The sequence below is a fragment of the Streptomyces sp. NBC_01142 genome (assembly GCF_026341125.1).
Lineage (GTDB): Bacteria > Actinomycetota > Actinomycetes > Streptomycetales > Streptomycetaceae > Streptomyces.
In genome coordinates this window covers 1,029,912-1,087,120 of sequence record NZ_JAPEOR010000002.1, presented here as the reverse complement: position 1 = coordinate 1,087,120, position 57,209 = coordinate 1,029,912, and the positions used below count along the sequence as shown (strand labels likewise).

The following is a 57,209-nucleotide window of genomic DNA, read 5'->3' as shown; positions in this document are numbered from 1 at the left end:
CGGCGCTGGTCAGTTGATGAGCGGCCGAGAGTCCGGCGATTCCGGCCCCGACGATGACGACATCCGCACAGTGAGCGGTGCTGAGCACGTGCCCCTCCCCGAGGTCGGCGCGGCTGGTGGAGGGCTCATGCCCCCAACAGGCCCCCGGAATGCCCGAGTTCCGATCGAGAGTAGGGAGACGTGACCGTGCCGCCCCTCGCGCATGCCGCGGAGCAACGGTGCGCCGGGGGCGCACACGACCGGGCACACGACCGGGCACATGACCGGGCATGTGGCCGGGCGCATGTCGGGGCCCATGGGGGCCGCGCGGCCCCGCTACCGCAGTGCTGCCCTGATCGCCTCGTCGATGGTCGGGAACGCGAACGAGAAGCCCGAATCGAGCAGTTTGACCGGCCGTGCCCGCTGACTGCTGAGGATGTCCGCCGCCATCCCGCCCAGTGCGATACGCAGCGCGGGCGCGGGGACCGCGAACCTCGCGGGCCGGTGCAGCACCCGGCCCATCGCCGCCGTGACCTCACGGTTGGTCACCGGCTCCGGCGCGGTCAGATTCACCGGTCCCGACAGCGACGGGGTGTCGATGATGTGCCGCAGTGCCGCGATCTGGTCGTGCAGCGAGATGAAGCTCCAGTACTGCCGGCCGTTGCCGAGACGCCCGCCGAGCCCCGTCCTGAACAGCGGGAACATCCGGCCCCACGCGCCCCCCTCGCGCGCCACCACGAGACCGGTACGGGCGAAGACCGTCCGTACGCCCGCTTCCTGGGCCGCGGCCGCCGCCTCCTCCCACTCCACGCACACCTTCGGCAGGAATCCGTCCCCGGGCGGCGCGTTCTCGTCCAGCACCCTGTCCCCGGCGTCGCCGTAGTAGCCGACCGCGCTCCCGCTGATCAGCACCCGCGGCGGTACGTCCAGGCCGGCGACGGCGTCCGCGATCGCCGCCGTACCCAGCACCCGGCTGTCCCGGATCTCCTTGCGGTACGCGTCCGTCCAGCGGTGGTCGCCGATTCCGGCCCCGGCGAGATGCACGACGGCGTCGCAGCCGACCAGACCCGCCACGTCGACATACTGCCGCTGCGGGTCCCACTCCACCTCGTCCCCCGCCCGGGCCGGATGGCGCACCAGCCGCACCACCTCATGACCGTCGGTGCGGAGCGAGCGCACAAGTGCCTTACCGATGAGGCCGGTGGAGCCGGTGACGGCAATACGGGATCGCTGCATGGAGCCATCCTGCCCCGTGCGGCGGCATGGCACAGTGACGACCATGACCGAGTCACACATACGCTCCGCACGCCCCGCCGACGAGGCGGCTCTCGGCGCGCTCGACCGGGACACCTGGTCGCTGCTGCACTCCGTACAGCCCAGGCCGGAACCGCCGTACGCCCCGGTCTTCGACGCGCAGAACCGGCCCGAGGAAGTCCTGGTCGCCGAGGACGCCGACGGCACGCTCGTCGGGTACATCCGGCTGGCCCTGCCCACTGCGCTCGCCTGCAACCGGCACGTGCGGCAGATCCAGGGCTTCGCCGTGGCCGACCGGGCGCGCGGGCGCGGGATCGGGCGGGCCCTGCTGCGGGCGGCGTTCGACGAGGCGCGGCGCCAGGGCGCGGTGCGGATGACGCTGCGGGTACTGGACCACAACCAGCCGGCGCGCTCGCTGTACGAGTCGGAGGGCTTCGCCGTCGAGGGCGTCCTGCCGGGGGAGCTCTACCTGGACGGACGGTACGTCGACGATGTGCTGATGGGCCGCAGCCTCGACACCTGAGCCGACGCCGGCCCGGTACGTGTCTCCCGACACGTGTCTCGACGCCGGCCCCGACACGTGCCCCGACGGCCGGCTCGGGTACGTGTCCCGACGCCGCGTCAGTCGCTGAGCGAGAGGTCTCCGAACCGCTCCCAGAGCCTGGGGAACCGCTCCGCCAGCGCCGCGTCGTCGTCGAAGTCGAACGGGGTGCCCACCGGCTCGGCCGACTGCGCCGTGATCCCCAGATCCGGCGCCACCACGCCGGTCAGCTGCTCGTACGCCTCGTCCGCCGCGTACCCCAGCTCCTCGCCGTCCCCGTCGATGTCCTCGTCGAACTCCTCCAGAAGCTCGGCGAGCGTATCCGGTTCGTGCACGGCGCCCTCGAAGACCTCCCGGCCCTGCCCGATCAGCCAGCAGCGGAAGTAGTCGAAGGCATCGTCGCTGGCGCCGGCGAGCAGCACGGCGGCCGCCCCCCACAGATCCCAGGTGTACGCGCGGTTGTAGCGGGACTCGAAGTGCCGGGCGAAATCCAGCACGGAGTCGGGGTCGAGCTGCAGCAGCCGCTCGACCAGCAGCTCGGCGTGGTCCTCGGGGTCGCCCTCGGCGGCCGCGCGGGTGCTGTCGATGATCTCCCAGAACTCCGTCTCGTCCATCACGGGTCAAGCATCCTGGTTGGCGGGGGGCGGCGCACGCGGAGCCGCCGAAATGCTGACTCTTTCGAATGGTGGACAGAGGATGTCGGGTATCCGTGCGACGGTCGGCGTATGACGACGGACACAACGGACACACCCCTCGCAGGCAGAGTCGTACTGGTCGCGGGAGCCACGCGGGGCGCGGGCCGCGCCATCGCCGTACAGCTGGGCGCCGCGGGCGCGACCGTGTATGCGACGGGACGGACCACCCGCGACCGGGTCAGCGAGGTCGGCCGGGCGACGGAGACCATCGAGGAGACGGCGGAGCTGGTCACGGCGGCGGGCGGCGAGGGCATCGCCGTGCCGACGGACCATCTGGAGCCCGAGCAGGTGCGGGCGCTGGTCGAGCGGATCGAGAGGGACCACGGCCGGCTCGACGTCCTGGTCAACGACGTCTGGGGCGGCAACCACCTGCTCGACTTCAACACCAGGATGTGGGACATCGACCTGGACCGCGGGCTGCGGATGCTCGAGCTCGGCGCGAAGAGCCACATCATCACCAGCAGCCTCGCGCTGCCTCTGCTGGTGCGGCAGCCCGGCGGGCTGGTCGTCGAGGTCACGGACGGCACGGCAGAGTCGAACAAGGGGTTCCGCGAGAACTTCTACTACGACCTCGCCAAGAACGCCCCGATCCGGATGGCCTTCATTCTGGGCGAGGAACTGAAGAGCGTGGGCGGCACCGCGGTGGCGGTGAGCCCGGGCTTCATCCGCTCCGAGGAGATGCTCGACATCTTCGGCCTCACGGAGGAGACCTGGCGCGAGGGGATCGCGAAGCAGAAGCACTGGGCGCTCTCCGAGTCGCCGGTCTATACGGGCCGGGCGGTCGCGGCACTCGCCGCCGACCCGGAGCGGGCGCGTTGGAACGGGCAGTCGCTGCACAGCGGGCAGCTGGCGAAGGAGTACGGCTTCACGGACACGGACGGCAGCCGGCCGGACGTCTGGACCTTCATGGCTCAGGAGTCGGCGGGGGCGGAGCCCTCGATCGACGAGTACCGGTAGGACGAGTGCTGGTGAACTGACGCCCGGTGCGGGTGCGGGTGCGGGTGCGGTGCGATGCAGTGCGGTGCGCGTGCCTGTGCGGTGCGCGTGGCGGTGCGATGCAGTGCGCGTGCCGGGCCAGGGCGCCGCGGGCCAGGGTGCCGCAGGACCGGCCAGGGGCCCGCGGCCCGGGCCGCCCGGGCCCGGGTGCCGATGCCGCCCCGGCTTCAGTCGTAGAGCGCGCGCATGCGCGCGGCGGCCGCGGCGAAACGTTCGCGCAGCCCGGACGGCTCAAGGATCTCCAACTCCGGCCCCAGGCCGAAGAGCTGGGTGTACGCCACGTCCAGGGACTCCACCGGCAGAGTGACCGTCACCCGGCCCCGTTCGTCCGGCGGGCCGGCCGCGTCCAGCGCCGCGCGGGCGGCCGCGCGGTCGGCGGCGTACGGGAGTCGGCGTGCGCCCGCCTCCGAGAGGCGCACCACCACCTCCGTACGGAGAAGGGAGCGCGTGAACTGGGCCGCGCGCTCCTCCCAGAAGGAGGGGAGGTCGAAGTCCTCGTCCCGTACGAACTGCTCCTCGCACAGCGAGACGGCGGTGAAGCGGTCGATCCGGTAGACCCGGGCCGTGCCGGTGCCGCCGTCGGCGCGGGCGCACAGGTACCAGACGCCCGCTTTGAGCACGAGGCCGTACGGAGCCAACTCCCGCTCCACCTCGGTGTCCCGGCGCCGGTAGCGGGCGCGCAGCAGCCGGTCGTCCCACACCGCCTCGGCGATGGCCGGCAACAGGTCGGGCGTCTCGGGCTCCTGGTACCAGCCCGGTGCATCCAGATGAAACCGCTGGGCCGCGGAGTCGGACGCGTCCTTGAGCGAGGGCAGCAGCGCCGCGGACACCTTCAGGCGTGCCGCGGACGCTGCGTCCTCGAGGCCCATCTCCCGCAGTGCGCCCGGGAGACCGGAGAGGAAGAGGGCCTCCGCCTCACTGCGCCCGAGCCCGGTCAGCCGGGTCCGGTAGCCCCCGATGAGGCGGTATCCGCCGGCCCGCCCCCGGTCCGCGTAGACCGGAACTCCTGCCTCCGAGAGCGCCAGGGCGTCCCGGGTGATGGTGCGCTCGGAGACTTCGAGTTCCTGGGCCAGCTCGGCCCCGGTCATCGAGGGCCGCGCCTGGAGGAGCAGAACCATCTTGATCAGCCGGGCAGCGCGCATGGCCCCATGATGCCGGAGGGCAGGCGCGCGGCCGGGCTCAGGCCAGGGGCTCCTGAAGCTCGGTCACCCACTTCTCGCGGTCCGCCGGGCACTCCAGATTGACCTCCCGGGCGTACCCCGCCGAGCTGTGGCCTCCCGCGTCGATCCAGTGGGCCAGAGCGTGGGCCGTGGGCATGATCGCGTCCATCGGGCCGCGGTGCACGATCGTCGCGGCCCGCTCGACGGCCGGCAGGTCGACGATCTCGAAGTCGAGGCCGGGCCGGGGGCCGGCCGAGACCGTCACCCCCGCGTGCACCAGGATCGCGCCGTCGCCCCCGGGCGCATCCTCGTAGTAGGCGATGCCGGGGCCCGTCGGGGCCACGCCCGCCGCCTCGAGCCGCCGGAACAGCTCGTCGTACAGAGGGCTGATGACGGGGCCGATGTGCTCGGGTCCGTAACCGGCCGCGGTGGCGGTCAGTTCGGCCACTCGAACCGCGGGAATGCTCTTGACGATGACATCCTGGGTGGGCATGTGCCCCTCGCTCTCGATCGACCGGAGCCTCGCCTCGACCTGGGCCAGCCTGGCGGCCGCCGCGGCCATCGCCTCCTCCAGCTCCGCCCGTCGCAGGACGAGCATCCCGCGCAGCTCCTCCGTGCTCACCTTCTCCTCGAGGATCTCCTGCACCTGTTGCAGCGTGAAGCCGAGATCCTTCAGGGCGATGACACGGTTGAGCTGGGCGAGCTGGGCCGCCGTGTAGTAGCGGTAGCCGCTGAACGGGTCGGTGCGGACGGGACGCAGCAGCCCGATCGCGTCGTAGTGACGCAGCATGCGGGCCGACACACGGCCGTGCCTGGCGAAGTCTCCGATGGTGAACATGACGCCTCCTACTCCACGGCTTCACACGGTGTCAGGGTCAAGGATCACCCACGACAGACCCCCGGTGGCCGCGCGGCCACCGGGGGTCTGTCGTGCATCGACCGACGTCACTCGTGCATCGACCGGCCTCAGAGGCCGTAGCGCTCGCGCGCTTCCTTCACGGCAGACACCGGGACCTCGCCGCGACGGGCCAGCTGGGCCAGCGCCGCGACCGTGATCGACTGGGCGTCGACGCCGAAGTGGCGGCGGGCCGCGTCACGCGTGTCGGAGAGACCGAAGCCGTCCGTACCGAGCGAGGAGTAGTCCTGCTCGACCCACTGACTGATCTGGTCCGGGACCTGACGCATCCAGTCACTGACCGCGAGGACCGGGCCCGGAGCGCCCTCGAGCGCCCGGGTGACGTACGGCGTGCGCTGCTCGCCGCGCAGCAGCGCCTCGTCGCACTCCAGCGCGTCACGGCGCAGCTCGCCCCACGAGGTCGCGGACCATACGTCGGCGGTCACGCCCCAGTCGGCTGCCAGCAGTTCCTGCGCCTCGAGGGCCCAGTGGATCGCCGTGCCGGAGGCCAGCAGCTGCAGACGCGGGGCGTCCGCGGCGGCAGGCACGCCCTCCTTGAAGCGGTAGAGACCGCGCACGATGCCTTCCTCGACACCTTCCGGCATCGCGGGCTGCGGCTTCGGCTCGTTGTAGACCGTCAGGTAGTAGAAGACGTTCTCGGCCTCGGGGCCGTACATCCGGCGCAGACCGTCCTTGACGATGACGGCGATCTCGTATGCGAAGGCCGGGTCGTAGTTGAGCGACGCCGGGTTCGTGGACGCGATCAGATGGGAGTGGCCGTCCGCGTGCTGGAGGCCCTCACCGGTCAGGGTCGTACGGCCGGCGGTCGCGCCGACGATGAAGCCCCTGCCGAGCTGGTCGGCGAGCTGCCACATCTGGTCGGCCGTGCGCTGCCAGCCGAACATCGAGTAGAAGATGTAGAAGGGGATCATCGGCTCGCCGTGCGTCGCGTACGACGTCGACGCGGCGATGAAGTCGGCCATCGCGCCGGCCTCGGTGATCCCCTCGTTGAGGATCTGGCCGTCCTTGGCCTCCTTGTAGTACATCAGCTGGTCGCGGTCGACCGGCTCGTACGTCTGGCCCAGCGGGGAGTAGATCCCGGCCGACGGGAACAGCGACTCCATGCCGAAGGTGCGGGCCTCGTCCGGGACGATCGGGACCCAGCGCCTGCCGGTCTCCTTGTCCCGCATCAGGTCCTTCACCAGGCGTACGAAGGCCATGGTGGTGGCCATCTCCTGCTTGCCGGAGCCCTTCTCGAGGGCCTTGAAGGCGCGTGCGTTGCTCTCGTCGGGGTCGGGCAGTGCCATGGCCTGCACACGGCGGGCCGGGGCCGGGCCGCCGAGGGCGGCGCGGCGCTCCTGGAGGTAGCGGACCTCGGGGGAGTCGGCGCCGGGGTGGCCGTAGGGCACCAGGCCGTCGGCGAAGGCGCTGTCCGGGATCGGGAGTTCGAGCAGATCACGCATGCCCTTGAACTCGTCGATGGTCAGCTTCTTCATCTGGTGGTTGGCGTTCTTGGACTCGAAGCCCTTGCCGAGCGTGTAGCCCTTCACCGTCTGGGCGAGGATCACGGTCGGCGCGCCCTGGTGCTCGACGGCCGCCTTGTACGCCGCGTACACCTTGCGGGCCTCGTGGCCGCCGCGGGAGGTGAAGAAGAGCTCGGCGATCTTGGCATCGCTGACCAGCTTCGACAGCTCGACGAGCGCGGGCTCGGCGCCGAAGAAGTGCTCGCGGATGTACGCCGCATCGCGGGTCGCGTACGTCTGGAACTGCGCGTCCGGCACCTCGCGCAGGCGGCGCAGCAGCGCGCCCGCGGTGTCGAGGGCGAACAGCTCGTCCCAGGCGGAGCCCCAGAGGGACTTGATGACGTTCCAGCCGGCGCCGCGGAACTGTGCCTCCAGCTCCTGCACGATCTTGAAGTTGGCGCGGACCGGGCCGTCGAGGCGCTGCAGATTGCAGTTGATGACGAAGGTCAGGTTGTCGAGCTGCTCGCGCGCCGCGAGGGCGAGGGCGGCGGTCGACTCGGGCTCGTCCATCTCGCCGTCGCCGAGGAAGGCCCAGACGTGCGAGGCGGAGGTGTCCTTGATGGAGCGGTTGTGCAGATAGCGGTTGAAGCGCGCCTGGTAGATCGCGGAGAGCGGGCCCAGGCCCATGGAGACGGTGGGGAACTCCCACAGCCAGGGCAGCCTGCGCGGATGCGGGTAGGACGGCAGACCGTCGCCGCCCGCCTCCTGGCGGAACCTGTCGAGCTGCTGCTCGCTCAGCCGTCCGTCGAGGAAGGCGCGGGCGTAGATGCCGGGGGACGCGTGGCCCTGGATGTAGAGCTGGTCGCCGCTGCCGTCGCCCTCCTTGCCGCGGAAGAAGTGGTTGAAGCCGGTCTCGTAGAGCCAGGCGGCGGAGGCGAAGGTGGCGATGTGGCCGCCGACGCCGAAGCGGGAGCCACGGGTGACCATCGCGGCCGCGTTCCAGCGGTTCCAGGCGGTGATGCGCGACTCCATCGCCTCGTCACCGTCGAAGACGGGCTCGGCGGCGGTGGGGATGGTGTTGACGTAGTCCGTCTCCAGCAGCCGGGGCACGGGGACTCCGGCCGTCTCGGCGTGCTGGAGGGTGCGGCGCATCAGGTACGCGGCGCGGTGCGGGCCGGCGTGCTCGGTGACGGCATCGAGGGACGCCGCCCACTCGGCGGTTTCCTCGGCGTCACGGTCCGGGAGCTGGTCGAGCTCGCTCGGAAGCTTGCCTACGGGGTCGGTCATGATCGCCGCCTTCCGGACAGGAGGGGGGTGGAGAAAAGGGGGCCTTGTCTGGCAGGACAGGGCGACGGGTTGGTGAACCCGACGATGACTGTAAGTCTCTGATCGATGATCGATCAAAGTCTGGAAGGGAAAACTTCTCAATCTGAAGAAATTGGCATCCGGTGCCGCGAATGGGGGCACCGGGTGCCGTCTCAAACAGGGGCATACGGGGCGCACGGCCGCACGCACGAGCGCACCACGTATCACCCGTGCGTCAACCCCGCCGTGCGGTCAGGCGGATCAGGTGCGCAGGTCAGGGGGCCGGTCGGCGGGGCGGTCGGGTGGCCGAGTCCGTCAGGTGCATCGCATGCATCGCCTGTGTCGCATGCATCGCATGCATCGCGTGTGTCGGGCAGGTCAGCGGGTCAGGCGCGCGGGGCGCAGCCCAGGACATGGGCCTTGACCAGGGAGCCGATGTCCGGGTCGCGGCGGCGGAACGCCTCCACCAGGTCCTGGTGCTCCTCGGCGTACGACTTCTGCACCGTGCCGAGCCAGCGGATCGACAGGGCAGTGAACACCTCGATACCGAGGCCCTCCCAGGTGTGCAGCAGTACCCCGTTCGAGGCGGCCCGCACCAGCTCCCGGTGGAAGCCCACCGTGTGCCGCACCTGCGCCGCCGAGTCGCCCGCCCGGTCCGCTTCGTACAGCGCCGAGACATGCGGCTCCAGCGCCGAGCAGTCCTCAGCCAGCCGGTCCGCGGCCAGCTCCGCGGCGATCTGCTCGAGGCCGGCCCGCACCGGGTAGCTCTCCTCCAGGTCGGCCGCGGTGAGACTGCGTACCCGTACGCCCTTGTTGGGTGCGGACTCGATCAGGCGCAGACTCTCCAGCTCGCGCAGCGCCTCGCGCACCGGCGTCTGGGAGACCTCGAGCTCGGTGGCGATCCGCCGCTCGACGATGCGCTCACCCGGCTTCCAGCGGCCACTCACAATCCCCTCCACGATGTGCTCGCGGATCTGGTCGCGCAGCGAGTGGACGACGGGGACGGACATGAAAGCTCCTCACGGGATGGCCGAGGCCGAGGTTACCGGAGAGGAACCTCGATGATCCCTTCGCGGGCCGATTGTCACTGTTCATGCACATGGGGTGATCGCGCGCCGCTACGATCTGTGAGCGGATCGCACCGCCAACTGTTGCGCGCCGGAAGGGAGTCGGCCATGCCCGCTGCCAAGGATCTGGGCCCCTGCACGTCACCGCGGTCGTTCTACGGGGCGGAGCTGCGGAGCCTGCGGGAGGAAGCGGGACTGTCGCAGGAGCAGTTGGGGGAGCGGGGCCTTTGCTCGGGCGCGTACAGCGGGTTGTTCGAGGCGGCGACGAGACGTCCGCAGGCCGACATGTGGCGCAGCTTCTGGACGGGGTCCCCGGGGCGGGCGACCACTCTCAGCGGCTCTCGGCGTGGGATGCAGCTGCCGTCCGCGCTCCGTAGACTCGTATACGAAAACCCTTGTCGGCGGGCCCCTGTCCCTGCGCACCGGCCGATCGGTGACCTGATCCCGGCCGGGGGTGTCGGGCGGGAATTCATGGTCGCCGGCTACGCGCAGCAAACCCGTGCAGCGATCGCGGCGGCCACCGACAGCGGCAGCCGACCTTGCCGCCCGGGTCACGTCGCCGGCAGCTTGGCGACGCATCGCCACTGATGCCCCTGACGTGGAGCCGTTCATGACCACACCGCGGGACCTGTTGATCGTTGCCACGGACATGGCCTCCACTCGCCCTGTGGAGCCGGGCAACATGTCGCTGGCGCTCGCGGGGGCCGAGTTGATCGACCTCCTCGGTGCCGAAGCCATCGGACTGGACGGCGATCGCATCGTGCCGGCCCACGCGCCGGCAATGGCTGATCCCCTGTTGGACGAGGCCGTATCGCAGCTTGCCCGGGAAGCGCCGTACGAGTCGGTCGGCGACTGGCTGTGGCGCAGAGGCCGTGGCCTGTCCGCGGCCTATCTGACCGTCCTTGAGGGAGAGGGCCAGTTCACTCGGCAACCCCGCCGCCCCTGGGGGCTCTTCCGGACCGGTCGGACGGTGCTGGTCGATTCGCCCGCTCGCCGCCGGGCGACGAACCGCTGGGCATCGGACGATCCCATCCTCGCCGCCCTTGCGGCGGCCCTCCGGATCCGCGACGAGCGGACTGGAGACTTCCCGGGCGTGGACGATGACGCGGTGTCGACCGTGCTCGCCGCCGTCAATGACGCGTTGACGGAACTGGAGGCCGAACGGCAACGGCGGTCCATCGAGAAGGCGGCCTTCGACAACATCTGGCGAGGCGAATGACGACCGCACGCGCGGTGGCGACGGCCGTCGCGACTGTGATCGCGGGCGCCCGGCCGTATCACCTCGGTCGGCGCCACCACCCGCCGGAACCGACGACGGCGCCCCCGCCCGGATTTCTCCAGGCGGGGGCGCCGTCGTGCTTGCTGGTGCCTTACAGGCCGAGCTCGACCTCGAACTCGCCGGCCTCCAGGATCGCCTTGACGGCCGTCAGGTAGCGGGCCGCGTCGGCGCCGTCCACCAGACGGTGGTCGTAGGAGAGCGCCAGGTACGTCATGTCGCGGACGCCGATGACGGTGCCCTCGGCGGTCTCGATGACCGCCGGACGCTTGACGGTGGCGCCGATGCCCAGGATCGCGACCTGGTTCGGCGGCACGATGACCGTGTCGAACAGCGCACCGCGCGAGCCGGTGTTGCTGATCGTGAAGGTCGCACCGGACAGCTCGTCCGGGGTGATCTTGTTATTGCGGACCTTGCCCGCCAGCTCCGCGGTCTTCTTCGAGATGCCGGCGAGGTTGAGGTCGCCCGCTCCCTTGATGACCGGGGTCATCAGACCCTTCTCGGAGTCCACCGCGATACCGATGTTCTCGGTGTCGAAGTAGGTGATCGTGCCCTCGTCCTCGTTGATCCGGGCGTTGACGACCGGGTAGGCCTTCAGCGCCTGGGCCGCGGCCTTGACGAAGAACGGCATCGGGGACAGCTTGACGCCCTCACGGGCGGCGAACGCGTCCTTCGCCTGGTTGCGCAGCTTCATCAGCTTGGTGATGTCGACCTCGACGACCGAGGTCAGCTGGGCCTGCGAGTGCAGCGCCTTCATCATGTTGTCGCCGATGACCTTGCGCATGCGGGTCATCTTGACCGTCTGACCGCGCAGCGGGGACACCTCGAGGGCCGGGGCCTTCGACGGAGCCGCCGGGGCGGCAGCGGCCGGAGCCGGGGCGGCGGCCCTGGCGGCCTCCGCGGCGGCGATGACGTCCTGCTTGCGGATACGGCCACCGACGCCGGTGCCCTTGACCGCGCCCAGGTCGACGCCGTTCTCGGCGGCGAGCTTGCGGACCAGCGGGGTCACGTACGCGCCGTCGTCACCAGAAGGCGCGGCGGGCGCGGCCGGAGCCGACGGGGCGGGGGCGGCCGGGGCGGCCGGAGCCGGAGCGGCAGCCGCGGGGGCGGCCTGGACCGGAGCCGGAGCCGGGGCCGGAGCAGCGGCGGGAGCCGGAGCGGCAGGCGCGGCCGGGGCAGCGGGAGCCACGGGGGCAGCCGGAGCCGGAGCCGGGGCCGGAGCAGCGGCGGGAGCCGGAGCGGCAGGCGCGGGAGCGGCCGCCGGGGCAGCACCCGGGGCGCCGATCACGGCCAGCTTGGCGCCGACCTCGGCGGTCTCGTCCTCGGCGACCACGATCTCCAGCAGCACACCGGAAGCCGGGGCAGGGATCTCGGTGTCGACCTTGTCCGTGGAGACCTCGAGCAGCGGCTCGTCGGCCTCGACCGACTCGCCGACCTCCTTGAGCCAGCGGGTGACGGTGCCCTCGGTGACGCTCTCGCCGAGCGCGGGGAGGACGACGTCGGTGCCGGTGGCACCGCCGGCCGGGGCGGCAGCGGGCGCCGGAGCGGCCGGGGCCTCGGGTGCGGCGGGTGCCTCGGCGGCCGGAGCCGGAGCGGCGGGGGCCTCGGGGGCCTCGGCCGCCGGAGCCTCGGCAGCAGCCGGGGCCGGGGCGGCAGCAGGCGCGCCGCTGCCGTCGTCGATGACGGCCAGCTCGGCGCCGACCTCAACGGTCTCGTCCTCGGCGACCTTGATGGACGCGAGGATGCCGGAAGCCGGGGCGGGGATCTCGGTGTCGACCTTGTCGGTCGACACCTCGAGCAGCGGCTCGTCGGCCTCGACGCGCTCTCCCTCGGCCTTCAGCCAGCGGGTGACAGTGCCCTCGGTGACGCTCTCGCCGAGCGCCGGAAGGGTTACGGAAACCGGCATGGTTTCAGTTGCTCCTTACGAATGTGCGGAAGTGGTCGTCGCGCCCGGGACTTGCTAGTCGTGGGAGTGCAGGGGCTTGCCGGCCAGGGCCAGGTGGGCCTCGCCGAGCGCCTCGCTCTGCGTCGGGTGCGCGTGGATGAGCTGCGCGACCTCGGCCGGCAGAGCCTCCCAGTTGTAGATCAGCTGAGCCTCGCCGACCTGCTCGCCCATACGGTCACCGACCATGTGGACGCCGACCACGGCGCCGTCCTTGACCTGGACGAGCTTGATCTCGCCCGCGGTCTTGAGGATCTTGCTCTTGCCGTTGCCCGCGAGGTTGTACTTCAGTGCGACGACCTTGTCCGCACCGTAGATCTCCTTGGCCTTGGCCTCGGTGATGCCGACGGAGGCGACCTCGGGGTGGCAGTACGTCACCCGCGGCACACCGTCGTAGTCGATCGGAACGCTCTTCAGACCGGCCAGGCGCTCCGCCACCAGGATGCCCTCGGCGAAGCCGACGTGCGCGAGCTGGAGGGTCGGGACGAGGTCGCCGACCGCGGAGATGGTGGGGACGTTGGTCTGCATGTACTCGTCGACCAGGACATAGCCGCGGTCCATCGCGACGCCCTGCTCCTCGTAGCCCAGACCGGCGGAGACCGGGCCGCGGCCGACCGCGACCAGCAGCACCTCGGCGTCGAAGGTCTTGCCGTCGGCGAGGGTGACGCGGACGCCGTCCTGGGTGTACTCGGCCTTCTCGAAGAAGGTTCCCAGGTTGAACTTGATGCCGCGCTTGCGGAACGCGCGCTCAAGAAGCTTCGAGCTGCTCTCGTCCTCGACCGGGACGAGGTGCTTCAGGCCCTCGATGACGGTGATGTCGGAGCCGAAAGACTTCCACGCGGAGGCGAACTCGACGCCGATGACGCCGCCGCCCAGCACGATCGCGGACTGCGGGACGCGGTCCAGGACCAGCGCGTGGTCCGAGGAGATGATGCGGTTGCCGTCGATCTCCAGGCCCGGCAGCGACTTCGGTACGGAGCCGGTGGCGAGGAGAACGTGGCGGCCCTGCACACGGCGACCGTTGACGTCGACGGAGGTGGGGGAGGACAGCCGGCCCTCACCCTCGATGTAGGTCACCTTGCGGGAGGCGACCAGACCCTGCAGACCCTTGTACAGGCCCGAGATGACGTCGTCCTTGTACTTGTGGACGCCCGCCATGTCGATGCCCTCGAAAGAGGTCTTGACACCGAACTGGGAGGCCTCACGCGCCTGGTCGGCGATCTCGCCGGCATGCAGCAGAGCCTTCGTGGGGATACAGCCGTTGTGCAGGCAGGTGCCGCCGAGCTTGTTCTTCTCGATCAGGGCGACGTCCAGACCAAGCTGAGCTCCGCGCAGCGCCGCAGCGTAACCGCCGCTACCACCGCCGAGGATCACTAGGTCGAAAACGGTGCTGGCGTCGTTCGCCACGTCACGTCCTCCATGCATGTGCGCCGGGCGCCGGTCCTCTGTGACCGGGCGGCGGCTGGTATTCGGCCGCTGTTTCTTCGGCCCTGTGGTGGGGGCCCTGTCCTGCCGAGAACCCATCTTCGCACTTGTTGACGGGAGGCGGGACGCGGGGCCGGGGTCTGAGGCGTCCGATCGACCGCCTCCGGGTGTTACTCGCCCGTACTGACGTACGGATTTCGTCGAAGGTGAAACTAGCAAGCCGACAACACCTACGGCCCCGGACTTATGCCCGGGGCCGTAGGCACGGCGGTGACTCGGCCCAGGTAACCGGCCCAGGACCGGCCCGGATGACCGGCCCAGGTAACAGACCCAGGATCAGCCCAGGTCGCCGGCGGCGGTGCGCTCGGCGAGCTTGACCAGGGTGCGGACCGCGGAGCCGGTACCGCCCTTGGGGGTGTAGCCGAACGGCGCCCCCTCGTGGAAGGCCGGGCCCGCGATGTCCAGGTGCGCCCAGGTGATGCCCTCACCCACGAATTCCTGCAGGAACAGACCGGCCACCAGGCCGCCGCCCATCCGCTCGCCCATGTTGGCCATGTCGGCGGTCGGGGAGTCCATGCCCTTGCGCAGATCGGACGGGAGCGGCATCGGCCAGGACTGCTCGCCGACCTCCTCCGCGATCTCGTGGACGGAGGTACGGAACGCGTCGTCGTTCGCCATGATGCCGAAGGTGCGGTTGCCCAGCGCCATCACCATCGCGCCGGTCAGGGTCGCCACATCGATGATCGCGTCCGGGTTCTCCTCGGACGCCCTGGTGATCGCGTCGGCCAGGACCAGGCGGCCCTCGGCGTCGGTGTTGAGCACCTCGACCGTCTTGCCGCTGTACATGCGCAGTACGTCGCCGGGGCGGGTGGCCGACCCGGACGGCATGTTCTCGGCGAGTGCCAGCCAGCCGGTGATGTTCACCTCGAGGCTCAGGCGCGCGGCCGCGACGACGGCGGCGAACACGGCGGCGGCGCCGCTCATGTCGCACTTCATCGTCTCGTTGTGGCCGGCGGGCTTCAGGGAGATGCCGCCCGAGTCGTAGGTGATGCCCTTGCCGACCAGCGCGAGGGTCTTGGCCGCCTTGGGGTGCGTGTAGGTGAGCTTCACCAGGCGGGGCGCGTTCTGCGAGCCCTGGCCGACGCCGAGGATGCCGCCGTAGCCGCCCTTGGCCAGCGCCTTCTCGTCGAGAACCTGCACCTTGATGCCGTGCTCCTTGCCGGCGGCGGTGGCCACGGCGGCGAAGGACTCGGGGTAGAGGTCGTTCGGCGGGGTGTTGACCAGGTCGCGGGCGCGGTTGATCTCCTCGGTCAGCGCGATCGCGCGCTCGGCCGCGGCCTTGTACGCCTTGTCGCGCGGCTTCGCGCCGAGCAGGGCGACCTCGGCGAGCGGCTGCCTTGCGCCGTTCCGCGCGCCCTTGGCGTCCTTCTCGCCGCCCTGGTAGGCGGTGAAGGCGTACGCACCCAGCAGTGCGCCCTCCGCGATGGCCTCCGCGTCCTCGACCGCCTCGACCGGCAGGGCGAACGCGGCCTTCTTCGCACCGCTCAGCGCACGGGCGGCGGCGCCCGCGGCGCGGCGCAGCGACTCGGCGGCGTACGCCTCGTCCTCCTCCGGGACCCGGCCGAGCCCGACCGCGATGACGACGGGAGCCTTGAGGCCGGACGGCGCGGGGAGCTTGGTCACCTCGCCCTCGGCACCGGTGGCGCCGAGGGTCTCCAGGACGGAGGCGAGCTTTCCGTCGAACGCCTTGTCCACGGCCTCGGCGCCCGGCGCGACGACCGGCCCCTTGGCGCCCTTCGCGACGCCGACCACGAGGGCGTCGGCGCGCAGCGTCGCCGCGCCGGCAGTGCTGAGAGTGAGAGCAGTCACGGTGGTGAAATCTCGCTTCCGTTGAGTCGCAGGGGCCGTAAGGGCCGTAGAAGGGGATGGATCGGCATCCCACGCCGAGCAAGAGCCTACGCGCGGTCACATGTTTCGCTCACGGCGGCGGCAGTTCACTCATCCGTGGCGTCTCTTCGCGTTTGGCTCATGGGCGACGAGACCTCAGTCACACTCGCCTCATTCAGGCAAGGGAGCGCGGGGCTCCTTTGCATCATCTCCACAGGTCCTCCGCATTTTTCGCAGCCGAGGACCCGCGCGAGGGGGGAAGTTCATGGGGTTTCATCAACACGGACCACGGGCGGGCAGAGCCGCCGCGGCACTCCTGGCGGCCGGCCTGCTGGCGACGGCCGTCCCGGCATCGGCAGCGGTGGCCGCGGCTCCGGAGCCGCGCATCGATCTGACGGTGCTGGTCATCGACGACGGAGGCGGCGCGGTCGGCGCGATCGTCGCGGAGCTCAAGGACACCGGGGTGCCGTACCGGACGGTGGACCTGGACGACCCGGGCCGGCCGGTGATCAACGCCGCGTTCCTCAGCGACACGGTGAGCGGCCGGCCGCGCGCCAAGTACCAGGGCGTGGTGGTCCCCGACGAGGACCCCTTCGGCGCGGACTCGACCGCCGGCGCCGCGGAGAACGCCGCGCTCTTCGCGTACGAGACGACCTTCGGTATCCGCCAGGTCGACGCCTACACCTGGTCCCATCCGGGCGTCGGCCTCGAGTACGTCGACAACGGCGGCTACGCGGGGGTGCTGGACGGCGCGCAGAGTGCGGTCACCGCCGCCGGACGGACAGGACCCTTCGGCTATCTGGACGGACCCGTCGCCTTCGAGGACAACTCCTCCCTGACCGCCGAGAGCTACGGCTACGCGGGCAAGCCGAGGGAAGGATTCACCAGCTATCTCGACACGCCGGTGGACGACTCCGGCGCGCGCGGCAGCCTGGTCGGCGAGTACGCCCACGACGGGCGCCGCGAACTGGTCGTGACCTTCGCGTACAACCAGTACCAGCGGCAGTTCCGGGTGCTGGCCCGCGGCATCGTCGAATGGCTCACCCAGGGCATCCACCTCGGGCAGAGCCGCAGCTACTTCTCCGTACACATCGACGACGTCTTCGCCCCCGACGCCCGCTGGGACACCGCGCGCAACTGCACGCCCGGCGACTTCGACTGCACGGACGGCGGCGAGGAGAGCAACCCGATCCGGATGAGCGCCCAGGACGCGGCCCACGCCGCCCAGTGGCAGCGCACCGCCGGATTCACCCTCGACATGGTCCACAACGCCGGCGCCGGAGAGGAGTGGAAGACCGAGCACGGCGGCACCGACCCGCTCGCCGACCGGCTGGTGGCCGACCGGGCGCAGTACCGCTGGGTGAACCACACCTACACCCACCCCTTCCTCGGCTGTGTCCAGGACACCTCCACCGTGCCCTGGCAGTGCGCCAAGGACGCGGCCGGAAAGACCCTGTGGATGAGCCGCGCCGAGATCTCCGCGCAGATCCGCGACAACCACAACTGGGCCGTAGGAAAAGGGATCACGGTCGACCGCAGTGAGCTGGTGACCGGTGAGCACTCCGGGCTCAAGACCCTGCCGCAGCAGCCGCAGGACAATCCGAACCTCGCCGGGGCACTGGCCGACAACGGTGTGAAGTGGGTCGCCAGCGACAACTCCCGCGAGCCGCAGCAGCGTCCGGTGGGTGCCGCCCAGACCGTGCCGCGCCATCCGATGAACGTGTACTACAACGTCGGCACGGCCGCCGAGATGACCGACGAGTACAACTGGCTCTACTCCGCCGCGGCGGACGGGGGCAGTGGAGTCTGCGAGACCAACCCCGCCTCCACCTGCCTCGCCGAGCCGCTGGACACCGCCACCGGGTACGCGTCCTACATCGTGCCGCAGGAGGCCCGGACCGCACTGAGCCATGTCATCGCCAACGATCCCCGCCCGCACTACGTCCACCAGTCCAACCTCGCCGAGGAGCGGATCCTCTACCCGGTGCTCGACAAGGTGCTGGCCGACTACCGCGCCCTGTTCGCCGACAGCGCCCCGCTCGTCAACCCGCGCCAGCGCGATGCCGGTACGGAACTCCAGCGCCGCGCCGTCTGGAACAAGGCACTGGCGGACGGAAAGGTCACGGCGTACCGCATCGGCACCACCGTCACCGTAAAGGCCCCGTCGGGCGTGAGTGCACCGGTCACCGCCCCCGAAGGCACCCGTAAGCAACTGCTTCTGTCCACCGCCGTGTTCGGCACCGCCTATGCGGGAGCGCGGTCCGCCTGGACCTCGCCCGAGCTGCTCCAGTCGGCGATCACTCTCAAGCTCCCGGCCTGACGGACACGGGCCCCTGGGCCCCGGGCCTGGGGGCCCGGGGCCCGGAGGCCCGAGAGCCGTCGACCGCCACCGCTGTCCAGGGGGGACACCATGCTGAGCTGCGGGCGTCATGTCACCATGCTCACCGAAGGCACCTATCCACACGTCCACGGGGGCGTGTCCACCTGGTGCGACCAGCTCGTACGCGGAATGCCCGAGGTCGACTTCCAGGTCGTCGCCCTCACCGGCAGCGGCCGCGAGCCGGTCACCTGGGAACTGCCGCCCAACGTCTACCGGCACACGGCCTTCCCGCTCTGGGGCCCGGTGCAGGGCCGCCGCCCTCTCTTCGGGCGGGAGCGGCGCCGCTTCATCGACATCTACGAACGCTTCCTGCTGTCGGTGCTCGACCCGTCGGCCGGCTGCGACTTCGGCGACGCGCTGTTCGCGCTGGCCGAGATCGCGCGCGAGGGAAGGCTGTCGACGGCGCTGCGCTCGGAGTCCGTACTGCGCTCCCTGATGTGGATCTGGACCATGCCGCATCTGGAGATATCCGCGTCCCGGCCCACCGTGCACGACGCGCTGACCGCCACCGACCTGCTGGAACACGCGCTGCGGCCGCTGGCGGTACGGATACCCGACGACTCGATCGCGCACGCCGTCAGCGCCGGCCTCGCCACGCTGCCCGCACTGACCGCACAGCGCTTCGACGGAGTGCCGTTCCTGCTCACCGAACACGGCATCTATCTGCGCGAGCGCTATCTCGGATACCGCGCCGAGGCACAGCGCGCACCCGTGAAGTCGCTGATGCTCGGCTTCTACCGGGAGCTCAACACCCTCGGCTACCGGCGTGCCGATCTCATCACGCCCTGCAACCAGTACAACCGGCGGTGGGAAGAGCGGGGCGGGGCGCCCGCGGACCGTATCCGTACCGTCTACAACGGCGTCGACCCGCACGCCTTCCCGCAGGCCGGAGCCGAACCGGACGTGCCGACGATCTCCTGGGCGGGACGGATCGACCCGATCAAGGACCTGGAGACGCTGATCCGGGCGTACGCCATGGTCCGCGCCGAACTGCCCGAGGTGCGGCTGCGGTTGTTCGGCGGTGTGCCGGCGGGCGGCGAGGCGTACCGGACGCGGCTGGAGAAACTCGCCGCGGAACTGGGCGTCGTGGACGGCATCGCCTGGGAGGGCCGGGTCAGCGACGTGGCGCGCGCCTACGCGGCGGGGAGCGTGGTGCTGCTCTCCAGCATCAGCGAAGGGTTTCCCTTCTCGCTGATCGAGGCCATGTCCTGCGGCCGCCCCACCGTTTCCACCGATGTGGGCGGAGTACGCGAAGCCGTCGGCGACACGGGCCTGGTGGTGCCGCCGCGCGAGCCCGCGGTGCTCGCGGAGGCGACGCTGGGGCTGCTGCGCGACAAGGAGCGGCGCGCGGAGCTGGGCCGGCAGGCGCGGCAGCGCGTCGTCGACCGGTTCACCCTGCGCCGCTCGGTGGACGGCTTCCGCCGCATCTACCTCGAACTCGCCGGCTTCCCGGAACAGGCGGACACCGGCTTCCTACCGGCCGCGCTCCCCGACCCCTGGTCCCAGGACCGGGCCGCCGAAGGGGCGATGTGGTGAGCGGTCCGCTGTGGCAGGGGCCCGGACAGCAGGTCGACACCCTTCCGGTACTGCCCCGCCCGCGCGGCGGCCCGGCCGCCGATCCGCTGGAGGAACTCGCCGAACGGATGGAGGAGTTGATCGCCGCTGCCGTCCATCCCGACGAGATCGCCGCGATCCTCGAGTCGGACGGCATGACGGACGACCACATCCGGCTCACCTACGGCCGCGAGGACTCCTTCGCGCTCGCCGAGGACCTGTACGCCCGCATCCCGCGCCGCTTCCCGGAGCCGCCCCCTGCCTCCGGCGGGGGGACCCCCAGCCCGCCCGTGGACCCCTGGCACGTGGGCCTTCCCGGCTGTCTGCTGCGCGGCCTCGTCTTCGCCCTGCCGGGCCTGGCGTACGTACTGGGGGCGCCGCTGCTGAAGGGGGCGGGCCTGGCCCCGCTGCTCGCGGGCGCGCTGACGGGATGGGTGTGGAACCAGGCGCTCTCCCACCGCGCCTACTCCTGGCTCGGCCTCGGCGACCGCGTGGCGGCGGCCCGCTCCCTGCTGGTGGGAGCCCCGGCGGGCGCGCTGCTGGGCTCGGCGGTGGCGGCGGCAGCGGCGGCGCTGTCGTCAGGAGCCGGCCAGTGGCCCGCGGCGGGGTTCGCGGTGGCCCAGGCGCTCTATCTGTCGGCGGCGACCGTTCTGCTGGTCCTGGACCGCGAACGGGCGCTGCTCTGTGCCCTGTTGCCGATGACGGCGGGGGCGCTGCTGGCACTTCCGTACGACCTGGCGGAGCCGCTGCGTACGGGGCTGCTGCTGGCGTCGCTGGCGACCGCGGTGTGCCTGGCGGTGGGCGCGCTGGTGACGGGCATCCCGGCGTTGTGGAAGCGGGCGGCTCCCGTCGGGACTCAGCCCCGAACCGCGCTCCTGAGTCGCGTGAGGGCCTCATTTTCCTGCCGCCCGGGCCGGGGCTCTGCACCGGACCTCGTGGCTCCCCCTACGCCCTGGGGGCGTGGCCCCCAGCCACGGGAAGGGGCGGGGTGGGGAAACGGCGCGGCGCAGGGCGCAATCTGCTCCCGTCACGCCGGCCGCCAGGGCGGTGCGTCCTTTGATGCCGGAAGCGGTACGGCTCTCGGCCGCGGGCTCTCCCGGCCGTTCGGCCGAACCCGAGCCGGAGCCGGCGCGGGAGGCCGAGCGGGAGGCCGACCCGGCGCGGAAGTCCGAGCCGGCGCCGGAGCCCGGGCCGGAACCGGAGGCCGGGCCCAGATCCCCGGGCGCGACGCGTCCGCCCGACCGGGCCGCACCGACCGGGCGTCGGGCCGTCGGGACCGCGACGAGCGCCGACCTGCCCGGCCGCCCGGCCGGGACGCGCGGGCCGCTCCCCGGATCGCCGCATCCCTGCCGTACGGGTTCTTCGGGCTCGGGACCGGGGCGCTCGTGCTGTACACCGCCCTCGGGGACGTCCTCGCCGGCGGCGCCGGCGCCGTCGTCTCCGCGCCCTCCGCCGTCGCGCTCACGCTCAGCATGGGGCCCGCCGAGTGGCTGCTGCACCGCTTCCGCGGGGAGAGCCTCGCCGGGCTGCGGGCGAGCACCACCTCGCGTGCCTTCTGGCGGGGCGCCGCGGCCGTCCTCGCCGAGTGTCTCGCCGGATACCTCGCGGTCCTGTTCGTCCTCGCTCTCGCCGGGACGCTGCTGTGGCCCGACGCGCCCGCGCTCGGCGGGATGCGGCTGGCCACGCTGCTGCTCATCGGTGCCGTGCTCTGGACCGGGCTGCTGCTCCAGTCGTTCGGCGCGGTGACCGGCGCGGCCGCGGTGTGCTGTGCCGCGGCCCTCGCCCAGACGATCGCCCTGGCGACCGGCGCGGGCAGCGCGCATCTCGTGGGACTCTGCGTCGCGGCCGTCGCGGCGGCGCTGTTGGCCGGGCTCGTCTGTGTTCTCCTGGGCCGTGCCACGGCCCACCGCGGATGAGGATGCGTTCCGTGAAAACCTTGCTGGTCCCGTACTACGAGCACCCCACCGAACGGCCCGACGCCTGGGACGCCCTCCTCGCCGCCGCAGACCGGCTCTACGGCGTGGTGCTCAACCCCGCCAGCGGCCCCGGCGCCGCCCCGGACCCCGCCTTCGCGGTGGTCGCGGGGCGGCTGCGCGCGGCCGGGGTCCGCGTCCTCGGCTACGCCGACACCGACTACGGCCGCCGCCCGCACGCCGCCGTCGTACGGGAACTGCTGTGCCACCGAGACTGGTACGGCACGGACGGGGCCTTCCTCGACCAGGTGTCGGCGGAGCCGGAAGCGCTGCCGCACTACCGCCGCCTCGCGGTCGCGGCCCGCACGGCCGGCGCCCGCACCCTGGTCCTCAACCACGGCGTCCACCCCGACCCGGCCTATGCCGAACTCGCCGACCTGCTGGTCACCTTCGAGGGCCCCTGGGACGCCTACGGATCCCTCGCGGTCCCGCTCTGGACGGCCGCACACCCGCGCGAGCGGTTCTGCCATCTGGTGTACGCGGCCCCGCCCGACGCCCATGTGGCCGCCGCGGTCCAGTGCGTCGTCCCGGGCGCCGGGGTGCACCCGTGGGGCACTCTCCCGCATGCTCTGGAGCCGATCCGGTGAGACGCGCGCCCCTGCTGCTCGCGCTGCTGCTCCTGCTGGTGGCGGGCTGTAGCGCGCCACCCGACGGGAAGCAGCCCGAGCAGCCTTCCGAGCGCTGGAAGCCGGAGCCCGGCCTCGCCTGGCAGTGGCAGCTGAGCGGCAGGCTCGACCCGACCGTGGACGTCCCCGTCTACGACATCGACGGCTTCGACCACCCGAAGTCCGCCGTCACCGATCTGCACCGCCGCGGCCGCAAGGTCATCTGCTATCTCTCCACCGGCGCCTGGGAGGAGTTCCGCCCCGACGCCGGGAAGTTCCCCGCGTCCGTCCTCGGCCGCGGCAACGGCTGGGACGGCGAACGCTGGCTCGACATCCGCCGTACGGACATCCTCGAGCCCCTGATGGCGGAGCGCATCGACATGTGCCGGGCCAAGGGCTTCGACGCGGTCGAGCCCGACAACATGGACGCGTACGCCAACCGCACCGGCTTCGCTGTCACCGCCGCCGACCAGCTCCGCTACAACCGCCTGATCGCCCGCCTCGCCCACGACCGCGGTCTGGCCGTCGGCCTCAAGAACGACCTCGACCAGATCCCGCAGCTGGTGGGCGACTTCGACTTCGCGGTCAACGAACAGTGCGCGGAGCACGACGAGTGCGACCGGCTGACCCCGTTCATCCGCGCGGGCAAGGCCGTCTTCCACGTCGAGTACGAGCTGCCGACCCGGGACTTCTGCCCCGGCGCCCGCAGCCTGAAGCTCAGCTCGATGCTGAAGAAGTACGAGCTGGGGGTGTGGCGCAGGCCCTGCTAGGCACGCGGGACCACGGAGCTGGGCACGCGGGACCACGGAGCTGGGCACGCGGGACCGCATAGCCAGGCACGCGGGACCGCAGAGCTGGGTACGCGGGGATCGCAGAGCGGTTACGGGCCCAGTACGAGCGCGATCAGAGCCGCCGTCGCCGCCGTCTCGGCCAGCGCGCCGAACACGTCGCCGGTCACCCCGTCGAAGCGGCGTACGCAGTGCCGCAGCAGCAGCTCCGCCGCGGCAAGAGCGACCAGCACGGCCAGGGCGTGGTGCAGCACGCCGTAGGCGCCGAAGGCCGCGCCCGCCGCCGCGCAGACCCCGGTGACCAGTGCGGTGACGGCCAGTCCGGTGCGTACCGGAACGACACCCGCGACCGCCGCGCCGAGGCCTTCGGGGCGGGCCGCCGGGATGCCCGTGCGGCAGGCGAGGGTGAGGGCGAGACGGGCGGCGACCGCCGAGACCACCGCCGCCGTCGCGCCGTGCGCCCAGCCCGCGCCGTACAGCTCGTACAGCGCCGCGATCTGCGCGAGCAGGACGAACAGCAGCGTGATGACCCCGAACGGGCCGATGTCCGACTGCTTCATGATCCGCAGCGCGTCCTCGGCGGGCTTGGCGCTGCCCAGGCCGTCCGCGGTGTCCGCGAGACCGTCCAGATGGAGGCCGCGGGTGAGCACGGCGGGGACGGCGGCGGTGGCCACGGCGGCGAGCAGCGGTCCCGAGCCCAGGAGTATCAGCACGCCGCCGAGGGCCGCCGCGCACAGACCCACGACCAGGCCGGCCAGGGGCGCGCACAGCATTCCGGCGCGTGCCGCACCGCGGTCCCAGCGGGTGACGCGCACGGGGAGCACGGTCAGCGTGCCGAAGGCGAAACGTATGCCGTCCATGGACTCTTCCGGCCGGGGGATCCGGGGTTCTCCCCGGGCATGGGCAGTATCGCGCGAAGGGTAGCCGGGCAGGAGGGACGGTAAATTGCACAAAACGCGCAAATCAGGAGCGGGTGGCATGGGTGACTGGTTCAACCGTAACTTTGTCGAGCCGGGGAAACTCCCGCTGCTGCTTGCGCTGTCCTCCTTCGTACTGACCTTTCTGATCACCCGTTCCATCACCCGGCTCATCAGGGCGGGGAAGGGGCCCTTCGGCAATGTCTCCTCCGGCGGGGTGCACATCCACCATGTGGTCCCCGGCGTCATCCTGACCGTGATCGGCGGCTTCGGAGCCGTCGGCAGCGGCCGGCACGGCCCCGCCGCGGCGGTCTGCGCGATCCTCTTCGGAATCGGCGCGGGCCTCGTCCTCGACGAGTTCGCGCTGATCCTCCATCTCGACGACGTCTACTGGACCGAGCAGGGCCGCCAGAGCGTGGAGATGGTCGTCCTCACGGCGGCCCTGGTGATGCTGACTCTCGGCGGCTTCTCGCCGTTGGGGGTGAACGAGCTGACGGGTGAGGAGCGGCAGAACCGCGGCGTGGTCATCTCCACGCTCGCGGTCAACTTCCTCTTCGTCCTCCTCACCCTCCTCAAGGGAAAGCTGCGCCTGGCGCTGATCGGCACCCTGCTCCCCTTCGTGGCGATCGTCGGCGCACTGCGGCTGGCCAAACCCGGATCCCTGTGGGCCGGCCGCTTCTACCGCAACCGCCCGAAGACCCGCGCCAGGGTCGCGCTGCGCGCCTACCACCACGACCGCCGCTGGACAGGCTCCTGGCGCAGGTTTCAGGAGTGGATCGGCGGCGCCCCCGACCGGCTGCCGGTCCGCAAGAAACACTGACGCCGGCGCCGCCGCTGCCACAGCGCCTCGACCGCGATCAGCACCAGCACCGCGGTGATCGCCGCCAGATGCTCCTTGCCGGCGAGATTGTTCTTGATGAGAATCTCGACGATCATCGCGACGATCACCAGCACTCCGGTGAACCGGGCCCGGTAACGCCAGCAGACATAGACCGCCAGGCCGACGACCGCCGCCGACGGGCCCGTGTCGACGATCCGCGCGTCGGAAGCGGGCAGACCGAAGAGGCTGTCCGGGCCGAGCGCGATGCCGATCCGTGCGTACATCGTCCCGGCCAGCGTCGAGATGTACGCGATCACCAGCGTCCGCGCCCGGCCCAGCGCGATCTCCGCGATGGCGAACACCAGCAGGACCTGTGCCAGCGCGCCCCACACCGGCAGGTCCAGCGCCGGCACGAACAGCGACAGCGGGGTGCGCACCAGGGCGAGCCACAGCGGATCCTCGGCCCGTACGAAGCCTATGACGCGGACCGGGTCGTAGCCCCAGGACTGGTTCTGTACGGCCTGGAAGAGAGCGGTGAGACAGACCGCCACGAGCGTCAGCGGGATCGCCCGCCACTTCTCGGCGACGAGTGCCGTGCGCAGGGTCGTGTACAGCGGCCCCCACTCGCGGCGCGCGAACGCGCGCACCGTGTTCACCGCTTGGTCTCCAGGTGTCGGCGATGCATCCACTTGGGCAGACCCGGGGCCTCCAGGAACCCCTCGGCGCGTCCGGCGGCGAGGCCGATCCGCAACAGGTCGGCGCTCTTTTCGAAGAGCATGAAACGTGGCTCCCAGATTGGTCGGTACTTTGCGTTGGCGCGGTAGAGGGACTCGATCTGCCACCAGCGGGAGAAGAAGCTGAGGAGCGAGCGCCACAGCCTCAGCACGGGTCCGGCCCCGAGCTTCGCGCCGCGTTCGAAGACCGATCTGAACATCGCGAAGTTCAACGACACCTGCGTGATCCCGATCTCTTTCGCGCGCTGCAGGAGCTCGATGACCATGAACTCCATCAGGCCGTTCCCGGAATCCCGGTCACGCCGCATCAGATCGAGCGAGAGCCCCTGGGGCCCCCACGGCACAAAGCTCAGCACCGCCCGCAACGCACCCTCGCCGTCGGTGCATTCGAGCATCACACAGCGGCCGTCCGCCGGATCGCCGAGCCGCCCCAGCGCCATCGAGAAGCCGCGCTCGGTGGCCCCGTCGCGCCAGTCGTCGGCGCGTTCCAGCAAGGTGGCCATCTCCTCGGCCGGAATGTCCTCGTGGCGGCGGATGCGCACCTGGTACCCGGCGCGCGCGACCCGGTTGCAGGCCTGGCGCACGGTCCGCATCGCGCGCCCCTCCAGCGAGAACTCGGCAGTGTCGACGATCGCCTCGTCGCCCAGTTCCAGGGCGTCCATGCCGTGCCGCGCGTAGATGGTGCCGGCCTCCTCGCTCGCCCCCATCACCGCCGGGATCCAGCCGTGTTCGCGGGCCTGGGCCAGCCAGGGGTCGATGGCGCCGGGCCAGGCCTCCGGATCGCCGATCGGGTCGCCGGACGCGAGCGAGACGCCGCCCACCACCCGGTAGGCGACGGCGGCCTTCCCGGTCGGCGACCAGACGACGCTCTTCTCGCGGCGCAGCGCGAAATAGCCGAGCGAGTCCCGGTCGCCGTGCCGCTCCAGCAGGGCGCGCAGCCTGGTTTCGTCGTCCTCGGTGAGCGCGTCGACGGCCCGGCGGGAGCGGAAGGCCGCGTACAGCACGGCGAGCAGCAGCAGAGTGGACAGGACGTTGATGGTGACGTCGACCCAGCCCGGTGTGCTGATGTCGGCGAAGCGGGAGTCGTCGGCGGCGAGGGACACCAGCCGCATCACGCCGTACCGCCAGCGCTCCAGGAAGGTGGACGCCCCGGTCGCGGTGTTGGTGACGGTGACGAGCAGGGCGGCGAGCAGCGAGGTGAGCAGCAGTCCGCCCGCCGCGACGGCCGCGGCCAGTTTCGGGTTGGAGCGGTCGCCCGTCGCGTAGAACTCCCGCCGGCCGAGGACCAGCGCGAGCACGAAGGCGGCGGTCAGGGCGAGCGAGACCCAGTTCTGCGCGTGCTGCCGGATCTCGGGGAAGAGCATGGCGAAGGCGAACAGCAGCAGGAGGAGGCCGCTGAGTACGAGGTTGAGGATCCACGCGGCCCGCTTGCGGCGGCGCATGGTGATCGCCAGGAAGAGGGTGAAGGCACCCGAGGCGAAGCCCGCGGTGAGCAGGTACGGCGTGAAGTAGGTGTCGGTGTTGTGCCGGCGCAGGTCCTGGCCGAAGGAGACCCACACGGCGCTCAGGAAGTTGAGGAACGTCACGGCCCGCAGGTACCAGACGGCGAACGCCGCACTGCGCCGGGAGCGGACGGTGTGCCTGCGCGTGCTCCGGCTCGTACTCGGGCTCAGGCTCGGGCTCGTACTCGCGCTCGTACGAGGGTTCGCCTCTTCGGTGGACAAACGGACCTCTCCCATGAAAAGCGATGATATGGGGCATCGCATGTCATGGTGGCGGGCGGTACGGCCGCCCGGTCAGTGGCTGCCGCCTCCCGACGCGTCAGTCCGTGTCGCTCCCACCGGCTGCGTACGCTCCGGCAGTTCGGCCGCGAGGGCGGCCGATGCCTGTACGAGGGGGAGTGCGAGCAATGCCCCGGTTCCTTCCCCCACAGTGACGCCGTGATCGAGCAGCGGGTTGAGCGCCATCCGGTCCAGCGCCTTCGTCTGGGCCGGCTCGCCGCTGACCTGACCGGCGAGCCACCAGTCCGGCGCGCGGAACGCGGCCCGCTGCGCCACCAGCGCACATGCCGCGGAGACGACCCCGTCCAGGATCACCGGCATCCGGCGTACGGCGCTCTGCAGCAGGAAGCCGGTCATCGCCGCCAGATCCGCGCCACCGACCGCCGCCAGCAGCTCCAACTGGTCGCCGAGCACCGGGCGGGCCCGCCGCAGCGCGTCCCGGATCGCCGCGCACTTGCGCATCCAGGCCAGATCGTCGATGTTCGCGCCGCCGCGGCCGGTCACCACCGAGGCGTCCGTGCCGCACAGAGCGGCGATCAGGGTCGCTGCGGGCGTCGTGCCGCCGACGCTCAGATCACCGAGGACGACCAGGTCCGTGCCGGAGTCCGCCTCCTCGTCGGCGATCGCCATACCCAGGCGTACGGCCTGTTCGGCCTCCTCCACCGTCAGGGCGTCCTCGACGTCGATCCGGCCGCTGCCGCGCCGCACCCGGTGGCGTACGACCTCGGCGGGCAGCAGCTCCGGGTCGCAGTCCAGTCCGGCGTCGACGCTCCGTACCGGCACGCCCATACGGCGGGCAAGCACGGCAACGGGGCTGGCGCCCTCCAGAACGGCACGCACCAACTGGTGCGCGGTGCCGGACTCCCGGCCGGAGACGCCCAGTTCGGCGACGCCGTGGTCGCCGGCGAACAGGACGACACGAGGCTGGTCGATGGCCTTGACCGGCACGGAGGCCTGCGCGGCGGAGAGCCACTCGCTCAGCTCGTCGAGACGGCCGAGAGCGCCGGGCGGGACCATCAGCCGCTCGCGGCGTTCCTCGGCGTCACGCCGCATGCCGCTGTCGGGGCGCTCGATCAGGTCGGAGAAGTCATCGAGATTCAGCCTGCTCATTCGCCGAACAGTACAGTCACCCGGTCTTGTGGTGGGCGTGGGTCGGGGGCTCGGTGGTTGCTGTCCGGCGGGTGGTTTTCCTCGCGAGGGGCCGGGGCACGGGCGGGCGTCCCAGCGGTCCTGGCGGTCCTGGCGGTCTTGTCGAGGGGGTGGTCAGCCGCGCAGGGGGAGCACCTGGCCCGCGACGACCAGCAGGACGTGCTCGCACTCCGCGGCGAAGGCGGCGTTGAGACGGCCCAGTTCGTCACGGAAGCGCCGGCCCGAGGCGGTGGCGGGCACCACGCCGCTGCCGACCTCGTTCGTCACCGCGACGACCGTTCGCGAGGTCTGCCGCACCGCCGCGATCAGTTCGGCGACCCGCTCGCGCAGCGCACGCTCGCCGTCCGCCGCCCACGTCGTGTCGTCCCATGCGCCCACCTCGTCCATCGCGTCGGTGAGCCAGAGCGAGAGGCAGTCGATCAGCATCGGCGGCCCGTCCTCGGCCAGCAGCGGCACGAGATCACAGGTCTCGGTGGTACGCCACGAGTTGGGCCGGCGCTCACGGTGCTGCGAGACCCGGGCCGCCCACTCGGTGTCCCCCTCGCGACGGCCGCTCGTCGCGACGTACAGCACGTCGGCGAAGGTCTCCAGCCGCCGCTCGGCCTCCAGCGACTTGCCCGAGCGGGCGCCGCCGGTCACCAGGGTGCGGCGCGGGACATCCGGTACGGCGTGGTACTCACCGACGATCAGGGTCGTCCCGTCCGGCACGGTCCGCGCGCCCGCCGCCGCGAGCCGGCGGGTCAGCTCGTCGCCGCCCGGCACGTCGTGGTCGATATGCACGGCGATGACATCGGTCGTGGACCCGATCGCCCCCGCGGCACGCAGCCGGGCCACGGCGTCGGGGCGCCCGATGACATCGGCGACGACCATGCCGTATGCCGCCAGCCCCTCCGCGAGGCCGGCGGGCGATCCGCCGGGGGGCAGATAGAGGAGCCGCTCGCCCTCCGGGGAGATCACCTCGTACCCCGTCCCGGGGTTGTCCATCGGCACGGCCCGCACCCGGTGCCCGCTGATCAGGGTCAGCTCCCGCCCGTCCGGCACCCGCCCGGCCGCGGGCAGCCCGGCGGGCAGATCCACGGCGGGCCCGTTGTGCGGATGCGTCAGCAGAACCTGCCGTACGCCGACGAGGGAATGCCCGGACCGCGCGGCGGCGAGGGCGGCTCCGGGAGTGAGATCGAGCAGCAGCGCCCCGTCCACGAGCAGCGCGGTCGCGGCCCGCGCCAGGGGCCCGCGGGCGGTGGCGCAGACGGCACAGGGACAGTCGGGGCGGGGGAGTCCGGCGGGGGCGCCGGTGCCGAGCAGAGTGAGTTCCACGCTCACGATCCTCCCGCGTCACCGCGGGGCGTGCGCGCCCGGCTACGCTGCGGGCAGCAAACAGATCAGCGGGTGGGACCTGGGAGGCGGACATGGCGTGGACGTGGCGGTTCGAAAAGTCCGACGGGACGGAGGTCCAGCCGGCGGTGCAGCCGGAGGAGTTCACCACGCAGGGGGACGCGGAGTCCTGGATCGGTGAGGTCTGGAAGGACCTCGCGGAGGGGGGCGCGGACCAAGTGGTGCTGTCGGAGGACGGAACAAAGATCTACGGCCCGATGAGCCTGCACGCGAACGAGTCGTAGGGACGGGTGGGTCGCGGGAAAGCCTTGAGGCTCGGCTCCGAACGGGGCTCAGCTCCGAACGGGGCTCAGATCCGCGCACCATGCGGCGGCGCGAAGCGGCCGCCGTTCGCCGGCGGTGGGGGTACCTCGTGCCCCCACCCTTCGGCCTCGGGGGTCCAGGGCGGAGCCCCGGTCGGTGCGGCGTCCCGCGGCGGGCAGCCGGCGCGTTCGCCGGGGGTGTGGGGTACCTCGTACCCCACACCTCACTCCCCGGGGCCCGGCCGCCGGCATCCGCCGATCAGGCTGACCCCGGCGCCGACGCCAGGAACTGAGTGGCCGCCAGCTCCCCGTACAGCGGATCCGCCGCCACCAGCTCACTGTGCGTCCCCACCGCCCGCACCTTCCCCGCGTCCATCACCACGATCCGGTCCGCCAGCGTCACCGTCGACAGCCGGTGCGCCACCACCAGCACGGTCACCTCGCGCGACACCTCCGTCACCACGTCGCGCAGTGCCATCTCGTTGACCGCGTCGAGCTGCGAGGTCGCCTCGTCCAGGAGCAGCAGCCGGGGCCGGCGCAGCAGCGCCCGCGCGATCGCCACCCGCTGCCGCTCGCCGCCCGAGAGCTTGGAGCCGCGGTGCCCGACCACCGTCTCCAGCCCGTCCGGCAGCCGCTCAACGAGCGAGTCCAGCCTGGCCCGCACGAGCACCTCCCGGATCTGCTCCTCGCTCGCGTCCGGCGCGGCGAAGACCAGGTTCTCGCGCAGCGTCCCCGCCAGCACCGGAGCGTCCTGCTCGACATAGCCGATCGCGGCCCGCAGATCGGCCAGCGGCCACTCGCGTATGTCCGTGCCGTCGATGGTGATCCGGCCGCCGTCCGCCTCGTAGAACCGCTCGATCAGGCCGAAGATCGTCGTCTTGCCCGCGCCCGAAGGCCCGACGAACGCCGTCATCCCGGCCCCGGGGACCTCGAAGGAGACGCCGTGATGCACGTACGGGAGGTCCTCCCGGTAGCGGAAGGTGACGTCCTTGAAGATCACGTCGGCCGGCCCCGTGCCGGCGGCCCCCGCCGGAGCGGTCAGTTCCTCCGTCTCCAGGCGCTCCGCCTCCACGATCCGCGCGATCGCCGCCGAGCCCACCTGGTACTGCGAAGCCGCTTCCACCAGCCGTGACACCGGGTCGATCAGGAAGAAGAGATAGAGCAGGAAGGCGACGAGCGTGGAGATGGAAATCGCGCCGGATGCGACCCGAGCGCCGCCGATCCCCAGCACTGCCAGGAAGGACACCTGTACGGCGAGCCCCACCGAGGACCAGGCCACCGACTGCCACTTCGCGGACCGTACGCCGTGCCGCCAGGCCTCCTGCGCCGCCTTCTCGATGACCGCCGTCTCGCGCTCCTCGGCGCCCGAGGCCTTGAGCGTACGGAAGGCTCCGAAGGCCCGTTCCAGCACGGTGGAGATCTCCCCGACCGCCTCCTGCGCACGCCGCGTCGCCTGCGCGATCTTCGGCATCACCAGCCCGACCGCGCCGCCGATCAGCACGATCACCCCCAGCGTCACGCCCAGCAGCACCGCGTCCATCAGGCCCATCATCACGATGGTCGCGAGGAAGGCGAGCCCGCCGGTCGCGGCGGAGACGATCGACTGGGTGGTGACCGCGCGCAGCAGCGTCGTGTCCGAGGTGACCCGGGACATCAGATCGCCCGGCTGGGTCCGTTCGACCTCCGGCAGCCTCAGCCGCAGCAGGCGCCCGATCAGGGTGCGCCGGGCGGCGAGCACCACGGACTCGGCGGTGCGCTCCAGGACGTACGCGCCGACCGACTCGATCGCCGTGCCGAGCACCACCAGCGCGGTGAGCAGCACCAGGATCCCGGCGATCGAGGCGTCCTCGCCGAGCCGGTCGACCAGGGTCTTGGCGGCCAGCGGCTGCGCCAGCCCGGTCGCGGCGCCGATCAGGGTGAAGAACGCGCCCAGCGCCACGACCCAGCGGTGCGGGCGGAAGTGCACGTACAGGGCCCGCCAGGTCTCACGGGCGGAGAGCTTGGGGGTCGTTTCAGCGGCGGTTTCTGAAGTTGTCACTTCAGTGAGGACGCGAAAGCCCCCGGCATACCTGAGCCGGGGGACGGTGAATTCAGCCGCGTACGCCACACAGGTGCAGCAGCGTCGCGACACCGCGGTACGGCTCCGTGCGGCCCGCGCGATCCTCCGCCGCCAGCAGCCGCTCCAGCTCACCGGCCGGCAGTTCGCTGTCGTGGGCGACGTTGTCGGTGAAGACCCGCACCCCGTACCAGGCGTGCAGCGGCGCGGCGATCCCCGCCAGCGTCGCCGTCAGGGCCTCCAGACGGTCCGCGCGCACCGGAAGCCCGAGCCGGTCGGCGTACGTGTCGGTGTCGAAGGCGGTCAGCGCAGCCTGCCAGTCCCCGGCCAGCCCCGGCCGCATGGCCAGCGCGTCCGCGTTGCGCACGAGCAGCGAGAGCAGGCCGCCCGGCGCCAGCATCCTGGCCAGGCCGGCGAGCAGCCCGTCCGGCTCCTGGACGTACATCAGGACCCCGTGGCAGAGCACCACGTCGAAGCTGCCGGGCAGGAAGTGCACCCCGGTGTCCCGGCCGTCGCCCTCGATCAGCCGGACCCGCTCGCGGATCCCGGCCGGCTCGCCGGCCAGCGACTCACGGGCCGCCGTGAGCATCTCGTGATCGGCCTCGATGCCGGTCACCGCGTGCCCGGCCCGCGCCAGCCGCAGCGCCTGGGTGCCCTGGCCCATGCCGACGTCGAGGATCCGCAGCCGCTGCCCCACGGGGTAGCGGGCGGCTATCTGCTCGTCGAGCTGACGGGCGACAAGCTCCTGGCGGACGGTGTTGCGCAGCCCACCGAGCCCGGCCGGCCAGTCGGCCGGTGCGTCTGCGAGGCCGGAGACCTCCGTGCTCAGGGCCGCTCTCCGCGCTTGACCTGCGGCTTGGGCAGGCGCAGTCGGCGCATCTGGAGAGTACGCATCAGGCCGTAGGCGACGGCACCGCGCTTCGGCTCGTTCGGGAAGCGCTCGCGCAGCTGCTTCTTCAGCCGCATCGCCAGCCCGATCGAGTCAATGACGATCATGACGATGACGCCGAGCCAGAGCAGCAGCGCGATGTTCTGCAGCGAGCCGACCCTGACCATGCTCAGCACCAGGATCACCACGGCGAGCGGCAGGAAGAACTCGGCGATGCAGAAGCGCGAGTCGACGTAGTCGCGGACGAAGCGCCGGACCGGTCCCTTGTCACGGGCCGGCAGGTAACGCTCGTCGCCGCTGGCGAGGGCCTCGCGCTGCTTGGCCAGGTCCGAACGGCGGGCCTCCCGCTGGCGCTTCATCGCCTCCTTGCGGTCGACCGGCCCGCTGGAGGCACGGCGTCGCTGGCCCTGTGCCTCACTGCGCTTGGGCGTCGGGCGGCCCTTGGGGGCCTCGGGGTCGCGGGGCTGCTTGGAGAGGTCCGGCGTCACCTTGTCGGTGGGGGCGGCCTTCTCTTCCTTGGAACGGCTACGGAACACAAAGCCCAAGGGTACGGGGTGGAGCGCACGGACCCCACCCCGGCCGGGAACGATCCCGCAACGGCCTGCGTCTTCAGGGGACAGGAGACGGCCGCAAGCCGGACAGAGCGGACGTTGCCCGTGGTTTCCCTGATGGCCACCTACTCCTTGCGCCGGATCGGAGCCGTACGCAGTCGTCCTTGGGGAGGAGCGCATCCGCACTGGAACAGTGCGGTAATGGATGCAGGGCCCGTACTGTGGGTTCTGTTGGAGTGCTGAAGCTGAGTCCGTCAGAAGGGGGCGCGCGAAGCCCATGAGCGGTGTCATGAAGCGTATGGGGATGATCTTCCGCGCGAAGGCAAACAAGGCCCTTGACAGGGCCGAGGATCCGCGCGAGACCCTCGATTACTCGTACCAGAAGCAGCTGGAGCTGCTTCAGAAGGTGCGCCGCGGAGTCGCCGATGTGGCGACTTCCCGCAAGCGGCTCGAGCTGCAGCTGAACCAGCTGCAGGGCCAGTCGTCCAAGCTGGAGGACCAGGGCCGCAAGGCGCTGGCACTGGGCCGCGAGGACCTGGCGCGCGAGGCGCTGTCCCGTCGCGCCTCGCTCCAGCAGCAGGTCAGTGACCTGGAGACGCAGCACACGACGCTGCAGGGCGAGGAGGAGAAGCTCACTCTCGCGGCGCAGCGGCTGCAGGCCAAGGTCGACGCCTTCCGTACGAAGAAGGAGACGATCAAGGCCACCTACACGGCGGCCCAGGCGCAGACCCGGATCGGTGAGGCCTTCTCCGGCATCTCCGAGGAGATGGGCGACGTCGGCCTGGCGATCCAGCGGGCCGAGGACAAGACCGCACAGCTCCAGGCGCGGGCCGGTGCGATCGACGAGCTGCTCGCCTCCGGCGCCCTGGACGACCAGTCCGGAATGGCGAAGGACGACATCGCCGCCGAGCTGGACCGCATCTCCGGTGGTACTGATGTAGAGCTGGAACTGCAGCGGATGAAGGCCGAGCTCGCGGGCGGCTCGAGCTCCAAGCAGGCGATCGAGGGCGGCGCAGCGGGCCAGCAGGACGCCGCACAGCAGCAGAACACCCCGCACAAGTTCGACAAGCAGTAGGGACTCGTCATGATCGTACGGATCATGGGGGAGGGTCAGCTGGAGCTGGCGGACAGCCACTTCGCCGAACTCAACAAGCTCGACAACGAGCTGCTGGCCGAGATGGAGAGCGGGGACGGGCCGGGCTTCCGCCGGACCTTCCATGCCCTCCTGGGACGGGTCCGCGAGCTCGGCGAACCACTGCCGGACGACTCCCTGGAGCCGTCCGAGCTGATCCTTCCGGCTCCGGACGCGACTCTCGAGGACGTACGGGAGATGCTCGGCGACGACGGTCTCATTCCCGGCTGACCGCTCGCGCCGCGATCGCACTCCACTCGCACGCGCGCGCATCCACGCGCACTCCAACAGCTGAAGTGCCCCGCTCCGGATCATTCGGAGCGGGGCACTCCTGTTTCCGTTCCGTCTCCTGCTCCGCCCACTCCGCCCACTCCGCCCCCGCTCCGGCATCCGCCCTCATCCGCCCTTCTCCCGGGCGTACACCGTCGTCGCGACACGCCGTAACGTTGCTTGACGTGACCTCACTCGCCACCGGGTTCGCCCGCTCCCAGCGCTGGCTGCGCGCGCACCCGCTGGCCTTCGACGGCGCGCTGGCCGCGGGCGTACTGGCCTGCATGATCACCGGCTCCTTCGCCGACCCGAACGGACCGCACGGGCCGGAGTTCGGCGGCCGTACCCCCGAGCTGCGCAGCGTCGTGCTGATGGTCCTGGTCGCCGGCGCCCTCGTCTTCCGCCGCCGCAACCCGATGGCCGTGCTCGTCTTCACCGGCGCGGTCTCCGTCGTCGAGCTCATCGCGGGCGACCCGGCCGCCCCGGTCGCCATGGGCGCGGTGATCGCGCTCTATACGGTCGCCTCCCGCACCGACCGCCCCACCACCTGGCGGGTCGGCCTGCTGACCATGGCGGTGCTGACCGGCACCGCCATGTTCTTCGGCTCGACCCCCTGGTACACCCAGGAGAACCTCGGCATCTTCGCCTGGACCGGAATGGCGGGGGCGGCGGGGGATGCCGTACGCAGCCGTCGCGCCTTCGTCGACGCCATCCAGGAGCGGGCCGAGCGCGCCGAGCGCACCCGCGAGGAAGAGGCGCGCCGCCGCGTCGCCGAGGAGCGGCTGCGCATCGCCCGCGACCTCCACGATGTGGTCGCTCACCACATCGCTCTGGTCAACGTGCAGGCGGGCGTCGCCGCGCACATCATGGACAAACGGCCCGACCAGGCCAAAGAAGCCCTCGCCCATGTGCGGGAGGCCAGCCGCTCCGCGCTCAATGAACTGCGGGCCACGGTCGGTCTGCTCCGCCAGACCGGCGACCCGGAGGCCCCCACCGAACCGGCCCCGGGACTCGATGTCCTCGACGGGCTGGTCACCACCTTCCGCCAGGCCGGTCTGCCGGTCGAGGTGGCCCGTGCCGACGACGGCATACGGCTGCCCGCGGCCGTCGACCTCGCCGCCTACCGGATCATCCAGGAGGCGCTGACCAATGTGCGCAAGCATGCGGGCGCGGACGCGAAGGCCGAGGTGAGCGTGGTGCGGGTGGGCACGACCGTGGAGGTCACCGTGCTGGACAACGGTGCGGGGACCGAAGGCCCCCAGGACGGTGGAGGCCACGGTCTGCTCGGTATGCGCGAGCGCGTCACCGCACTGGGCGGCACCCTCGTCGCGGGCCCCCGCTACGGCGGCGGCTTCCGCGTGCAGGCGATACTGCCCCTCAAGACCCGCACGGGGGAGGACAGATGACGATCAGGGTGCTGCTCGCCGACGACCAGGCGCTGCTGCGCAGCGCGTTCCGGGTGCTGGTGGACTCCGAACCGGACATGGACGTCGTCGGGGAGGCCGCGGACGGCGCCGAGGCGGTCGCCCTCGCCCGTTCCGTCAAGGCCGATGTCGTTCTGATGGACATCCGGATGCCCGGTACGGACGGACTCGCCGCAACCCGCATGATCAGCCAGGACCCCGAACTCGCCAACGTACGCGTCGTCATGCTCACCACCTTCGAGGTGGACGAGTACGTCGTGCAGTCGCTGAGGGCCGGCGCCTCGGGTTTCCTCGGAAAGGGTGCGGAACCGGACGAACTGCTCAATGCCATCCGTATTGCCGCCGCGGGGGATGCGCTGCTGTCCCCGGTCGCGACCAAGGGGCTTATCGCCAAATTCCTTGCGCAGGGCGGTGGTTCGGACGACGAGCGGGAGTCGAAGGCGTACTCCGAGCGGCTCGCCGCGCTCACCGTACGCGAGCGCGAAGTCCTCGTCCTGGTCGGCGGCGGCCACTCCAACGACGAGATCGCGGAGCGTCTCGAGGTCAGCCCGCTCACCGTCAAGACCCATGTGAACCGGGCGATGGCGAAACTCGGTGCTCGCGACCGCGCGCAATTGGTTGTCATTGCGTACGAATCGGGCCTGGTACGTCCAAGGGTGGAGTGAACTCACGCCTCGGCGTACTCCAGCTGCGGTATGCGCGGGATAAGGAAACCGACCTGCGGTCGACGGATCACCCCACCCGCATGGCTGATCGTATAAGCGCGGGCACCTGACCACGCCCTCCGCCGCGTAAGCCACAGAAGAGAGACCCCATGTCCTGGCTGTCCAGATTCAGCCTGTCGCAACGGGCCCTGATAGGTCTGATGTCGATCGTCGCGATCGCCTTCGGAGCGATCGCCATCCCTCAGCTCAAGCAGCAGCTGCTGCCCTCCATCGAACTCCCGATGGTCTCGGTGCTGGCCCCCTACCAGGGCGCATCCCCGGACGTGGTCGAGAAGCAGGTCGTCGAACCGCTCGAGAGCACCATCAAGGCCGTCGACGGCGTCAAGGGCATCACCTCCACGGCGAGCGAGGGCAACGCCGTGATCATGGCCAGCTTCGAGTACGGAGACGGCTCCAAGCAGGTCGTCGCCGATGTGCAGCAGGCCGTGAACCGGGCCCGCGCCCAGCTCCCCGAGAACGTCGACCCGCAGGTCGTCGCCGGTTCGACGGACGACATGCCGACCGTCGTCCTCGCCGTCAGCTCCGACAAGGACCCGCAGGCCCTCGCCGACCAGCTGGAGCGCACCGTCGTCCCGGCCCTGGAGGACATCGACGGCGTCGGTCAGGTCTCCATCGACGGCGTCCAGGATCTCCAGGTCTCCGTCACCCCCGATGACAAGAAGCTCGCGGCGGCCGGCCTGAACACCGGCTCGCTCGCCGAGGCGCTGAAGTCGGGCGGCGCGACCATGCCGGCCGGCTCCTTCTCCGAGGACGGCAAGAGCCGGACCGTACAGGTCGGCGGCGGCTTCACCACGCTGAAGCAGATCGAGGACCTGCGGGTGTCCCCCGAGAAGGGCAAGCCCGTACGCCTCGGCGACATCGCCACGGTGAAGCAGGAGGAGTCCGAGCGGGTCTCCATCACCCGTACGAACGGCAAGCCGAGCCTCGCCGTCATGGCCACCATGGACAACGACGGCAGTGCCGTCGCCATCTCCGACGCGGTGCACGACAAGCTGCCCGGGCTGCGCAAGGACCTGGGCTCCGGCGCCGAGCTGGCCGTCGTCTCCGACCAGGGCCCGGCCGTCTCCAAGTCGATCTCCGGACTGACCACCGAGGGCGCGCTCGGCCTGCTCTTCGCGGTCATCGTGATCCTGGTCTTCCTGGCCTCGATCCGCTCCACCCTGGTCACGGCGGTGTCCATCCCGCTCTCGGTCGTCCTCGCGCTGATCGTGCTGTGGACCCGCGACCTGTCGCTCAACATGCTCACCCTGGGCGCGCTCACCATCGCGATCGGCCGCGTCGTCGACGACTCGATCGTGGTCCTGGAGAACATCAAGCGGCACCTCGGCTACGGCGAGGAGCGGCAGAGCGCGATCATCACCGCGGTGAAGGAGGTCGCGGGAGCGGTCACGTCCTCGACGCTGACCACTGTCGCGGTGTTCCTGCCCATCGGCCTGGTGGGCGGCATGGTCGGCGAGCTCTTCGGCTCCTTCTCGCTCACCATCACCGCGGCTCTGCTGGCCTCGCTGCTGGTGTCGCTGACCGTCGTCCCGGTCCTGTCGTTCTGGTTCCTGCGCGCGCCGAAGGCCGTACGGGGCATCGACCCGGACGAGGCCCGGCGCAAGGCGGAGGAGAAGGAAGCGCGCAGCGCGCTCCAGCGGATGTACGTCCCCGTGCTGCGGTTCGCGACCCGTCGCCGCATCACCAGCGTCGTCCTCGCGCTCGTCGTGCTCTTCGGCACCTTCGGCATGGCCGGGCTGCTGAAGACCAACTTCTTCGACCAGGGCGAGCAGGAGGTCATGTCCATCAAGCAGGAGCTGGCCCCCGGCACCAGCCTGGATGCGGCCGACGCCTCCGCGAAGAAGGTCGAGAAGGTCCTCGACGGTATCGACGAGATCAAGGACTACCAGGTCACCGTCGGCTCCTCCGGTTTCATGGCGGCCTTCGGCGGCGGGACGGGCGCCAACCAGGCCTCGTACCAGCTGACCCTGAAGGACGCCTCGTCGTACGAGAAGACCCGTGACCGCATCGACGAGGAACTGGGCAAGCTCGACGGCATCGGCGACACGACGATCGCGGCGGGCGACGGCTTCGGCAGCCAGGACCTGAGCGTCGTGGTCAAGGCGTCCGACCCGGACACGCTGAAGAAGGCGTCCGAGGCGGTACGGGCCGAGGTGGCCGGGCTCGACGACGTCACCGACGTCCAGAGCGACCTGGCGCAGAGCATCCCGCGTATCTCGGTCAAGGCCAACGCCAAGGCGGCGGACGCCGGCTTCAACGACACCACGCTGGGCCTGGCCGTCGGCCAGGCGGTGCGCGGTACCCCGTCGGGCAAGGCGATCCTGGACGACTCCGAGCGTGATGTCGTCATCACCTCGGCCAATCCGGCGAAGACGATTGCCGAACTCCGTTCGCTGCCCCTGGGCCCGGTCGAGCTCGGCGACATCGCCGACGTCAAGCTGGTCCCCGCCCCGGTCTCGATGACCCGGATCGACGGCTCACGGGCCGCGACGATCTCGGCGAAGCCGACCGGCGACAACACCGGCGCGGTCAGCGCCTCGCTCCAGAGCAAGCTCAAGTCCCTGGACCTTCCCGAGGGCGCGACCGCCGGCATCGGCGGCGTCTCGGAGGACCAGGACGACGCCTTCGCCTCGCTGGGGCTGGCGATGCTGGCGGCGATCGCGATCGTCTTCATGCTCCTGGTCGCGACATTCCGGTCGCTGATCCAGCCGCTGATCCTGCTGGTCTCCATCCCGTTCGCGGCGACGGGCGCGATCGGCCTGCTGATCGCGACGGGCACCCCGCTGGGCGTACCGGCGATGATCGGCATGCTGATGCTCATCGGCATCGTGGTCACCAACGCGATCGTCCTGATCGACCTGATCAACCAGTACCGGGCCCAGGGCCTGGGCGTGGTGGAAGCGGTCATCGAGGGCGGCCGCCACCGGCTGCGTCCGATCCTGATGACGGCCCTGGCGACGATCTTCGCGCTGCTCCCGATGGCGCTGGGCGTCACGGGCGAGGGCGGGTTCATCGCCAAGCCGCTGGCGGTGGTGGTGATCGGTGGCCTGATCACCTCCACGCTGCTGACGCTGCTGCTGGTCCCGACGCTCTACGCGATGGTGGAGCTCCGCAAGGAGCGGCGCGCGAAGAAGAAGGCGGCGAAGCGCGCGTCGAAGTCGGACCCGGCTGCCGAGCCGGCGGAGAGCGAGTCCCCGGACCCGGAACCGGCGAAGGTCTGACGCGCACCGTGTGAGGGGTGCCCCCGGCCATGGAGGCCGGAGGCACCCCGTTACCTTCTTCGTGGCCTCGCAATGAGGCTCCCGGCCTTCGGCCCCGGTATGACTTGCGCCCCCAGTCGACATGATCGAAAAGGTGGTGTCGCCGGGTGCCGGAGGCATTGGCAGACCGCTGATTAGAGGCACGAGCGCCCCTTGGGCAGTCTCTTCGTAACGTGGATGCCGGCACGCTGATGCCGCAGGTGAGGCCGGGGAGGACGCGAGCACGGGAGCGAAGGGCATGACGGACGAGACTGGCATCGACGTCTATCTGGGCCTGGACGTCGGCAAGGGCGATCACCACGCCACCGCCGTGAGCCGGGCGGGGAAGAAGGTGTTCGACAAGCCGCTGCCCAACAGTGAGCCGAAACTGCGGGAGCTGTTCGACAAGCTCCGGGCCAAGCACGGCACGGTGCTGGTGGTCGTCGACCAGCCGGCTTCCATCGGGGCCCTGCCGCTGGCGGTCGCGCGGGACACGGGCTGCCAGGTCGCCTACCTGCCCGGTCTCACAATGCGACGGATCGCCGATCTTTACCCCGGTGAGGCCAAGACCGATGCCCGCGACGCGTTCATCATCGCGGACGCCGCCAGAGCGATGCCCCACACCCTGAGGACCATCGATCCCGCCGACGAGACCGTCGCCGAACTCGCGATGATCGCCGGGTTCGACGACGATCTCGCGGGCGAGTCCACCCGGATCGCCAACCGGCTCCGCGGCCTCCTCACCCAGATCCACCCGTCGCTCGAACGGGTCCTGGGCCCGCGCATCCAGCACCCGGCCGTGCTCAGACTGCTCGACCAGTTCGGCTCACCCGCCCAGATCCGCAAAGCCGGACGCCGTCGCCTCGTGACCTTGATACGTCCCAAAGCGCCGCGGATGGCGGAGCGGCTGGTCGAGGACGTCTTCACCGCACTCGACGAACAGACCGTCGTCGTTCCGGGCACCGAGGCTGCCGCGCTGATCGTCCCCAGCCTTGCGAGTTCGCTCCAGTCCGTTCTTGACCAGCGCAAACTCCTCGCCGCGAGGATCGAGGAACTCCTGGAGGCCCACCCTCTTTCCCAGGTCCTGATCTCGATGCCCGGCATCGGGATCAGGACCGCGGCCCGCATCCTCGTCGACGTCGGAGACGGCAGCGGCTTCGCCACCGCCGGCCATCTCGCTGCCTACGCCGGCCTCGCTCCCGTGACCCGGAACTCCGGCTCCTCCATCCGCGGCGAACACCCCTCCCGGCGAGGCAACAAACAGCTCAAGAGAGCCTTCTACCTCGCCGCGTTCGCCTCACTCTCCCAGCCCGAGTCACGCGCCTACTACGACCGCAAACGCAGGGAGGGGAAGCACCACATCGCCGCCCTCATCGCGCTCGCCCGACGACGCATCGACGTCCTCTTCGCCATGCTCCGAGACGGCACCTTCTACCAACCACCCACAGCGGCTACGGCTTGACGAAAACCATAGAGGCACCTTTTCGCCCTGCGAAGGGCACAGCGAAAGCCACTGCGGGCGGTGAGCGGCGGGCGCACTGCGGATGCAGTAAGGGGCGCCCCGCACTGCGGGACGCCCCTTACCTGCGTACGGATCACGTGCGTACGGATCACGTGCGTACGGATCACGTGCGTACGGATCACGTGCGTACGGATCACCTGCGTACGGATCACCTGCGTACGGATCACCTGCGTACGGATCACCTGCGTACGGATCACGTGCGTACGGATACGGCCGTGGCTACGGCAGTGCCAGCATCCGCTCCAGCGCCAGCTTCGCGAAGCTCTCGGTCTCCTTGTCGACCTGGATCCGGTTGACCAGGTTGCCCTCGGCCAGCGACTCCAGCGTCCACACCAGGTGCGGCAGGTCGATGCGGTTCATCGTCGAGCAGAAGCAGACCGTCTTGTCGAGGAAGACGACCTCCTTGTCGGGGTGCGCGTTCGCGACCCGGCGCACCAGGTTGAGCTCGGTGCCGATCGCCCACTTGGAGCCGGCCGGGGCCGCCTCGAGCGTCTTGATGATGTACTCCGTCGAGCCGACGTAGTCCGCGGCCGCCACGACCTCGTGTTTGCACTCGGGGTGCACCAGCACGTTCACGCCCGGGATCCGCTCGCGCACATCGTTGACCGAGTCCAGCGAGAAGCGGCCGTGCACCGAGCAGTGGCCGCGCCACAGGATCATCTTCGCGTTGCGCAGCTGCTCGACGGTCAGGCCGCCGTTCGGCTTGTGCGGGTTGTAGAGCACGCAGTCGTCGAGCGACAGGCCCATCTCCCGCACCGCGGTGTTGCGCCCGAGGTGCTGGTCGGGAAGGAAGAGCACCTTCTCGCCCTGCTCGAAGGCCCAGTCCAGCGCGCGCTTCGCGTTCGACGAGGTGCAGATCGTGCCGCCGTGCTTGCCGGTGAAGGCCTTGATGTCGGCGGAGGAGTTCATGTACGAGACGGGCACGACCTGCTCGGCGACTCCCGCCTCGGTCAGCACGTCCCAGCACTCGGCGACCTGCTCCGCCGTGGCCATGTCGGCCATCGAGCAGCCGGCGGCCAGGTCGGGCAGCACCACACTCTGGTCGTCCGAGGTCAGGATGTCCGCAGACTCGGCCATGAAGTGCACGCCGCAGAAGACGATGTACTCGGCCTCCGGCCGTGCCGCCGCGTCCTTGGCCAGCTTGAAGGAGTCCCCGGTCACGTCGGCGAACTGGATGACCTCGTCACGCTGGTAGTGGTGGCCGAGGACGAACACCTTGTCCCCGAGCTTCTCCTTGGCGGCGCGGGCGCGCTCCACCAGGTCCGGGTCGGACGGGGAGGGCAGGTCACCGGGGCACTCCACGCCGCGCTCGCTCCTGGGGTCGGCCTCACGGCCGAGCAGCAGCAGGGCGAGTGGCGTCGGCTGGACGTCGAGCTCCGGGCGGGCTTGGGCGGTGGTCACGACACGCACCCTTTCTTTTCTGCAGACAGACCTTCTCGTCTATTTGACGCTATCTATCATAACCGCTTCACGTCACTTTGACGATGGCCATAGTGTCGATGTGACGCACCCCCCGTTATCAGGCCAGTGCCGCCCGCCGGTCCGGTGTGCGAGCATGAAGGGGAACGAAATGTCCTCGGCCCGGAATGAATCCGCGGCCCCGCCGGTTGCAACCGTCGGCAAGCAGTCTCCGTACAACCCGGGAGAGAAGCAGATGTCCGTATCGGACGAGACCACCACCGTGAACGACGGCATCCTCCTGTCCGACGCCGCCGCGGCCAAGGTCAAGGCCCTGCTGGACCAGGAAGGCCGCGAGGATCTCGCGCTGCGCGTCGCCGTTCAGCCCGGCGGCTGCTCCGGCCTGCGTTACCAGCTGTTCTTCGACGAGCGCTCGCTCGACGGCGACGTTGTCAAGGACTTCGACGGTGTCAAGGTCATCACCGACCGCATGAGCGCCCCGTACCTGGGTGGCGCCTCCATCGACTTCGTCGACACCATCGAGAAGCAGGGCTTCACGATCGACAACCCGAACGCCACCGGCTCCTGCGCCTGCGGCGACTCCTTCAGCTGACCGGCTGAACCCGGCCGACCGAAAGGCGGCGGTCCCTTTCCGGGACCGCCGCCTTCGTCGTGTGCGCGCAGGGAGCTACTTCTTCAGCGGCACGGCCTCACCCGTGTCGGCATCCACGACCTTGCGGTCGCCCAGCGGCTTGTCCAGCGTCACCTTCTCCGTCAGCTCCTTGGCGATCATGATGCAGACCCGCTTCGGGTCCGGGTTCTTCTCGGTGATCGCGACCTTCACCCGGTCGCCGCTCTCGCTCGCCTTCGCCGCGTAGTCGCTGCACGCCCCGCCCCAGAACGTCAGGCTCAGCGTCCGTCCGTCCACGCTGTACGACGTCACGCGCCGCTCGGAAGGCGCCGCGGGATCCTCGGGCTGCCCGGTCGGCGTGATGTCCTTGGCCGGCGGGGTGGACCCCTTCAGGAACTTCGGAGCCACCGCCGGATGCGTGAGGGTGAACGGCTGGGCGCCCCGCTTCGGCTCCACCTCGAACAACCACGACGGTACGAGTGCCTGCTGACCGCCCACGTACTGTGCGGCCAGCCCGAAGACAGCCTTGTTGATCGTCAGCCGCTCCGGCGCGGCGGCCTTGCCGCTCTTCGGCTCGCACGGCGCGTCGGGCTTCTGCTCGCCCTCCAGCGGCACCGGCGTGGCGCAACCGCCGATCCCGATCGGGCCGGCGCTCTCACCCGCCTTGTTCAGCTGCTTCAGCGCCTCGTCGGCGGAGATCACGGGATACTCGTGGCTCTTCTCGGGCTTCTTCAGCTGCCCGCTGCCGCCGACCACCTGACCGTCCGCGCCGACCTGGATCCCGGTCGTCCAGCCGTAGGTGGGCAGTCCGCCGACCACCGGCTCGGCGTTCACCACCCGCACCGCGCCCATCACCTGGCGTGCGTCCAGCTTCGCGTCGCTCTGGCCCAGAGCCTTCAACACGGGGGCCGCGGCCTTCTTCGCGGCTTCCTCGCTCACCCCGGGGACCCGGTCCGACGTGTCCGTCCCACGGGCCGTGCCGGCCCCTGCCCCACGCCCGGCTGCGGCCCCGGCTCCGGACCGACAGACATCTGCCTTCTGGCAGTTGTCGCCGTGCGGCGCTGCCCCGAACCGGGCGAACGTCCAGGTGCCGGGCGCCTGCTTGTTGACCTGGAGCATGGGCCCCGTGCCGTCCTTGTCGGCCCCGATCTTCCAGGCCGTGCCGACCAGCCGCGGAGTGCCCGGGATCCCGAGCGTCTTCGCCAGCGCGATCACCTCGGCCTCGGTGACAGCGCCCTTCGTACGGTGCACGGCAGCCTTGTCCGGACCCTCGGGCAGCTTGCCTTCAGCCCGGTAGACGACACCGCCATTGGGGTCGGGCTCACCGGGCGCGATGCTGCCGGGGCCACCGCTCCCCGTGCGGCCGTCGAGGGCGAGCGGAGGCGGATTGCCGTCGCCGCGCGGTGCACCGCTCTCGGTGTCCGCGTCGCCACTGCCGCTGCCGCCGAAGCCGGCGGTCGCGAAGTACGCACCGCCACCGCCCGCGACCAGCACCGCCGCCGCCACCGAGGCGACGGCGAGCGGGGAACGCCGGCGGCGGGGGCTTTCCTGCGTGTTCTGGGTGCTGCTCACCGCATCGCTCCTTGTCTCGTGACCCCTTTTGCAGGGGGCATGAGTGGGACGGAGCGGGGGAGCGCGCGGTTCCCTTCGTGCGCCTCAGGCGCGCCTCGGTTGCGCCGCAAGGGCGTATGGAGAAAGTCCCGCCCGCTCTCTGCGGGCGGGCGGTGCTACTTCCCCGACACGCTCCAGTCGCCGTACTCGGACATCGAGTCCACCAGCCGCGCGGATGCGGCGGGTACGACGACACCATGGATGAGGGACGGTGACACGGGCGGGGGTGCGTCGGCAGCGGGGACCACCCAATGGGGTGCCATCCGCGCGCAGTCGCCGCGCAGCTGGGCCAGGCTGATGTCGGACTCTCGCGGTTCGCCCGGGGCGAAGTGCTTCGTCATATCCGCACCGTACGCACCAGGGCGTCCACGAAAAAAGCCCTACTATCGGGTAGTTTCCGCACTTCAAGGGCAGTGCTCCGACCCGGTAGCGTGAACTGTCAACGTCACCCCGCCACAGGAGTGTCCCTACCGTGCGAATCGCTGTCACCGGCTCCATCGCCACCGACCACCTCATGACCTTCCCCGGCCGCTTCGCCGACCAGCTCGTCGCGGACCAGCTGCACACGGTCTCGCTCTCCTTCCTGGTCGACAACCTCGATGTGCGCAGGGGCGGTGTCGGCGCGAACATCTGCTTCGGCATGGGTCAGCTGGGCACCGGGCCGATCCTGGTCGGTGCGGCCGGATCCGACTTCGACGAGTACCGCGCCTGGCTCGACCGCCACGGCGTGGACACCGGCTCCGTACGCATCTCCGAGGTACTGCACACCGCACGCTTCGTCTGCACGACGGACGCCGACCACAACCAGATCGGCTCGTTCTACACCGGTGCGATGAGCGAGGCCCGCCAGATCGAGCTCAAGAAGGTGGCCGACCGGGTCGGCGGCCTCGACCTCGTACTGATCGGCGCGGACGACCCCGAGGCGATGCTCCGCCACACCGAGGAGTGCAAGACCCGCTCCATCCCGTTCGCCGCGGACTTCTCGCAGCAGATCGCACGGATGAGCGGCGACGACATCCGTACCCTCCTCGACGGTGCCACCTACCTGTTCTCCAACGAGTACGAGAAGGGACTCATCGAGTCCAAGACCGGCTGGACCGACGCCGAGATCCTGGGCAAGGTCGGCCACCGCGTGACCACGCTGGGCTCGCGCGGCGTGCGCATCGAGGGTGCCGGCGAGGACCCGATCGAGGTCGGCTGTGCCGAGGAAGAGGCCAAGGTCGACCCGACCGGCGTCGGCGACGCGTTCCGCGCGGGCTTCCTCTCCGGCCTGTCCTGGGACGTGAGCCTGGAGCGCGCGGCCCAGGTCGGATGCATGCTGGCGACCCTCGTCATCGAGACCCTGGGCACCCAGGAGTACACCCTGCGCCGCGCCCACTTCATGGACCGCTTCACCAAGGCGTACGGCCACGAGGCCGCGGCGGAGGTCCGGGCGTACCTGAAGTAGCCCCCCGGGGCTCCGCCCCCGGTCCCGCGCCCCCATCGCCGGCGAGGCTGTTTCTCGGCCCGTCCGGCGATCGAGGCCGGGATCCGGGGGCCGGGGTTTGAGGGCCCGGGCCGGGGACGAAGCCCCCGCAGGGCCCGGGGCCCTACGAGACCCGCCGCACCACGTACGCCACGCCCCGCTCCGCCGGCTCCTCGCCCACGTACTCCTGGCCCCGCATCTCGCACCACGCCGGGATGTCCAGCCGTGCCGCCTCGTCGTCCGAGAGGACCGTCACCGTCCCGCCGACCGGCACGTCCCCGATCACCTTCGCGAGCTCGATCACCGGGATGGGGCACCGCTTGCCGACGGCGTCCACCACGAGTGAGTCCGCGGCGGGGGAGGAGACGACGGAGGCGGGCGCGCCCAGCCTCTCCCGGACGCCCGCGACCACCCCCGGCAGCACCTCCAGGAAGCGGTCGACGTCCTCCCCGGCCGTTCCCGGCGGCAGCGACACCCGCACATTGCCCTCGCTGAGCACACCCATCGCCCGCAGCACATGGCTCGGTGTCAGGGTGCTGCTCGTGCAGGAGGAACCGGAGGAGACGGAGAAACCCGCCCGGTCCAGCTCGTGCAGCACAGTCTCTCCGTCGACATAGAGACAGGAGAAGGTGACGAGATGGGGGAGCCGGCGCTCCGGGTCGCCCACCACCTCCACATCCGGGACCAGCTCCGGGACGCGGGTACGGATGCGGTCCACCAGGGCGCGCAGCCGTACCGCCTCGTCCGCCGCCTCCGTACGCACCGCCCGCAGTGAGGCCGCCGCGGCCACGATCGCCGGGATGTTCTCGAAACCGGCCGCCCGCCCCGACTCTCGCTCGTCGGCAGGCCCTTGAGGGGCGAAACGGACCCCCTTGCGTACGGCGAGAAGACCGACGCCCGCGGGCCCGCCCCACTTGTGCGCACTGGCCACGAGCAGCGACCAGGCGCCGTCCACCGGCCCCCAGCCCAGCGACTGCGCCGCGTCCACCAGCAGCGGCACCCCTGCCGCCCGGCACGCCTCGGCGACCTGGGTGACCGGCTGCTCGGTACCCACCTCGTGATTGGCGGACTGCAGACAGGCCAGCGCGGTGTCCTCGCGCAGGGCGGAGGCGTACGCCTCGGCGGACACGGCACCCGACCGGTCCACCGGGACCTCCGTCATGGTGCCGCCCTCACCCCGCAGGGCAGCCCCCGCGTGCAGCACCGACGAGTGTTCGACCGCGGAGGCGACCAGGTGACGCCCGACACGCCGACGGCCCGCGAGCACCCCGGAAATTCCCGAGTGAATTGCCCGGGTCCCCGAAGGAGTGAAGACGAGTTCGTCCGGACGGCACCCCACCGACTCGGCGGCCGCCTCCCGCGCCGCGTCCAACAGCAGTCTGGCGCGCCGCCCCTCGCGGTAGAGCCTGGCGGGATCGGCCCAGCCCTCGTCCAGGGCGGCCTGCAGGGCCTGGCGGGCAACCGGGTGCAGAGGGGCGGAGGATGCGGCGTCGAAGTAGGGCACACAGCCACGCTAACCCCCGACCCTGGAGGGGTCGTCAGATGCCCGCCGGAGGCTGGGATTCACCCCCGGCGCCAGGGGCAGTCCACCCCTTCGGGGTGTCGGGCGGCGCGTTGGGCACCCTCCCCGCGCGGCCCCAAATAGCGTCCAGTAGGGTTTGGTCCGCATAAACATCCAAACCCCTGCCCGCGTCAGGGCCGGCGACCGACCAGCAGACGGCCGCAGCCGGCCGCGCGGGCCGAGACTCTCGGGAAGGCGCTACGTGAGTCCCAACGGCTCCGACCGCTCGTCGCGGCGCCCGATGCGGCGGAAGCTGCCGCAGGTGCTGACTGCGGGCCTGGTCCTGGCGACCGCAACCGGTTGCACATACAAGGACTTCCCCCGCCTTGGTATGCCCACCCCGGTAACGGAAGAGGCGCCGCGGATCCTCTCCCTCTGGCAGGGCTCGTGGGCGGCAGCGCTCATCACGGGCGCGCTGGTGTGGGGTCTGATCCTGTGGAGTGTCATCTTCCACCGGCGCAGCCGCACCAAGGTGGAGGTACCTCCGCAGACCCGGTACAACATGCCCATCGAGGCCTTGTACACCGTGGTCCCTCTCATCATTGTTTCGGTGCTCTTCTACTTCACCGCGCGTGATGAGTCGAAGCTCCTCGCCCTCTCCAAGCCCGTCCACACGGTCAACGTGGTCGGCTATCAGTGGAGCTGGGGCTTCAACTACGTCGAGAACCTGGACGGCGACGCCAAGACCGGCGCCAAGGTCCCCAAGGAGCTCGACGGGGTCCCGCTCAAGTACCAGAAGGACTTCCCCGCGGGTGCGGAGGGCGTCTACGACGCGGGTATCCCCGGCACGCGGAACCCGCAGACCGGCAACCCGGGCCCGACCCTGTGGCTGCCCAAGGGCGAGAAGGTCCGGTTCATCCTGACCTCCCGGGACGTCATCCACTCCTTCTGGGTGATCCCCTTCCTGTTCAAGCAGGACGTCATCCCCGGTCACACCAACGTCTTCGAGGTGACGCCGTCCCAGGAGGGCACCTTCCTGGGCAAGTGCGCCGAGCTCTGCGGCGTCGACCATTCCCGGATGCTCTTCAACGTCAAGGTGGTCTCCCCGGAGCGCTACCAGCAGCACCTGAAGGAGCTTGCCGAGAAGGGGCAGACCGGCTTCATCCCGTCGGGCATTGAGCAGACGGACCCGGCCAGGAATGCGGAGAAGAACCAACTGTGAGCATCCTCAACGAACCTCAGGGTGCCGCCGCAGCAGCTGACGACTCGTACGAGAACGAGCTGCCGGTACGGCGCAAGGAGCCGGGAAACGTCGTCATCAAGTGGCTGACCACCACTGACCACAAGACGATCGGCACGCTCTATCTGGTCACGTCGTTCGTGTTCTTCTGCATCGGCGGCCTGATGGCGCTCTTCATGCGCGCCGAGCTGGCCCGTCCGGGTACGCAGATCATGTCGAACGAGCAGTTCAACCAGGCGTTCACGATGCACGGCACGATCATGCTGCTGATGTTCGCGACGCCGCTGTTCGCCGGATTCGCGAACTGGATCATGCCGCTGCAGATCGGCGCGCCCGACGTGGCGTTCCCGCGGCTGAACATGTTCGCGTACTGGCTGTACCTCTTCGGCTCGCTCATCGCGGTGGCCGGCTTCCTCACCCCGCAGGGTGCGGCCGACTTCGGCTGGTTCGCCTACTCCCCGCTGTCGGACGCGGTCCGCTCGCCGGGCGTCGGCGCCGACATGTGGATCATGGGTCTGGCCTTCTCCGGCTTCGGCACGATCCTCGGCTCGGTCAACTTCATCACCACGATCATCTGCATGCGCGCGCCCGGCATGACGATGTTCCGGATGCCGATCTTCACCTGGAACGTGCTGCTCACCGGTGTGCTGGTGCTGCTCGCCTTCCCGGTGCTGGCTGCCGCGCTCTTCGCGCTGGAGGCGGACCGCAAGTTCGGTGCCCACATCTTCGACGCGTCCAACGGCGGCGCGTTGCTGTGGCAACACCTCTTCTGGTTCTTCGGCCATCCAGAGGTGTACATCATCGCCCTGCCATTCTTCGGAATCGTCTCCGAAGTCATCCCGGTCTTCAGCCGCAAGCCGATGTTCGGCTACATCGGTCTGGTGGCCGCGACGATCGCGATCGCGGGTCTGTCCGTGACCGTGTGGGCGCACCACATGTACGTCACAGGCGGCGTGCTACTGCCGTTCTTCTCGTTCATGACGTTCCTCATCGCGGTGCCAACCGGTGTGAAGTTCTTCAACTGGATCGGCACGATGTGGAAGGGCTCACTGTCCTTCGAGACACCGATGCTCTGGACGATCGGATTCCTGGTCACCTTCACCTTCGGTGGTCTGACCGGCGTCATCCTGGCCTCGCCCCCGATGGACTTCCACGTCTCCGACTCGTACTTCGTCGTCGCGCACTTCCACTACGTCGTCTTCGGCACCGTGGTGTTCGCGATGTTCGCCGGCTTCCATTTCTGGTGGCCGAAGTTCACGGGCAAGATGCTGGACGAGCGGCTCGGCAAGATCACCTTCTGGACGCTGTTCATCGGCTTCCACGGCACGTTCCTGGTGCAGCACTGGCTGGGAGCGGAAGGCATGCCGCGTCGTTACGCGGACTACCTCGCCGCCGACGGCTTCACCGCGCTGAACACCATCTCCACGATCAGCTCGTTCCTGCTCGGTATGTCGGTCCTGCCGTTCTTCTACAACGTCTGGAAGACCGCCAAGTACGGCAAGAAGGTCGAGGTCGACGACCCGTGGGGCTACGGCCGTTCGCTCGAATGGGCGACGTCCTGCCCGCCGCCGCGGCACAACTTCCTCACCCTGCCGCGGATCCGTTCCGAATCCCCGGCGTTCGACCTGCACCACCCGGAGATCGCCGCTCTCGACCAGCTCGAGCACGCCGGCCACGGTGGGAGCGTCATCACTGGTGACAAGGAGGCCGGCAAGTGAAGATCCAAGGCAGGATGTTCCTCTGGCTGGGCGTCTTCATCCTCGCCGTGGCCATCCTCTACGGCGTGTGGTCGAAGGAGCCGGCCGGTACAACGGCGCTCTTCCTGGCCTTCGGCCTGAGCATCATGATCGGCTACTACCTGGCCTTCACGGCCCGGCGAGTGGACGCCATGGCCCAGGACAACAAGGAAGCCGATGTTGCCGACGAGGCCGGCGAGGTGGGGTTCTTCGCCCCGCACAGCTGGCAGCCGCTGTCGCTGGCCATCGGTGGTGCGCTCGCCTTCCTCGGCGTCGCCCTCGGCTGGTGGCTGCTGTACTTCTCGCTGCCGGTGATCCTGATCGGTCTCTTCGGCTGGGTCTTCGAGTACTACCGCGGTGAGAGCCAGAACCAGTAACACCGCCGCGTCAAGCGACACGCGCAAGGGCCCGGATCTCCCTCACTCCTGAGGGGGATCCGGGCCCCTCCGTTTGCAGTCACTCGGCGCGCCGCTGCTGACTGATCTTCATAGCGTGTGCTTATGAACCACACGCCGCGCAATCGCACCGTTGTGAGCTGCACCCTGCTGGCCGCGTTCATAGGCGCGGCCTCGACGGCGTGTGGCGATCCCGACACCCACCCGCTCGCCGCGCAGCCGTACGACGCGGCGGAACAGGTCGCCTTCAACGCGCACTCGGGCACCAAGGTGGACCCCGACAAGCCCTTGGAGGTCACGGCCAAGGGCACCGAAAGCTGGATCACCGACGTCACGGCAACCGATGACTCGGGGCACCATCTGGCGGGCGAACTCTCCGCCGACGGCGTCCGGTGGCGCTCGATCGCTCCCCTGTCGGCGGGCGTCAAGTACACCGTCAAGGTCTCCACGGAGGACGAGGACGGCTCTCCGGGCGCCAAGACGCTCACCTTCGAGACCTCGCCCGCCAAGAGGCACCTGACCGCTGAGTTCGGCCCCAAGGCGGGCACGTACGGCGTCGGGCAGCCCGTCACCGTGACGCTCAGCCACCCGGTCAAGGCCAAGGAGTCGCGGGCCGTCGTCGAGCGCGCACTGAGGGTCGAGTCCGTGCCATCGGTGGACGGCGCCTGGTACTGGGTGGACGACAAGACCCTGCACTTCCGCCCCAAGGAGTACTGGCCCACGGGCACGACCGTCCGCGCCGACATCAACCTCCAGGGCGTCAAGGTCTCCGACAAGCTCTACGGCGGCGCCTCGAAACCGCTCAAGCTCACCATCGGGGACCGGATAGAGGCGATAACCGACGCCGGATCGCACTCCATGACGGTCAAGCGCAACGGAGAAGTGATCAACACCATTCCGGTGACCACCGGCAAGCCCGGCTTCTCCACCCGGAACGGAATCAAGGTCGTGCTCGGCAAGGAGTACTTCGTACGGATGCGCGGCACCAGCATCGGCATAGCCGCAGGCAGCTCGGAGTCGTACGACCTGCCGGTCTACTACGCGACACGCGTCACCTGGAGCGGTGAGTACGTCCACGCCGCGCCGTGGTCCGTCGGCTCACAGGGCTCCGCCAACGTCAGCCACGGCTGCACGGGCATGTCCACCGGCAACGCCGCCTGGTTCTACCAGACCGTGCGCGAGGGCGACATCGTCGAGGTCGTCAACAGCTGGGGCGCCACGATGGACACCTTCGGCAACGGCTTCGGTGACTGGAACCTGTCCTGGGAAAAGTGGCGCAAGGGCAGTGCCCTGGTGGCCGACACCAGGGAAGGCAGCGACCCCACCGACGTGGCGCGACTGCGTCCCCAGGTCTGACGGCCCCGGGTGACCCTACGCCTGAACAGAGAGCCTGCGGCGCAGCAGGGCGGCCAGGGAGGCCGCGAACTCCACCGGCTCGACCGGCAGGGTCACCGCCGCCTCCGCGCGGCTCCAGGTGGCCAGCCAGGCGTCCTGCGGGCGGCCCATCAGCAGCAGCACGGGCGGGCAGTCGAAGATTTCGTCCTTGATCTGCCGGCAGACGCCCATGCCGCCGGCGGGGACGGTCTCGCCGTCGAGTACGCAGACGTCGATGCCGCCATCGTCCAGCGCCTTGAGAACGGCGGGCAGGGTCGCGCACTCCAGGAACTCGACCGGCGGTACGTCCGCGGCCGGCCTGCGACCAGCGGCCAACCGGACCTGTTCGCGCGTGTTGGCATCGTCGCTGTAGACCAGGACCGTGGCGGTCGACTGCATTGTTCCTCCGATACGACGGCGGCTTCAGCTCGGGAACCGATGGGCGGATGCTACTCCGTCCGACACCCTGTCAACAGCGGTTCGGACAGCCCTTCGATGGGCCGTTCGGGCTGGACACACCCCGCTGACACACCGAACGGCACCCCCGGGAGTGAGGGCGGGATAAGCGACCGACATAATGTCGGTCGTGGCGACAGCAACGACAGTAGAAACCGGGCACGCGCACCCGTCGGTCAATCGACCGAACCTCACCAGCGTCGGAACCATCATCTGGTTGAGTTCCGAGCTGATGTTCTTCGCGGCCCTCTTCGCGATGTACTTCACCCTGCGATCGGTGACGGGTGCCGACTTCTGGAAGTCGCAGGCGGATCACCTGAACTTCCCGTTCTCGGCGACGAACACCACGATCCTGGTGCTCTCCTCCCTCACCTGCCAGCTCGGCGTCTTCGCCGCGGAGCGGGGCGATGTGAAGAAGCTCAGAACGTGGTTCACCATCACGTTCGTGATGGGTGCGATCTTCATCGGAGGCCAGGTATTCGAATACACCGAGCTGGTCAAGGACGCGGGCCTCTCGCTCTCGTCCAACCCGTACGGCTCCGTGTTCTACCTGACCACCGGTTTCCACGGCCTGCACGTGACGGGCGGTCTCATCGCCTTCCTGCTGGTCCTCGGGAGGACCTATGCGGCCAGGAGATTCACCCACGAGCAGGCAACCGCCGCCATCGTCGTGTCCTACTACTGGCACTTCGTCGATGTCGTCTGGATCGGCCTCTTCGCCACGATCTACATGATCAAGTAACGGCGCAGGCACCCGCTGCCTGAAGCAGACACAGTCCAGAAGCATCGACGCAGAAGATCCTGACACCGGGGTAATCCGTGAAAAAGCTCTCCGCACGACGACGCCATCCGCTGGCGGCGGTCGTCGTCCTACTCCTCGCGCTGGCGGCCACTGGGGGGCTGTACGCCGCGTTCGCTCCGGCGGACAAGGCGCAGGCCGATGAAACCGCCCAGTCTCTCGCCATCCAGGAGGGCAAGAAGCTCTACACCGTCGGCTGCGCCAGCTGCCACGGATCCGGCGGCCAGGGCACCTCTGACGGCCCGAGCCTGGTCGGCGTGGGCTCTGCCGCAGTCGACTTCCAGGTCGGCACGGGCCGGATGCCGGCCCAGCAGCCCGGCGCGCAGGTCCCGAAGAAGAAGGTCATCTACTCGCAGAGTCAGATCGACCAGCTCGCGGCGTACATCGCATCGCTCGGTGCCGGCCCGATCACGCCGACCGAGAAGCAGTACAGCCCGGAGGGTGCGAACATCGCCAAGGGTGGCGACCTGTTCCGTACCAACTGCGCCCAGTGCCACAACTTCACGGGTGAGGGCGGTGCGCTGACCAACGGCAAGTACGCCCCGAGCCTTGACGGCGTGAGCGCGAAGCACCTCTACGAGGCCATGCAGACCGGCCCGCAGAACATGCCCTCCTTCCCCGACACCACCCTGCCGGAGAAGCAGAAGCAGGACATCATCAAGTACGTCCAGACCGTGAACGGCGACGAGACCGCGACCCCCGGTGGCTTCGCGCTGGGTGGCCTCGGCCCCGTCAGCGAGGGTCTGTTCGGCTGGATCTTCGGTCTGGGCTCGCTCATCGCAGTTGCCGTCTGGGTCGCGGCCCACACCGCTAAGGCCAAGAAGTCATGAGTAGCCAAGAGATTCCAGAAGAGAACCTGCCGCTCGAGCAGGACGCCGCGCACGACGCGGCAGGGCATGAGGGCACCGCCGTCGCCGAGCGCGCGGGGGACGAGCCGTTCGCCGACCCCGGGCTGCCGGCGCACAAGCCGCGCATCCAGGACATCGACGAGCGGGCCGCGAGGCGCTCCGAGCGCGCCGTGGCCTTCATGTTCACGCTGTCGATGCTGGCCACGGTCGCCTTCATCGCCTCGTTCGTGATTTTCCCGGTCGACAAGATCGTGTACATCTGGCCGCTGGGCCATGTGAGCGCGCTCAACTTCTCGCTGGGCATGACCCTCGGTCTCGCGCTCTTCTGCATCGGCGCGGGTGCGGTCCACTGGGCCCGCACCCTGATGTCCGATGTCGAGGTCGCTGACGACCGCCACGCGATCTCGGCCGAGCCCGAGGTCAAGGCCAAGGTCCTGGCGGACTTCGCGGACGGCGCCAAGGAGTCCGCGATCGGCCGTCGCAAGCTGATCCGCAACACCATGTTCGGCGCGCTGGCCATGGTGCCGCTCTCCGGTGTGGTGCTGCTGCGCGACCTGGGGCCGCTGCCCGAGGAGAAGCTCCGCAAGACCCTGTGGGCCAAGGGCAAGAAGCTCATCAACATGAACACGAATGAGCCGCTGCGTCCCGAGGACGTCGTCGTGGGCTCGCTGACCTTCGCCATGCCCGATGGCCTGGAGGAGAGCAACCACGACTTCAACAACGAGATCGCCAAGGCTGCCCTGATGATCGTCCGCATTCAGCCGGAGGACATCAAGGACAAGCAGGAGCTCGAGTGGTCCCACGACGGAATCGTGGCCTACTCCAAGATCTGCACCCATGTCGGCTGCCCGATCAGCCTGTACGAGCAGCAGACCCACCACGTGCTCTGCCCGTGCCACCAGTCCACCTTCGACCTCTCCGACGGCGCCCGCGTCATCTTCGGCCCGGCCGGTCACGCTCTTCCGCAGCTGCGGATCGGCGTGGATGACGAAGGCTTCCTCGAGGCGCTCGGCGACTTCGAAGAGCCCGTCGGTCCTGCCTTCTGGGAGCGCGGATGAGTACTGCGACCGACGACAAGAACCGCAAGGCACCCGCGGGCGAGCGGGTCGCCGACTGGGCGGACGGCCGGCTGGGGATCTACTCCCTGGCCAAGGCCAACATGCGGAAGATCTTCCCGGACCACTGGTCCTTCATGCTGGGCGAGATCTGCCTCTACAGCTTCATCATCATCATCCTCACGGGTGTGTATCTGACGCTGTTCTTCCACCCGAGCATGAACGAGATCGAGTACCACGGCCCGTACGTCCCGATGCAGGGCATCCGGATGACCGAGGCGTACGCGTCGACCCTGGACATCAGCTTCGACGTCCGCGGTGGTCTGCTGATCCGGCAGATCCACCACTGGGCCGCCATCGTCTTCCTCGCCGGCATGTTCGTGCACATGATGCGCGTCTTCTTCACGGGTGCGTTCCGCAAGCCGCGTGAGATCAACTGGATGTTCGGCTTCCTGCTGTTCGTCCTGGGCATGTTCACCGGATTCACCGGTTACTCGCTCCCTGACGACCTGCTCTCCGGTACCGGTGTGCGCTTCACCCAGGGCGCGATCCTTGCGACGCCGATCGTCGGAACGTACATCTCGTTCTTCCTGTTCGGCGGAGAGTTCCCCGGCCACGATATGGTGGCCAGGTTCTACTCGATCCACATCCTGTTGCTGCCGGGCATCATGC

Annotated in this window: 50 protein-coding genes (2 of these 50 cut by a window edge); 27 read left to right on the top strand and 23 right to left on the bottom strand. The window is 70.2% G+C overall.

The window, feature by feature from the left end:
- Both OG883_RS22345 and OG883_RS22340 read right to left on the bottom strand, forming a co-directional pair.
- Positions 1-88, bottom strand: partial view of an NAD(P)/FAD-dependent oxidoreductase gene (locus tag OG883_RS22345; protein WP_266543616.1) — the beginning only. 1,223 nt of this gene lie to the left of the window's left edge; the window shows 88 of its 1,311 coding nt (coding positions 1-88); its start codon is at positions 86-88; its stop codon lies beyond the left edge, outside the window.
- Between the two features lie 227 nt (positions 89-315).
- Positions 316-1,215, bottom strand: coding sequence for a TIGR01777 family oxidoreductase (locus OG883_RS22340; RefSeq protein WP_266543614.1), 900 nt, complete (start codon positions 1,213-1,215; stop codon positions 316-318).
- Positions 1,216-1,258: 43 nt separating this feature from the next.
- On the opposite strand from OG883_RS22340, the gene OG883_RS22335 reads away from it, so the two are divergent.
- Positions 1,259-1,756, top strand: coding sequence for a GNAT family N-acetyltransferase (locus OG883_RS22335; RefSeq protein ID WP_266543611.1), 498 nt, complete (start codon positions 1,259-1,261; stop codon positions 1,754-1,756).
- A 98-nt stretch (positions 1,757-1,854) separates the two neighbouring features.
- Here the strand turns inward: OG883_RS22335 and OG883_RS22330 are convergent, their stop codons facing one another.
- The gene (locus OG883_RS22330) at positions 1,855-2,388 is read right to left on the bottom strand and encodes a DUF4240 domain-containing protein (protein ID WP_266549333.1); all 534 of its coding nucleotides are present in this window, start codon (positions 2,386-2,388) and stop codon (positions 1,855-1,857) included.
- A 111-nt stretch (positions 2,389-2,499) separates the two neighbouring features.
- Here OG883_RS22330 and OG883_RS22325 point away from each other — a divergent pair, with 111 nt between their 5' ends.
- Complete coding sequence (locus OG883_RS22325; RefSeq protein WP_266543609.1) at positions 2,500-3,426, top strand: SDR family oxidoreductase; 927 nt, start codon at positions 2,500-2,502, stop codon at positions 3,424-3,426.
- 206 nt (positions 3,427-3,632) lie between these two features.
- Here OG883_RS22325 and OG883_RS22320 read toward each other — a convergent pair whose 3' ends face one another.
- The 4 genes from OG883_RS22320 to OG883_RS22305 all read right to left on the bottom strand — a co-directional run bounded on the left by OG883_RS22320 (position 3,633) and on the right by OG883_RS22305 (position 9,298).
- A complete protein-coding gene (locus OG883_RS22320) occupies positions 3,633-4,607 on the bottom strand; it encodes a YafY family protein (RefSeq protein ID WP_266543602.1) in 975 nt (324 codons plus the stop codon).
- 37 nt (positions 4,608-4,644) lie between these two features.
- Positions 4,645-5,463, bottom strand: a complete 819-nt coding sequence (locus OG883_RS22315; protein WP_266543597.1) for a MerR family transcriptional regulator — start codon at positions 5,461-5,463, stop codon at positions 4,645-4,647.
- Between the two features lie 128 nt (positions 5,464-5,591).
- Complete coding sequence (gene aceE, locus OG883_RS22310) at positions 5,592-8,270, bottom strand: pyruvate dehydrogenase (acetyl-transferring), homodimeric type (RefSeq protein WP_266543594.1); 2,679 nt, start codon at positions 8,268-8,270, stop codon at positions 5,592-5,594.
- Positions 8,271-8,674: 404 nt separating this feature from the next.
- Entirely contained in the window at positions 8,675-9,298 is a 624-nt protein-coding gene (locus tag OG883_RS22305; protein WP_266543591.1) for a GntR family transcriptional regulator, read from the bottom strand.
- Positions 9,299-9,349: 51 nt separating this feature from the next.
- On the opposite strand from OG883_RS22305, the gene OG883_RS46825 reads away from it, so the two are divergent.
- Positions 9,350-9,943, top strand: coding sequence for a helix-turn-helix transcriptional regulator (locus OG883_RS46825; RefSeq protein ID WP_323180949.1), 594 nt, complete (start codon positions 9,350-9,352; stop codon positions 9,941-9,943).
- Positions 9,944-9,965: 22 nt separating this feature from the next.
- Positions 9,966-10,574, top strand: a complete 609-nt coding sequence (locus OG883_RS22300) for a GPP34 family phosphoprotein (protein WP_266543588.1) — start codon at positions 9,966-9,968, stop codon at positions 10,572-10,574.
- 151 nt (positions 10,575-10,725) lie between these two features.
- On the opposite strand, the gene sucB is transcribed toward OG883_RS22300, so the two are convergent.
- The 3 genes from sucB to OG883_RS22285 all read right to left on the bottom strand — a co-directional run bounded on the left by sucB (position 10,726) and on the right by OG883_RS22285 (position 15,867).
- The gene (gene sucB / locus OG883_RS22295) at positions 10,726-12,537 is read right to left on the bottom strand and encodes a 2-oxoglutarate dehydrogenase, E2 component, dihydrolipoamide succinyltransferase (protein ID WP_266543585.1); all 1,812 of its coding nucleotides are present in this window, start codon (positions 12,535-12,537) and stop codon (positions 10,726-10,728) included.
- 54 nt (positions 12,538-12,591) lie between these two features.
- Complete coding sequence (lpdA, locus tag OG883_RS22290) at positions 12,592-13,980, bottom strand: dihydrolipoyl dehydrogenase (protein WP_266543582.1); 1,389 nt, start codon at positions 13,978-13,980, stop codon at positions 12,592-12,594.
- Positions 13,981-14,334: 354 nt separating this feature from the next.
- Positions 14,335-15,867 carry a leucyl aminopeptidase gene (locus OG883_RS22285; RefSeq protein WP_266543579.1) on the bottom strand — a complete coding sequence of 511 codons (1,533 nt, stop codon included), beginning with the start codon at positions 15,865-15,867 and terminating at the stop codon, positions 14,335-14,337.
- 283 nt (positions 15,868-16,150) lie between these two features.
- Between OG883_RS22285 and OG883_RS22280 the strand changes: the two genes are divergently transcribed.
- The 5 genes from OG883_RS22280 (at position 16,151) to OG883_RS22260 (ending at position 23,167) form a co-directional block, all read left to right on the top strand.
- Positions 16,151-18,205: a hypothetical protein gene (locus OG883_RS22280; RefSeq protein ID WP_266543576.1), complete on the top strand. Its 2,055-nt coding sequence runs from the start codon at positions 16,151-16,153 to the stop codon at positions 18,203-18,205.
- Between the two features lie 90 nt (positions 18,206-18,295).
- Positions 18,296-19,801: a GT4 family glycosyltransferase PelF gene (pelF, locus tag OG883_RS22275; RefSeq protein ID WP_266543573.1), complete on the top strand. Its 1,506-nt coding sequence runs from the start codon at positions 18,296-18,298 to the stop codon at positions 19,799-19,801.
- Positions 19,798-21,735 carry a hypothetical protein gene (locus OG883_RS22270; protein WP_266543571.1) on the top strand — a complete coding sequence of 646 codons (1,938 nt, stop codon included), beginning with the start codon at positions 19,798-19,800 and terminating at the stop codon, positions 21,733-21,735. The genes pelF and OG883_RS22270 overlap by 4 nt, the downstream gene beginning before the upstream one ends.
- Before the next feature lie 2 nt (positions 21,736-21,737).
- Entirely contained in the window at positions 21,738-22,379 is a 642-nt protein-coding gene (locus OG883_RS22265; RefSeq protein ID WP_266543568.1) for a spherulation-specific family 4 protein, read from the top strand.
- Positions 22,376-23,167, top strand: coding sequence for an endo alpha-1,4 polygalactosaminidase (locus OG883_RS22260; protein ID WP_266543566.1), 792 nt, complete (start codon positions 22,376-22,378; stop codon positions 23,165-23,167). The genes OG883_RS22265 and OG883_RS22260 overlap by 4 nt, the downstream gene beginning before the upstream one ends.
- Before the next feature lie 110 nt (positions 23,168-23,277).
- On the opposite strand, the gene OG883_RS22255 is transcribed toward OG883_RS22260, so the two are convergent.
- On the bottom strand, positions 23,278-24,045 hold the full coding sequence (locus OG883_RS22255; protein WP_266543563.1) for an adenosylcobinamide-GDP ribazoletransferase: 768 nt from the start codon (positions 24,043-24,045) through the stop codon (positions 23,278-23,280).
- A gap of 118 nt (positions 24,046-24,163) precedes the next feature.
- On the opposite strand from OG883_RS22255, the gene OG883_RS22250 reads away from it, so the two are divergent.
- Positions 24,164-24,922: a hypothetical protein gene (locus tag OG883_RS22250; RefSeq protein WP_266543560.1), complete on the top strand. Its 759-nt coding sequence runs from the start codon at positions 24,164-24,166 to the stop codon at positions 24,920-24,922.
- Here OG883_RS22250 and OG883_RS22245 read toward each other — a convergent pair.
- From OG883_RS22245 to OG883_RS22230, 4 genes are all read right to left on the bottom strand, one after another.
- Positions 24,868-25,578 (bottom strand): hypothetical protein, encoded by a 711-nt coding sequence (locus OG883_RS22245; protein WP_266543557.1) that lies wholly within the window; start codon positions 25,576-25,578, stop codon positions 24,868-24,870. The genes OG883_RS22250 and OG883_RS22245 overlap by 55 nt on opposite strands.
- Positions 25,575-27,395 carry a phosphatidylglycerol lysyltransferase domain-containing protein gene (locus OG883_RS22240; protein ID WP_266543554.1) on the bottom strand — a complete coding sequence of 607 codons (1,821 nt, stop codon included), beginning with the start codon at positions 27,393-27,395 and terminating at the stop codon, positions 25,575-25,577. The genes OG883_RS22245 and OG883_RS22240 overlap by 4 nt, the downstream gene beginning before the upstream one ends.
- Before the next feature lie 57 nt (positions 27,396-27,452).
- Positions 27,453-28,538 carry a nicotinate-nucleotide--dimethylbenzimidazole phosphoribosyltransferase gene (gene cobT, locus OG883_RS22235; protein ID WP_266549330.1) on the bottom strand — a complete coding sequence of 362 codons (1,086 nt, stop codon included), beginning with the start codon at positions 28,536-28,538 and terminating at the stop codon, positions 27,453-27,455.
- Between the two features lie 162 nt (positions 28,539-28,700).
- A complete protein-coding gene (locus OG883_RS22230) occupies positions 28,701-29,900 on the bottom strand; it encodes a bifunctional adenosylcobinamide kinase/adenosylcobinamide-phosphate guanylyltransferase (protein WP_266543551.1) in 1,200 nt (399 codons plus the stop codon).
- Positions 29,901-29,992: 92 nt separating this feature from the next.
- On the opposite strand from OG883_RS22230, the gene OG883_RS22225 reads away from it, so the two are divergent.
- On the top strand, positions 29,993-30,202 hold the full coding sequence (locus OG883_RS22225) for a hypothetical protein (RefSeq protein WP_266543549.1): 210 nt from the start codon (positions 29,993-29,995) through the stop codon (positions 30,200-30,202).
- Between the two features lie 277 nt (positions 30,203-30,479).
- Here the strand turns inward: OG883_RS22225 and OG883_RS22220 are convergent, their stop codons facing one another.
- From OG883_RS22220 to OG883_RS22210, 3 genes are read right to left on the bottom strand one after another with little or no spacing between them, the layout of a single operon-like run.
- Positions 30,480-32,258: an ABC transporter ATP-binding protein gene (locus OG883_RS22220; protein WP_266543546.1), complete on the bottom strand. Its 1,779-nt coding sequence runs from the start codon at positions 32,256-32,258 to the stop codon at positions 30,480-30,482.
- Positions 32,259-32,310: 52 nt separating this feature from the next.
- A complete protein-coding gene (locus tag OG883_RS22215) occupies positions 32,311-33,042 on the bottom strand; it encodes a bifunctional 2-polyprenyl-6-hydroxyphenol methylase/3-demethylubiquinol 3-O-methyltransferase UbiG (RefSeq protein WP_266549327.1) in 732 nt (243 codons plus the stop codon).
- A 59-nt stretch (positions 33,043-33,101) separates the two neighbouring features.
- Positions 33,102-33,701 (bottom strand): DUF3043 domain-containing protein, encoded by a 600-nt coding sequence (locus OG883_RS22210; protein ID WP_266543544.1) that lies wholly within the window; start codon positions 33,699-33,701, stop codon positions 33,102-33,104.
- A gap of 292 nt (positions 33,702-33,993) precedes the next feature.
- On the opposite strand from OG883_RS22210, the gene OG883_RS22205 reads away from it, so the two are divergent.
- The 6 genes from OG883_RS22205 (at position 33,994) to OG883_RS22180 (ending at position 41,968) form a co-directional block, all read left to right on the top strand.
- Positions 33,994-34,791, top strand: coding sequence for a PspA/IM30 family protein (locus OG883_RS22205; RefSeq protein WP_266543541.1), 798 nt, complete (start codon positions 33,994-33,996; stop codon positions 34,789-34,791).
- Between the two features lie 9 nt (positions 34,792-34,800).
- Complete coding sequence (locus OG883_RS22200; protein WP_266543538.1) at positions 34,801-35,079, top strand: hypothetical protein; 279 nt, start codon at positions 34,801-34,803, stop codon at positions 35,077-35,079.
- 224 nt (positions 35,080-35,303) lie between these two features.
- Positions 35,304-36,524 (top strand): sensor histidine kinase, encoded by a 1,221-nt coding sequence (locus OG883_RS22195; RefSeq protein ID WP_266543535.1) that lies wholly within the window; start codon positions 35,304-35,306, stop codon positions 36,522-36,524.
- A complete protein-coding gene (locus OG883_RS22190) occupies positions 36,521-37,207 on the top strand; it encodes a response regulator transcription factor (protein WP_266543532.1) in 687 nt (228 codons plus the stop codon). Before OG883_RS22195 ends, OG883_RS22190 begins: the two co-directional genes overlap by 4 nt.
- A 149-nt stretch (positions 37,208-37,356) precedes the next feature.
- A complete protein-coding gene (locus OG883_RS22185) occupies positions 37,357-40,488 on the top strand; it encodes an efflux RND transporter permease subunit (protein WP_266543530.1) in 3,132 nt (1,043 codons plus the stop codon).
- A gap of 277 nt (positions 40,489-40,765) precedes the next feature.
- Positions 40,766-41,968 carry an IS110 family transposase gene (locus OG883_RS22180; RefSeq protein WP_266537911.1) on the top strand — a complete coding sequence of 401 codons (1,203 nt, stop codon included), beginning with the start codon at positions 40,766-40,768 and terminating at the stop codon, positions 41,966-41,968.
- Positions 41,969-42,247: 279 nt separating this feature from the next.
- Here the strand turns inward: OG883_RS22180 and nadA are convergent, their stop codons facing one another.
- On the bottom strand, positions 42,248-43,438 hold the full coding sequence (gene nadA, locus OG883_RS22175) for a quinolinate synthase NadA (protein WP_266543527.1): 1,191 nt from the start codon (positions 43,436-43,438) through the stop codon (positions 42,248-42,250).
- Between the two features lie 244 nt (positions 43,439-43,682).
- Between nadA and OG883_RS22170 the strand changes: the two genes are divergently transcribed.
- Entirely contained in the window at positions 43,683-44,039 is a 357-nt protein-coding gene (locus OG883_RS22170; RefSeq protein WP_266549324.1) for an iron-sulfur cluster assembly accessory protein, read from the top strand.
- A 75-nt stretch (positions 44,040-44,114) separates the two neighbouring features.
- On the opposite strand, the gene OG883_RS22165 is transcribed toward OG883_RS22170, so the two are convergent.
- Positions 44,115-45,629 carry a hypothetical protein gene (locus tag OG883_RS22165; RefSeq protein ID WP_266543524.1) on the bottom strand — a complete coding sequence of 505 codons (1,515 nt, stop codon included), beginning with the start codon at positions 45,627-45,629 and terminating at the stop codon, positions 44,115-44,117.
- Positions 45,630-45,784: 155 nt separating this feature from the next.
- Positions 45,785-46,009, bottom strand: coding sequence for a hypothetical protein (locus tag OG883_RS22160; protein ID WP_266543521.1), 225 nt, complete (start codon positions 46,007-46,009; stop codon positions 45,785-45,787).
- A 131-nt stretch (positions 46,010-46,140) separates the two neighbouring features.
- Between OG883_RS22160 and OG883_RS22155 the strand changes: the two genes are divergently transcribed.
- Positions 46,141-47,115 carry a carbohydrate kinase family protein gene (locus tag OG883_RS22155; protein ID WP_266543518.1) on the top strand — a complete coding sequence of 325 codons (975 nt, stop codon included), beginning with the start codon at positions 46,141-46,143 and terminating at the stop codon, positions 47,113-47,115.
- A gap of 142 nt (positions 47,116-47,257) precedes the next feature.
- On the opposite strand, the gene OG883_RS22150 is transcribed toward OG883_RS22155, so the two are convergent.
- A complete protein-coding gene (locus OG883_RS22150) occupies positions 47,258-48,637 on the bottom strand; it encodes a cysteine desulfurase/sulfurtransferase TusA family protein (RefSeq protein ID WP_266543515.1) in 1,380 nt (459 codons plus the stop codon).
- Between the two features lie 259 nt (positions 48,638-48,896).
- On the opposite strand from OG883_RS22150, the gene OG883_RS22145 reads away from it, so the two are divergent.
- The 4 genes from OG883_RS22145 to OG883_RS22130 all read left to right on the top strand — a co-directional run bounded on the left by OG883_RS22145 (position 48,897) and on the right by OG883_RS22130 (position 53,361).
- Positions 48,897-49,856, top strand: a complete 960-nt coding sequence (locus OG883_RS22145; protein ID WP_266543514.1) for a cytochrome c oxidase subunit II — start codon at positions 48,897-48,899, stop codon at positions 49,854-49,856.
- Positions 49,853-51,592, top strand: a complete 1,740-nt coding sequence (ctaD, locus tag OG883_RS22140) for a cytochrome c oxidase subunit I (RefSeq protein ID WP_266543511.1) — start codon at positions 49,853-49,855, stop codon at positions 51,590-51,592. The genes OG883_RS22145 and ctaD overlap by 4 nt, the downstream gene beginning before the upstream one ends.
- The gene (locus OG883_RS22135; RefSeq protein WP_266543509.1) at positions 51,589-51,987 is read left to right on the top strand and encodes a cytochrome c oxidase subunit 4; all 399 of its coding nucleotides are present in this window, start codon (positions 51,589-51,591) and stop codon (positions 51,985-51,987) included. The genes ctaD and OG883_RS22135 overlap by 4 nt, the downstream gene beginning before the upstream one ends.
- Before the next feature lie 123 nt (positions 51,988-52,110).
- Positions 52,111-53,361, top strand: a complete 1,251-nt coding sequence (locus tag OG883_RS22130) for an Ig-like domain-containing protein (protein ID WP_266543506.1) — start codon at positions 52,111-52,113, stop codon at positions 53,359-53,361.
- A 15-nt stretch (positions 53,362-53,376) separates the two neighbouring features.
- Here OG883_RS22130 and OG883_RS22125 read toward each other — a convergent pair whose 3' ends face one another.
- Positions 53,377-53,778 (bottom strand): hypothetical protein, encoded by a 402-nt coding sequence (locus OG883_RS22125; protein ID WP_266543504.1) that lies wholly within the window; start codon positions 53,776-53,778, stop codon positions 53,377-53,379.
- 178 nt (positions 53,779-53,956) lie between these two features.
- Between OG883_RS22125 and OG883_RS22120 the strand changes: the two genes are divergently transcribed.
- The 4 genes from OG883_RS22120 to OG883_RS22105 form a co-directional block, all read left to right on the top strand.
- Positions 53,957-54,577, top strand: coding sequence for a heme-copper oxidase subunit III (locus OG883_RS22120; protein ID WP_266543501.1), 621 nt, complete (start codon positions 53,957-53,959; stop codon positions 54,575-54,577).
- Positions 54,578-54,654: 77 nt separating this feature from the next.
- Positions 54,655-55,464, top strand: a complete 810-nt coding sequence (locus OG883_RS22115) for a c-type cytochrome (RefSeq protein WP_266543498.1) — start codon at positions 54,655-54,657, stop codon at positions 55,462-55,464.
- Positions 55,461-56,540, top strand: coding sequence for a ubiquinol-cytochrome c reductase iron-sulfur subunit (locus OG883_RS22110; RefSeq protein ID WP_266543495.1), 1,080 nt, complete (start codon positions 55,461-55,463; stop codon positions 56,538-56,540). Before OG883_RS22115 ends, OG883_RS22110 begins: the two co-directional genes overlap by 4 nt.
- Positions 56,537-57,209 carry the start of a cytochrome bc complex cytochrome b subunit gene (locus OG883_RS22105; RefSeq protein WP_266543491.1) on the top strand. It continues 956 nt past the right edge of the window, so 673 of the gene's 1,629 nt are visible here — the first part of the coding sequence; the start codon lies at positions 56,537-56,539; its stop codon lies beyond the right edge, outside the window. Before OG883_RS22110 ends, OG883_RS22105 begins: the two co-directional genes overlap by 4 nt.

Excerpts from the sequence above, each read along its gene's own strand:
- OG883_RS22340 (WP_266543614.1), bottom strand. The coding sequence starts at position 1,215 with ATGCAGCGATCCCGTATTGCCGTCACCGGCTCCACCGGCCTCATCGGT.
- OG883_RS22335 (WP_266543611.1), top strand. The coding sequence starts at position 1,259 with ATGACCGAGTCACACATACGCTCCGCACGCCCCGCCGACGAGGCGGCT.
- OG883_RS22330 (WP_266549333.1), bottom strand. The coding sequence starts at position 2,388 with ATGGACGAGACGGAGTTCTGGGAGATCATCGACAGCACCCGCGCGGCC.
- OG883_RS22325 (WP_266543609.1), top strand. The coding sequence starts at position 2,500 with ATGACGACGGACACAACGGACACACCCCTCGCAGGCAGAGTCGTACTG.
- OG883_RS22320 (WP_266543602.1), bottom strand. The coding sequence starts at position 4,607 with ATGCGCGCTGCCCGGCTGATCAAGATGGTTCTGCTCCTCCAGGCGCGG.
- OG883_RS22315 (WP_266543597.1), bottom strand. The coding sequence starts at position 5,463 with ATGTTCACCATCGGAGACTTCGCCAGGCACGGCCGTGTGTCGGCCCGC.
- aceE (WP_266543594.1), bottom strand. The coding sequence starts at position 8,270 with ATGACCGACCCCGTAGGCAAGCTTCCGAGCGAGCTCGACCAGCTCCCG.
- OG883_RS22305 (WP_266543591.1), bottom strand. The coding sequence starts at position 9,298 with ATGTCCGTCCCCGTCGTCCACTCGCTGCGCGACCAGATCCGCGAGCAC.
- OG883_RS46825 (WP_323180949.1), top strand. The coding sequence starts at position 9,350 with ATGATCCCTTCGCGGGCCGATTGTCACTGTTCATGCACATGGGGTGAT.
- OG883_RS22300 (WP_266543588.1), top strand. The coding sequence starts at position 9,966 with ATGACCACACCGCGGGACCTGTTGATCGTTGCCACGGACATGGCCTCC.
- sucB (WP_266543585.1), bottom strand. The coding sequence starts at position 12,537 with ATGCCGGTTTCCGTAACCCTTCCGGCGCTCGGCGAGAGCGTCACCGAG.
- OG883_RS22280 (WP_266543576.1), top strand. The coding sequence starts at position 16,151 with ATGGGGTTTCATCAACACGGACCACGGGCGGGCAGAGCCGCCGCGGCA.
- pelF (WP_266543573.1), top strand. The coding sequence starts at position 18,296 with ATGCTGAGCTGCGGGCGTCATGTCACCATGCTCACCGAAGGCACCTAT.
- OG883_RS22265 (WP_266543568.1), top strand. The coding sequence starts at position 21,738 with ATGCGTTCCGTGAAAACCTTGCTGGTCCCGTACTACGAGCACCCCACC.
- OG883_RS22255 (WP_266543563.1), bottom strand. The coding sequence starts at position 24,045 with ATGGACGGCATACGTTTCGCCTTCGGCACGCTGACCGTGCTCCCCGTG.
- OG883_RS22250 (WP_266543560.1), top strand. The coding sequence starts at position 24,164 with ATGGGTGACTGGTTCAACCGTAACTTTGTCGAGCCGGGGAAACTCCCG.
- OG883_RS22240 (WP_266543554.1), bottom strand. The coding sequence starts at position 27,395 with ATGGGAGAGGTCCGTTTGTCCACCGAAGAGGCGAACCCTCGTACGAGC.
- OG883_RS22225 (WP_266543549.1), top strand. The coding sequence starts at position 29,993 with ATGGCGTGGACGTGGCGGTTCGAAAAGTCCGACGGGACGGAGGTCCAG.
- OG883_RS22205 (WP_266543541.1), top strand. The coding sequence starts at position 33,994 with ATGAGCGGTGTCATGAAGCGTATGGGGATGATCTTCCGCGCGAAGGCA.
- OG883_RS22200 (WP_266543538.1), top strand. The coding sequence starts at position 34,801 with ATGATCGTACGGATCATGGGGGAGGGTCAGCTGGAGCTGGCGGACAGC.
- OG883_RS22190 (WP_266543532.1), top strand. The coding sequence starts at position 36,521 with ATGACGATCAGGGTGCTGCTCGCCGACGACCAGGCGCTGCTGCGCAGC.
- OG883_RS22185 (WP_266543530.1), top strand. The coding sequence starts at position 37,357 with ATGTCCTGGCTGTCCAGATTCAGCCTGTCGCAACGGGCCCTGATAGGT.
- OG883_RS22180 (WP_266537911.1), top strand. The coding sequence starts at position 40,766 with ATGACGGACGAGACTGGCATCGACGTCTATCTGGGCCTGGACGTCGGC.
- OG883_RS22170 (WP_266549324.1), top strand. The coding sequence starts at position 43,683 with ATGTCCGTATCGGACGAGACCACCACCGTGAACGACGGCATCCTCCTG.
- OG883_RS22160 (WP_266543521.1), bottom strand. The coding sequence starts at position 46,009 with ATGACGAAGCACTTCGCCCCGGGCGAACCGCGAGAGTCCGACATCAGC.
- OG883_RS22130 (WP_266543506.1), top strand. The coding sequence starts at position 52,111 with ATGAACCACACGCCGCGCAATCGCACCGTTGTGAGCTGCACCCTGCTG.
- OG883_RS22125 (WP_266543504.1), bottom strand. The coding sequence starts at position 53,778 with ATGCAGTCGACCGCCACGGTCCTGGTCTACAGCGACGATGCCAACACG.
- OG883_RS22120 (WP_266543501.1), top strand. The coding sequence starts at position 53,957 with ATGTCGGTCGTGGCGACAGCAACGACAGTAGAAACCGGGCACGCGCAC.
- OG883_RS22110 (WP_266543495.1), top strand. The coding sequence starts at position 55,461 with ATGAGTAGCCAAGAGATTCCAGAAGAGAACCTGCCGCTCGAGCAGGAC.